We start from the raw sequence: 57,671 nt of genomic DNA on the forward strand, positions 1-57,671 counted from the left end.
GCAGTCGGATGGCCCGGGCCCGGGCCCGGGCCGCGGCGGCCAGCGCTTCGGCCGCGGCGGCCTCGGCCTCGGCCTGCTCGGCCAGTGCCATCGCCTCGGCGTGAGTCATGGCGGCGTCGGCGTGGTCGTTGGTGTCGTCGTCGACGTCAGCCATGGCGACCCTGTATCGGCGTCATTGTCGATCGAACTCCGGTATCTCTTGCGGTATTGCTCATTGCTACCATCGGTGGCACCAGTGAACCCCGACTGGGACCGAGCGGCGAAGGAAGGCCAGGAAGGCGCTAGTTCCTATGACTGCCGTCGACTCCCCCGAAAAGATACTCTTTACCACCACCACTGAAGCGTTTCTGCAGAAAGAGGTTCCGCTGAGCCGGGTGCGCGAGTTGCACGCCGCCGGTGTCTCCTTCGACCCAAGTTGGTGGCGACGGGCCGCTGAGCTGGGCTGGACCGCTTTGCTGGTGCCCGAGGAGCTCGGCGGCGGCGCTGTCTCAGGCAACGGCGTCGCCGATCTGGCGCTGGTCGCCGAACAGCTCGGCAAGACCGTCGCGCCCGGGCCGCTGTATCCGGTGAGCACCGTGCTTGCCGGACTGGTCGACTGCAGCGAACCCACTGTCCATGCCGACACGATTGCCGGGCTGATCTCCGGTGACATCGTGGCATCGTGGGCCGTCTACGAACCGGGCCGGGGCTGGCAACCGCACGAGCCGTCGGTGACGGCCACCGCGACCGCTTCGGGCTACCGCATCGACGGGGTCAAGGACCGGGTGGAGGCGGGCGCACAGAGCCAGGTGCTGTCGGTGGTGGCGCGCTGCGACGACGGCCTGCGCCAGTTTCTGGTGCCCACGGACGCCACCGGGGTGCGGATCACGGCGCAGCGATCGATCGATCTGGTCAAGCATTACGCCCGGGTGGAATTCGACGGGGTGGCAGTGGCGGCCTCTGCGGCGGTCGGCAGCGCCGCCGAAGCCGCCGCCCTCATCGATCGCCAAAGCCACATCGCCCAGGTGCTGCAGTGCGCCGAAGTCGTCGGCATCCTGCAGACCGTGTTCGACTTCACCGTGCAGTGGGCCCTGGACCGGCACACCTTCGGCCGCCCGCTGGCCTCCTACCAGGCGCTCAAGCACCGCTTTGCCGACATGAAGATGTGGTTGGAGGCGTGCCGGGCGACGACGGCCGCCGCGGTCGCCGACATCGCCGCACGCTCACCGGATGCCGGCCTGTCGGCCAGTATCGCCAAGTCCTACGTCGGAGAAATGGCAGGTCAGATCGTGCAGGGCTGCGTGCAGATGCACGGGGGCCTGGGTGTCACCTGGGAACACGACCTGCACGTGTACCTGCGGCGGGTGGTGCTGTACCGGTCGATGTTCGGCACCCCCGAAGAGCACAACCTGCGGGTGTACGCCGGCGCGGAAGCCGCGAGATCGGCCTGATGGACATGGCCGGCGAGTCTGTCGAGGAGTTCCGCGCCCGGGCCAGGGCGTGGCTGGCCGACAACATGCCGCGCATCGACCCGGCATCGCCGCCGCCGATGTACCGCGATGACGAACGCTGCTGGCAACGGGCCCGCGAATTGCAAAAGCGGCTCTATGAAGGCGGATTCGCCGGAATCTGTTTTCCCCGCGAGTACGGTGGCCTGGGGCTGGATTACCAATACCAGAAGGCGTTCGACGAGGAGAGCCTCGGCTACGAAATGCCGCTGATCCTCAACACGCCGACGTTCACCATCTGCTGCGCGACGCTGCTCGACACCGCGAGCGAGGAGCAGAAGAAGCGCCACATCGGCGCCGCGTTGCGCGGCGACGAGGTGCTGGTGCAGCTGCTGTCCGAGCCCAGCGGCGGGTCGGATCTGGCCGGCGTGATCACGCGCGCCGACCGGGTCGGCGATCGTTGGGTGATCAATGGGGCAAAGACGTGGAGCTCCAGCGCATTTGCCGCTGACTACGGGTTGTGTTTGGCCCGCACCGACTGGGATGTGCCCAAGCACGAGGGGCTGACCATGTTTTTGGTGCCGATCGCTCATCCCGGAATCACGTTGCGGCGGATCACTCAACTCAACGGGTCGACGGAATTCTGTGAGGAGTTCCTCGACGGCGTCGACGTCGGTGATGACGCGGTGGTCGGTGAGGTGAACAAGGGCTGGGCGGTGGCGTCGCGGCAGCTGTATCACGAGCGCCGCGCGGTGGGTCAGGGCTCGGAATTCGCCAGCGGCGGCAGCAACGAAGGCGGCCACTCCAGGCCGGTGGACTATGTGGCGCTGGCACGCAAGACCGGGCAGGCCGACAACGAGCGGGTACGCGAGATGGCCGGTCGGGTGCTGGTGCACCGCGCGGTCAGCGACCAGCTGGTCGACCACGTGTATCACAGCGTGCGCGACGGCACGTTGCCGCCGGCCGCCGGCACGCTGATCCGGCTGTTTCACGCCGAGACCATGACGCTGGACATGGACACCGGACTGGCGATCACCGGAACAGCAGGGGTCGTCGGCGAACCGGGCGAGGGCCTGGAGACCGGTCTGCGGTATCTGACCCGGCAGGCGATCTGTTTGGGCGGCGGCAGCGTCGAGATGGCCCGCAACGTGATCGGCGAGCGGGTGCTGAACTTTCCCCGCGAGTACGCCGCGGATCGCGGGGTGCCGTTCAGCCAGGTGCGGCGCGGGCGCGGCTGACGTCGACGGTCACAAGATGGCGCCGCTGTCCTTGGCGGCGGCGATCTCGTCCCAGTCGAAACCGAGTTCCAGCAGGATCTCCTCGGTGTGCTGGCCGTGTTCGGGTGCGCGGGCCGGGCCGGGCGGTGTCTGGTCGAACTGTACTGGGGCGGCCACCATGTGGTACTCGACGCCGTGGTCGTCGGCGTTGGCGACGAGGTAGCCGTTGGGTCGGGCCTGCGGGTCGGCCAGCACTTCTCGCGGAGTTGCCAGCGGTGCCCAGACCCCCGGTTCGTCGGCCAGGGCCCGACGCCAGTGCGCCAGGTCGTGCTCGGCAAACCTGGCAGCGAGCAGTGCGGTGGCTTCGGCGGCGTTGGCGACCAGGTTCGCGGCCGGCACGAAACGCTCGTCGGTCGCCAACTCGGGCAATCCGATTCGTCGGCAGAATCCGGCCCAGTATTTGTCCGGTTGCAGAAATACCAGCTGGATCCACCGGCCGTCTTTGGTCTTGAATCTGTTGACCACCGGATTGATCGCCAGCCCCGGGGGAGCCCCCGGGATGCCGTCGACGTCGAAGAGATCGGCAACGCAGATCGACGGCGCGATGCTCCACATCGCCTGGGCCAGCAGCGAGGAGTCCACGACCGTCGGCTCACCGGTGCGCTCCCGGTGGAACAGCGCCGCGCACACCCCGCCGGCCAGGGTCACTCCGGCCTGGAGGTCGCCGAACGCCGGGCCCTGCACGGCAGGATGTTCGGTGCCCAGCGGGGTCAGCGTGTAGGCCACTCCGCCGCGCGCCAGGTAGGTCGCGGCGTCGAATCCGCCCCGATCACGGTCGGGCCCCCGCACCCCCAACCCGGTGCCCCGCGCGATGATGATGTTCGGGTTGAACGCCCGGATGTCCTCGACGGTGAGCCGGGCGCGTTCCAGTGCCGCGGGCAGCCAGTTGGTCAGCAGCACATCGGCGTCGGCCAGCAGTCGGCCGAAGATCCGGCGACCGGTGTCGGTCTTGAGATCGACTGCGATGCTCCGTTTGCCGCGGTTACCGATCTCGAGCATGAAATCGGCGTCGGCCCGTGCTGCCTGCCGGGTGAACCCGCCGACCACGAGCGCCCGTCCCGGGTCGCCGGTGCCGACACTTTCCACCTTGATGACGTCGGCGCCCCAATCCGCGAGCACCACGCCCGCTGCCGGAACGTAGGTCCACGACGCCAGTTCGACGACGCGGACGCCACTGAGCACGCCGGGCATATGTTGTACCTTTCACTCCGCTCGCCGTGCAGACCGCAGCGCGGCCGGACTCATCCCGGCCGCGCTACGGCAACACTCAGGCCGAAACCGGTTTGGCGACCTTCATCAGCTCCATCATGTTGCCGCCCATGATCTTCTCGACATCTGGCTGGTCGAGCCCGGCGAGTTCGTCGACGAAGGTGAGTGGGTCGGCCAGCCCTTCGGGGTGCGGCCAGTCCGACCCGAACACCACCCGGTCGGAGCCCACCATTTTCACGATGTCGACGAAGTTGTCCTCCCAGAACGGGCTGACGTAGATGCAGCGCTTGAACGTCTCGATGGGATCCTCGCTGAAACCGTTCGGCATCTTCTTGTAGACGCCCTTGAGCGCTTTGAACAGGTGCGGCACCCATTCGGCGCCGTTTTCGATCGACAGGATCCGCACCTCGGGGTTGCGGGACAGCGCTCCGTGGCAGATCAATGCGCTCAAGGTGTCTTCGATCGGGCGGTGGCCCATCACCAGCATCCGGAACGGGGTCGGCCGGAACGGCAGAAATTCCGAACCGGGTTCCCACACGTTCGCGAACTCGGTGTAGCCGCTGTCCGAGGCGTGCATCGACACCGGGATTCCGGCCTTGACGCAGGCTTGCCAGAACGGGTCGAACTCCTCGAGTCCGGGGGACCGGGTGCCGCGGTAGCCCGGCACCGGAGCCGGCCGGACCAGCACCGTGCGCGCGCCCCGCGCCAGACACCACTCGAGTTCCTCGAGGGCGCGCTCGACGATCGGCAAGGTGATGACCGGGGTGGCGAAGATGCGGTCCTGATAGTTGAACGACCACGTCTCGTACATCCACTGGTTGAGCGCGTGGATGACGTCGTGGATGAGCTCGGGGTCGTCTTTCATGCGCTCCTCGACCAGGCTGGCCAGAGTCGGGAACATCAGCGCGTAGTCGACGCCGAGCTCGTCCATGACCTCCAGCCGCGGGCCGGGTTCGCGAAACGCCGGGATCGCCTTCATCGGCTCGCCCATCATCTCGCGGTAGCTCTTGCCCCCGCTGCCGTGACGGAAGTACTCCTCCTGCGCGCCGGGCCGGGCCACCACGTCGAACGTCGGGTTGGGGATGTAGTCGCTGATGTGGCCGCGCACCACGATCTTGGTGCGGCCCCGGACCTGCACGTAGTCGATCACGTGCTTGCGGTTGTCCGGCAGAAACTTCGTCAGCGCGTCCTGGGTCTCATACATGTGGTTGTCGGCGTCGAAGACCGGAAAGGACAGTGTGCGGGACGGCATGGTGACTCCTTGTCCTGGGATAGTTCTTGTCGTGGATGGTTCCGGAGCGTGTGGTAATGACGTTACCACCCGGGTCGATCCCCGTGGAAGGCCGATCACGAAGTCACGTCCGGCCGTCCTCACCGCGCTGCACGACGGCGAAGTTCACCGTGGCGGTCGCGGCCAGTTCGTCGTCGTCGCTGCGGAAGATGTCCACCTGCGTGACGATGGCCCGCCGGCCGGCTCGCAGCACCCGGGCCACTGCCCGCGCCGACCCGGCGGTGATCGGCCGCAGATAGCGCACGAACAGGTCGGCGGTCGTCAGAGCGGAACCGGCCGGCAGGTAGTTCAGCCCCAGTCGCCCGCCGGCCACGTCGGCCAGCGTCGCGATCAGCCCGCCCTGAACGGCCCCTGCGGTATTGACGACCTGAGGGCTGACCGGTAGCTCCATCGCGCATTCGTCGGGGCGATCAGCCTCCCGCAGCCCAATCTGGTCGAACAGCTCACCCAGTGTCGCTGCCGGCACCGTCCGGTCGTCGCCGGCACCGAGCGCGCGGATGCAGAACTCGTACAACTGGGCGGCGTCGATCGGCGCCCCGGTCAGCTCCGCACCCAGCCAGTGCAGCCGCACCGCGCCGAGCACGGTCTGTGTCACGATCGCCGCGGCGGCCCCGACATCGAGTCCCGGCGCGAACAACCCCTCGGTGATGCCGCGCGCGATGATGTCGCGAATCAGCTGGTGCAGCGGAGAGAGCACCCGAGCGTAGTCGCGGGGGCGGGTCTCGGCCAGGTGCTGGTTGTAGAGGCTCAACGCCCGATTGAGGCTGTCCTGGGTGCTCGATTGCGGGTGGGCGCTGATCCGGTCGATCAACAACTTCATCGCCGCTGTGCTGTCCAGGCCGGTGGTCTCGGCGCGCCAGGTCCGCGCCGTGTGGGCCATCGTCCGGTCCAACAGCGCCAGCAGCAATTCGTCTTTGCTGGAAAAATGCTGGTAGAAAGCCCGCAGCGAGGTCTTGGAGCGGGCGACGACTTCTTGCACGGTGAAATCGGTGCGTCCGGTCTCACCCAAAATCTCGACTGCGGTCTTGATGAAACGCTCACCGCGCGTTGCTTCGGCTTCGCGTTCCGGGCCGCTCATGGCGCTTCTCCTGTCCTGGGTGCGGGTAGAGAATGAGGTTACCGCGCTGCGGGCCCGGTCGTGACCGACAGTGACTGGCGATCGGCCCGGGCAAAGCCGTGTTGCGTGTGTTACAAGATTGTTGCCTCCCATTAAAAGATAGTTGCCTGCCGGGTGAAGTCGGGTGACGGCGGCGATGATCGGGTCATGCGATCTCGACAAGTGCTGGCGGTCACGGTCGCCGCAATTGCCCTGGCCGCTCCGGCCCACGCCGACGACCAAGCCGTCCTCGACCAAGCCATCCCCGGTCAAGCCGTGCCCGACCAGGCCTTCCTGGCCGATCTCGACCACGCGGGAATCCGCTACCAGGACTCGGGCCAGGCCGTCACCGCCGGACAGACGGTCTGCTCGTTGAAGGCCAGCGGCGTGACCGACGACGACCTCGTCTCGCACCTGACGGATCAAAATCCGGGTTTTGCCCAGGAGAAGGCCGCCAAGTTCACCAAGATCGCGACGACCAATTACTGCCCCGGGGGATAGTCCACCCGGTGTGAGGGCGGCGACCGCTTGAATCCCGCTTGAATCCAAGGCGGTCGGCACGCTTAGCCGCCGCGGGCCTCGATCATCGCCGAGCGATTGACCTTGGTGGCCGCCGTGCGAGGAATCTCGTCGACGAACTCGACCGTCTTGGGGACCTTGTATCCGGCCAGCCGGGTCTTGGCGTAGCGGATCACCTCCTGCTCGGTCAGCGGCCGGCCGGGATCGGCGAGTTGCACCACCGCGTGGACGCGGCGGCCCCACTGCGGATCGGCGAGTCCGATCACGACGACGTCGGCGATTCCGTCGTGCTCGGCCAGTGCGGATTCCACCTCTGCCGGAAAGACGTTGGCGCCGCCGGTGACGATCATGTCAGTACGCCGGTCGGCGACGTAGAGATAGCCGTCGGCGTCGAGGTGACCGATGTCGCCGGCCGACCGGAATCCGTCGGGCGTCGACGGCAGCGGCGGCGCGCCACCCAGATAGCGATATCCGGCGCTCATCGGCGATCGCAGATAGATCTCGCCGCGCTCCCCGGGCCCGAGCGGGTTGCCGTGCGGGTCGAGAATACGGATCTCGGTGTCCCGGAAGCCGCGTCCGACACTGCCGGGATGGGCCAACCATTCGTCGCCGCGCAACGCGGTCAACCCGAGGTTCTCGGTCATCCCGTAGGCCATCACCACCTGCTGCGGGCTGAGCAGGTCGAACCATGTGTGCAACAGCGCCGGTGGCATCACCGCGGCGCCCTGCAGGATCCAGACCACGCTGGAGAAATCGCGCCGGTGGATGCCGGGCACGGCGGCGATACGGGCCAACATTGTCGGTGTGGCAGTGAAGTTGGTGATCCGGTAGTGCTCGATCGCCTCGACAACAGTTGCGGCGTCGAATTTTTCGAGCATCACCAAGCGGTCGCCGCCCAACAGGTAGCCCAGTGTGGCAAAGCCATTGGTGTGATACATCGGGCCGGGCACCAGAATCGTCTGCGGCTGGGCCACCGGTGTCCAGGCAGCCAGAAACGGTGTGGACAACAGCGGCGTCCACAACGCGGGTGCCAGGTTGAGGATCACTTTGGGCAGCCCGGTCGATCCGCTGCTGCAGATACCGTTGACGTTGGGGGACACCGCTTCCGGCAGCGGGGCAGCGGGCTGGCCGGCGGCCGATGCGGCCAGTCGTGCCCGGTGGTGTTCGTCGAGCAGGACGGCGGGCCGGATCACCTGCAGCACTCGCGAGCGCTCCCATTCGGGAAGATCCCAGCGCATCGGGACCGGGACCGCACCGATTTTCCAGCATCCCAGCGCCGCGCAAACCAGGTGCTCGGAGTTGGGGATCGCCAGCGCAACAAGCGAACCGGTTTCCGCACCGGCAGCGGCGAGTGCGCGTCCCCATTGATTGGCCCGCGCGTCGAGGTCGGCAAAGCTGAGCGAGCGTGCAGCGCCGCCGGCGGCCACGGTGATCAGAGCCGGTTGGTCGCCGAGCCGGGCGGCGAGCTCGTGCAACTGCGTCCCGAACGGGACGCCGCCCTCGTGGCGGAGAGGAGTTCCGGTCGCCAGGGGTCCGGCGCTCACGCGTGCTCCGGCACCGAGAACAGCGTCTCCAGTCGACCGCTGCGCACGTCGGGCAGCAACCGCAGCGCGAGCACCTCGGTGCTGACCGGCAGTCGGATCAGCGGCTGGGTGTGGCGGTCGAGCACGCTGACGTCGGACTCGTCGCAAAAACCCAGGGCACCCAGCAATTGGTGCGCGATCCGCAACACCTGCCGGGCGGTGTCGGCGGCTTTGAGCCGCAGAACCAGCGCGTCCGCCGAGCGGACCTGCGCCGGTGCGCAGTCGAGCCGCCAGGTCGTGTACTTGGCCAGTTCGTCAAGCCCGCGCACCGACACCGCCGCGTCGGCGATGGCGAACCGGACGGCCTGGAAGTCGGCCAACGGCTTGCCGAACTGGATTCTGGTGCGCACGTGCGCGGCGGCGAGGTCCAGTAACCGCTGCACGGCGCCCAGGATCCGCCACGCCCCCAGCACCAGGTGGGTGTCGATGTCGGCGGCGGGCACCCTGCCCTCGGGTCCGCGCAGGGTGGCCGGAACCAGAAACGGCCCGAGTTTGGCGTCGGTTCGTGACGACGGCTGCGGGTGGTAGCGCGCGCCGTCGAGGTCCGCGGCGATCCAGGCGCCGGGCAGGTCTCCGTGGTCGATGCGCGGCGCCGCGGGATCGATGAGGGTCAGTCGGGCGCCGTCGATGGCCAGCAGTTCCTCGACGAGCGGGTAGGGCACCGCGGCGGCGCCCGCGGCCTGGCACAGCACCGCGGCGGCCAGCAGGTCCTCGCCACCGGAACGCACGTGCAGGTCGAACGCACCGAGGTCGTTCAGCGCGCGCCCTGCCTCATCGCGGACGGCGTCGTCGGTTTCGGCGCGCAGCGCCGCCCGGGGGCCGCCCAAGGCGGCGAACCGCTGGGCGGCGACGGCGGCGAACTCGGCGATATCTTCGGGCAGGGCGGTGTTCATCGGTGCTCACCCAAGACGTCTCGGGCCACGAGCATGCGCTGAACCTCGATAGTTCCCGACGCGACGGTGGCGGCCTGAGCGTAACGCCAATGGTCTTCGGCCGCTCCGTGCAGGCGCGCCGCGTAGCCACTGTCCAGGGCGGCCGGCCCCAGCACGTCGAACAGCAGCTCGGCGACCTGCTGGTCGCACGTGGTCGTCGCGATGCGCGCGGCGCTGGCCGCCGCTCCGGCCGACGGGTCGTCTTGCAAGGACACCGCCCGGTAGGCCAGCAGTCGAGCGACCCGCAAGTCAACCAGGGCCCGCACCCAGCGGGCGCGGATCGATTCGGGCAAGGCGTCCCAGTCGTCGCCGAGGTCGGTCTGCATCCGCGCCAGCAGCGATTCGCACCGGGCATACCGGGCGATGCCGACCCGCTCGAACGCGAGCGCCTCCCGCATCACCTGCCAACCGCCGCCGACCTCGCCGAGAACCTCCTCGGCAAACACCTCGTCGAAGAACACCTCGTTGAGGTGGTGGGGCCCCAACATCGACCGGATCGGGCGCACGGTGATGCCCGGCCGATCCATGGGCACGAGGAACAGCGTGAGCCGGTTGGGCTTGGGCGCCTCCGGATCGGTGCACGCCGCCACCACACACCACGATGCCATCTGTGCGTAGGAGGTCCAGACTTTCTGGCCGGTGATGCGCCAGCCGTGCCCGTCGGGTACGGCCCGGGTCCGCAGCGACGCCAGATCTGTTCCGGCCTCCGGCTCGGAGAAGCCCTGGCACCAGATCACCTCGCCGGCGGCGATGGCCGACAGGTGACGCTTCTTCTGCTCCGGGGTGCCGTAGCGCATCAGCGCCGGCCCTACCCAGTTGATCCCCATGTATTGCGCACCGCGAGGCTCGTGATGGGCCCACATCTCCTCGCGCAGCACGGTCTGTTGCCATACCGAACCGCCCCCGCCGCCGTGTTCTTTCGGCCAGGCCAGAGCCAGCAGACCGTCGGAAGCCAGCAGCTTGCAGAACGATTCGGTGGTCGCCAGATCGCGCGGGTCGTCGGTGCAGGCACCCAGGAAGCCTTCCGGGATGTGCGCGGAAATCATTGCGCGCAAGCGTTTTCTGAGGTCGGCGGCGTCCGCGCCGAGGTCGTAATCCATGGTCATCCCTTCGGCAGTCCGAGCAGCCGCTCGGCGATGATGTTGCGCTGGATCTCCGATGTCCCGCCGTAGATCGTCGCAGCCAGTGCGTCTTGTCGTTCAAACAGCAGGTGCGGATCGCCGATCGCGTGTGGCCCGGCCGCGGCGGCGCTTAGCTCCCAAACCCGTTGCAGTGTCACCGAGCCCAGCAGTTTGAGGATGTCGGCTTCCGGACTGGGCTGGTTGGCGAGTTCGTTGTGCAGCGCTCGGTAGCCGGTGGCTCGCAGCGCTTCGGCGTCGGCCAGCAGCGCGCCCAGCTCGGCGAGGACGTCAGCGCTGTCGTGCCCGAGCGTGTGCAGTTGTGCTGCGTCTCGGACGGACGCGAGACCCCGCTGGATCTCGACCCAGTTCATGATCCAGATCATCTGGCGTTCGTGGTGCAGCGAGGCCAGAGCGACGTGCCATCCACCGTTGCAGGGACCCAGCAGGTTGGCCACCGGCACTTCGACGTCGTCGAGCAGAACCTCGCAGAACGTCTCATCGGACACCGACGCCATCCGGATGGGCTCGATCCGCACACCGGGTGACTGCAGATCGAGGATGAGGCAGGAGATGCCGCGGTGCTTGGGCGCGGCCGGATCAGTGCGGGCATAGAGCATGCACCACCGGGACAGGTGCGCCTGGGTGGTCCAGATCTTCCTGCCGTTGACCCGGAAAACGTCGCTGCCGGGGCCGACGCGCTCGGCGCGGGTACGCAGCGCGGCGAAATCGGATCCGGCTTCGGGCTCGGACATGCCCAGCGCCCACCACTCGTCGCCGCGCAGCAGCGGCACCAGCAGACGGTCGATCTGCTCGGGCGTGCCGAACCGGCGAATCGCGGGTGCCGCGACGTTGGGCCCGGCGATGTTGGGCAGCTTGGGCGCCGACCGCACCGCGGCCCGCAGCCGGATCTCCATCGCCGCGCGCAGCCCCAGTTCGCGGCCGCCGTGTGCCCGCGGCCAGGTCGGCTGCAGCCAGCCGGCCTCGAAGGCGGCCCGCTGATAGTCGCGACGCAGCACCGAGTCCCAGCGGTAGTGCTGGTACCGCTCGGTGTAGTCGGCCGGCAGGAAATCCGTCAGCCAGCGGTCGAATTCGGCAACCACCTCGGTCATGGGCGGCACTCCTTCTCAGCGCTCGCCCGCATCGTCGCCGGCCCATCGGCGACCGACGTCGTGGTAGAGGCCATGACTGTCGCCCAGTGCCGCGGCGGTTTGCCAGGCGTGCCGTAGATACAGATGCACATCGTGCTCCCAGGTTTGGGCGATGGCGCCGTGCACCTGAACCGCGGTGCGCGCGCAGCCGACCGCCGCGTCGCCGGCGGCCGCCTTGGCCAGTGCCGCGGCAATCCAGCCGGCCGCCGGGGTAGTGCCCGGATCGTCGAGACGGGCCGCCGCCGCATAGGTGAGGCTGCGCGCGCGCTCGAGGCTGACGTAGTTGTCAGCCAGGGCGTGTTTGACACCCTGGAAGGCGCCGATCGGCTTGCCGAACTGCTCGCGCGATTTCGCATGCTCGACGGAGCGGGCCAGGGCAGCGCCGGCCACCCCGACCAGATCGGCGGCGGCGGCCATCAGCGGTGTCCCCAGCGCGGCTTGGAGGTCGACCGGCGCGGTCAGGACCGGAATGGTGTCGATGTCGACGTCGGCGACCGGCTGGGCCGGATTGATGCAGTCGACCGGTGTCACGGCGACGCCGTCACCGGTGTGCGCGACCGCGACGACGACCCCGTCGCCATCCGCGGCGAGCGTGACGACCAGCTCGGCGCGGCACAACTCGGCAACCGCGACAGCGCGCCCCCGCAACCGGCCCCGCTGCAGCGTCATCGGCACGCCGGGCAGCCGCGCTCCGGGCGGGTGAACGGCCAGCGCGGCGACGGCACCGCCGCCGATCTGGTGCAGCACCTCATCGGCGGCCGGGCCGGCGGCCCGCAATGCGCCGGCGGCCAGACCGACGCTGGACAGCAACGGTATCGGCGCGATCGCCGCACCGCACTCTTCGGCCACCACGGCCAGATCGAGGCGGCCGAAGTCGTCGGCGCCGGGCCTGGCGAGTTCGGTCCAACCCAGATCGACGACCGTTTTCCACAGGGGGCGCCAGCGTTCCGGGTCCGTCATCGCCTGGCGGGCAACGCCGGGCGGGCACTCGGTGCGCAAGACGTCGCGCACGGCGTCGCGCAGCGCCAGCTGCCCGGAATTCAGTCCGACGTCCATACCACCCCTAACATAGTAAAAATAGTAAACTAGCCGGACCGACGTCAATCGCGGTCGGACAGCGGCGGCTTTATAGGGTGACCTGCTATGGCCGAGTGGTATCTGTTCCTGCCACAACTGCGTTTGGCCCTCGCCGAGATCGTCGACCGCGCACGCCACGCCGAGGCCAGCGGGTTCGACGGCATCGCATTCATCGACCATCTCGAGGCGCCCGGAATGCCCGATGAAACCATCTGGGAAGCAATGACTGTGGCAACCCTGGTGGCCGCCGCCACCGAACGGTTGCGGATCGGTCACCTGGTGCTCTGCGACGCGTTCCGGCACCCGGCAGTACTGGCCAAACAAGCCGTCACCCTCTCGGCGGCGTCGAACGGCAGATTCGAGCTCGGCCTGGGCTCCGGCTCCTGGCCCGAGGAACTCGTCAGATTCGAGGTCGGCCAGCGGGATCCGAGAGCCAGGGTCGAGCAACTCGAACGCCACCTCGATTTGCTCAGACAGTACTGGGGTCAGGGCGACGACCCCGGCCGACGTCAAAATCCGCGCCCGGAGTTCCCGATACCGCTGGTTGTCGGGGGCACCGGGCGCCGCACTATGGAACTTGTTCGCCGTTACGCAGATTGGTGGAACCTGCCCGCCAACCACATCGACCGCCTGGCGCGGCTGGCCCCCGCCGCGGCCCCGGCGCGGTTGTCGGTGCAGCAAATGGTGGGGTTCGTGCGATCCGGGGCCGACCCGGCCACGGTGCGCGAGGTGAGCACCCGGCGTTTCGGGTATCTGGGCCCGGGCCTGGTCTGCGGCGACGCCGAGGCACTGGGCCGGCATTTCGCCGGCCTGGCCGCCCAGGGCGTCGAGCGTTTTTACGTCTGGTTCGCCGACTTCGCTGCGCCGGAATCCCTGCACGAATTCGGCGAATCGGTGATCAAGGCTTTCCCCGTTCGGCCCGGAGGCGAGCCGCGGTAGGCACCACCGGTTCACGGGCGAACGGACCGCGGCGTACCGCGTCCAGCCGGATCTCGGGTAGATCCACCGACGGGTCGACGGTGTCCAGCCAGGCGACGGTCTTGGCGACGTCACCGACCTGGATCGCATACATCTCAAACGGAACATCTTGCAGCATCGGGGTTTCCACCGGACCGGGCGTCACGATATGGACGCTGATGCCATCGCGGTCGACTTCGCGCGCCAGTGCCCGGGCGAACGCGTTCAGCCCGGCCTTGGACGCCGAGTAGGCGGTGCGTGCCGGCATCGGCTCATGGGCGGCCGACGAGGAGATGAACACCAGTCGCGAGCCGGCCCGCATCCGCGGCAACACGGCGGCGGTCACCACGAAGCAGGAGTCGAGGTTGGCCGAGATGATCGCCCGCCACTGCTGGAACGTCTGCTTGCGCGCGTAAGTGCCGTCGAGGATGCCGGCGGCATGGACCACCAGGTCGATTGTCTGCAAGGGGCGGATCGCCTCCTCGAAGCCGACCGGGTCGGCGGCGTCGGCCACGAGGTAACGTGCGCCGATTTCGTCGGCCGCTGCCCGCAACGGACCGGCGCGCCGCGCCGCCAGCACCACGTCGTATCCACGCTCGCGCAGCGCCACTGCACACGCCTTGCCGATCCCACCGCTGCCGCCGGTAACCAATGCGGTTCGCACCGTTGCCTCAGAGATGACGGGTTTCCCGCGGACGGGCCAGCGCCTGGGGTGACAGCGCATAGATGCGTTGATCGTTGCGACCCGATAACACGTAGGTCTGGGTGTCGGCGATATGCCGGGCGGCGATGCGACGAGCCCGTTCGACGTCTCCGGCTTCGATCGACTCGGTCAGTTTGACGTGCGTGTTGAGCACAGCGCGGCGCTTGGCCAGTGCCGGATAGGTGCCCCGCGCAGTGCTCTCGTCGGCCCACTGCTGCTCGTGGCCGCTCCACAGCGTCTCCAGGCTGCCGACCACCGCGATCATGGTGTGGTTGCCGCAGCCCCGCACCAGCAGCTTGTGGAACTGCCGGCCGATTTCGGTGAACTGCCCGCCGTCGTCGAGGTGGACGGCCATCGCGTCGTTGATCCGGTTGAGCTCGGCGACCAAGGTGTTCACCCGGTCGGGCCGTTGGGCGGCCAGCGCGGTGCAGACCGGTTCGAGCTCGCGCAGCGCCGCCCCCAGATCGGCGAGACCGACGTTCTCGCTCTGCAGCAGCAGACCCAGCATATAAGCGGTACTGGTCTTGGCCGGCGCGTGCACCACCGCACCGCCGCGGTTGCCGCGCCGCACCGACACCAGGCCCTCGGTCTCCAGGATTCGCAGCGCCTCCCGCAGCGAGACCAGGCTGACATTGAACCGCTCGACGAGCACTTCCTGGCGCGGCAGCAGATCACCGTCGGCCAATTCGCCGTCGATGATCTGGCGGCGTAATTCGTCGGCTACGATCTCGGCGATTCTCGGCGCCGCCAAGCGACGCCGAGCCTGCGGGCCAATTCCCAACGCAGCCATAAAATCCTCGCAACGAAACGACCAAACAGAGCGCACGGCTGCTGACCCCGCGAACTCCATTGACTGCAATCTTAGCAGTAATGGCACAATAGCCGGATTGTTCGAAGCCACTCGGACTGCCGCAGTCGACCCAGGATGCGCCGGAGACCGGATGGAGGCAGGTGAGCGAAAGCCCCGACACCAAGCCGACGCCGCTGCACGATGTGCGAGTCGTCGAGATCAGTGACCGGATAGCCGGCAGCTACTGCGGAAAGCTCTTGGCCGACGCCGGCGCCTCGGTGCGTAAAATCGAGCTGGCGCAAGGAGATCCGATTCGGCGATTCACCGCCAGCCGTTCTCCCCTACCGAACGGCGCGGATGCGCCGCTGTTCAGCTATCTCAACGCCGGCAAGCGCAGCGTCAGGCTCGGGGGGGAATCCGGACGACTGCCTGCCGAGCTGGCCGGCGCCGACGTGGTGGTGCTGACGGCCAGCCGGTCACGGGCGAGCGAGCTGGGTATCGACCCGCCGAGTTTGCTGGCCGGGCGTCCCCAGGCCATTGTGGTCACCATCTCCGATTTCGGGTGGAGCGGTCCGTACGCCGAGCGCGCCGCCAGCGAGTTCACCCTGCAGGCCTGGGCGGGCTCGACAGGCTTCCGCGGGGATCCGGCCGGCCCGCCGATCGCGATCGGCGGTGACCTGGGCGAGTACCTGGGCGGGGCGTTCGCCGCGTTCGGTGCGCTGGCGATGCGCCGTCGAGTCCGGCAGGGCGGACCCGGCGAGCATCTCGACCTGTCGATGCTGGAAGCGATGACGCTGATGCAGAGCGGCGAGTGGTTGCACTCGCAGCTGCTGCGGGTGCCGCCGGTCACCCGGACCGTCGAGGTGCCCTCGATCGAACCCGCCAAGGACGGATACGTCGGGATCACGATGGTCACCGGACAGCAGTGGCGCGACTTCGCCGCGATGGTGGACTGCCCGGAGCTGACCGAGAATCCGCAGCTGCAGTTTCAGATCGGTCGATGGCAGTACCGCGATTTCATCCGCGAGCGGATCGGCCCGTGGCTGGCCCAGCGCACTGTGGAGGAGATCGTCGAACTCGGGCAGCTGTTCCGGCTGCCGATCGCCGCGTTGGGCAACGGCGCGACGATTCGCGGCATGGCTCACCTGGCCGAGCGGGGCGTGTTCGTGGCCAACCCGGCCGGTTTCCACCAGCCCCGCACTCCCTGGCTGATGTCGCGCTGCCGACCCGCTGGCGTGGGCGGTGCGCCGAAGTTGGGCGAGGCCAACGACGAATCACCTTGGCCACCAAGGGAAACCGGCTCGCTGCGGACTAATCGCCGATTGCCGCTAGACGGTGTCCGCGTCGTCGATCTGACCGCGTTTTGGGCCGGGCCGGCTGCGACGCACCTCATGGCCGCGTTCGGCGCCGACGTCGTCAAGGTGGAGTCGATCCAGCGCCCGGACGGCATCCGCTACTCCGGCGGGATGCGCACCGACGTCGAGGACTGGTGGGAATACGGCTGGGTGTTCCACGCCGTGAACACCAACAAGCGTTCGGTGACCCTGGACCTGGGGTCCGACGAGGGTCGACGGCTGTTCATCTCACTGGTGCGGGGTGCCGACGTGGTGATCGAGAACTTCTCGCCGCGGGTGATGGATCACTTCGGTCTGACCGCCGATGTCCTGCTGACGGTCAATCCGCGGCTGGTCGTTACCCGCATGCCGGCGTTCGGGCTGGACGGCCCGTGGCGCGACCGGGTCGGTTTCGCGCCCACCATGGAACAGATCGCCGGCCTGGCCTGGGTGACCGGGACGCCGGAGGGACCGCCCGTCACCCCGCGAGGCGCCTGCGATCCGCTGGCCGGGATCCACGCGGCTTTCGCCGTGCTGGCGGCGCTGGAATACGCCGAGCGCACCGGCAACGGCCAACTCGTCGAGTTGCCGATGATCGAAACCGTGCTGAACGCCACCGCGATCCAGCCGATCGAAGCCGAGGTGTTCGGGGTGACGCTGAGTCGGCAGGGCAACCGCGGGCATGGCTGGGCGATCCAGAACCTCTACCGCTGCGCCGGGGACGACGACTGGATCGCGGTCACCATCGGTACCGACGAGCAGTGGCAGGCGCTGGTCGGGCTGATGGGACATCCGCCGTGGTGCGACGACCCGAGTCTGACGACCGTCGTCGGCCGGCGGACCCGTGGCGACGACATCGACCGTCGACTGGCCGCGTGGCTGGCCCCCCTGGAGCTCGGTTCAGCGGTGGAACGTCTCGCCGCTGCCGGCATTCCCGCTGCTCCGGTGGTTTCGCCGTCGTTGGTGACCGAGAACCCGCAGCTGTTAGCGCGCGGGTTCTTCGAGTCGCTCGACCATCCGCGCACCGGCACCGGCTGGTATCCGCGCCCGCCGTTCGCCCCGCTGGCCGGGCAGTCACGGTGGTTGCTGCGCGCCCCGCCGACGCTGGGCGAACACAATGCCGAAGTATTGCGCGAGCGGTGCGGACTCACCGACGCAGACCTCGCGCGGTTGACGGCCGCCGAAGTGATCGGTACACGTCCGAAGGGACTGTAGCCGGGCGACCATGCAGCTCGCAGCCTCTGTCGGGCCGCCCGGGTGATCAGCGGGGACGCAGCGACATGGGCATCTCGTCGTAGATCGACATGTTGGTACCCAAATTGGCGTGCGTCACGGTCGCCGGGCCCAGCTCGATGGCCTCGCAGCGCAACAGCAATTCGTCGAACACCGCTCGCAACTCGGCGCGGGCCAGCATGGCGCCCAGGCAGTGGTGTGGTCCGCCACCGCCGAACGCGACATGGGGATTGGGCGCACGGGCGATGTCGAAGCGCAACGGGTCGTCGAAAATTTCCTCGTCGCGGTTGGCCGAGCGCAGCATCGACACGATGCGCTCACCTTTGCCGATGTGCTGACCGTCAATCTCGATGTCCACCTTGGTGGTGCGCGTCCAGTACGTTACCGGCGTCACCCAGCGCAACACCTCCTCGACGGCCCCCGGCCGCACCGTCTCGTCGTCGCGGTACCGCTCGATTTGCTCGGGGTTGGCGACGAACGCCGGCAGGCCGCCGGCCAGAGCGTTTTTGGTGGTGTCGCTGCCGGCGAAGGCCAGCACGAAAAAGAAGATCTCCAGCTCGTTGGCGGGCAGCCGGAACTGCTCGCCGTCTTCTCCGGTGATCACCGCCGAGGCCAGCGTGCTCCAGATGTCGTCGGCGGGATGGCGTCGTTTCTCGGCGGTGAGCTCGAGCGCGTAGCCGAAGATCGTGGCGTAGAGCTCGCGCTCCTGCTGCTCGGTCAGGCGGGCCTGCGGCGATCGTGCGGTCAGGATGCGGTCGAATACGGCGAAGATTCGCGGCCGGTCAGCGGCGGGCATGCCGATGATGTCGCCGATCACCGTCATCGGCAGCGCATCGGCGACGTCGGCGATCCAGTCACCGCCGCCGCGGGCCAGCAGGTTGTCGATCAGCTGGGCGGCTCGTTCCCGGATGCCGTCTTCGAGCGTCGCGATCGCCCGCGGCGTGAACGCGCTGGAGATGAGTTTGCGGCGCTTGTTGAGTTCGGGCTCGTCCATGTTGACGATGGTGGGGTAGGACGAGAAGGTGCCCGTGGGCTGGATCAGCGGACCGTCTTTCGCGGTGAACGAGTCGGCGTCGCGGTGGATGCGCACGGAATGGCGGTGCTTGGTGGTCATCCAGAAGCCGCACTGGGCCCCGATCTTGGCAAGACCGGGGGTGAGATCATGGCGGAACAGCGGCCGGTTGCGTCGCAGATCGGCAAACAGTTCATCTGGAAAACCGTTGCGCCACAGCCCGAAATCCGACAGATCCAGGTCGGCTGTGGACATCCCCAACCTCCGCCGAAGTCCGCTGGCCGCACCCTGCAACCGGGCGTTGACGTGCAATGCTTAAAATAGTAACAATAGACGGGAGTTTTCCAGGCGCCCGAGGCTGCGCGGGGAACGGAGAGGCAGTGACTTACACGGTTTCGGACTCCACCATGGATCCCTCGGAAGCTGAATTCGGACCCAGTGGTATCGGGCTGTCGCCGTACCGCTTCCCGACCGGCTGGTTCATCGTCGGTTTCGCCTCCGAACTGGCCGCCGGCGAGGTCAAACGCGTGCACTACTTCGGCGAGGAACTGGTGGTGTTCCGCACCGAATCCGGCCGGGTACACGTACTGGATGCCTACTGCCAGCATCTGGGCGCCAATCTCGGTGTCGGCGGCACCGTCGAGAAAGAGAACATCGTCTGCCCGTGGCACGGCTGGCAGTGGCGCGGCGACGGCACGAATGCGCTGATCCCCTACAGCAAGATCGGCTGCAAGCACAATGTGCGCATCCGCACCTATCCGTGCACCGAGTGGTACGGCTTCATCCTGGTCTGGCACGAACGCCACGGGCGCCCGCCCTACTGGCAGCCGCCGGTGCTGGCCGAACTGGAAACCGACGAATACTACCCGCTGCACCCGCACAGCAGGATGCTCAACCGGGTGAAGGTGCACGCCCAGATGATCATCGAAAACGCGGCCGACCCGTATCACGTGCAATACGTGCACAAGGCGGCCAACCCCGCGACCACGGCGTCGTTCGAGGTGTCCGGCTACCACCTGCACGCCACGGTCAACGCTCATTTCGGCGGCGGTCGTGCCCAGACCTGGCTGACGCCCAACGGGCCGGTGGACGCCAAGATCATCTACGACAACTACTCGTTGGGGATCGGTGTCGTCCGTTTTCCCAGTGAGCTGGTCGCTACCATTCAGGTCACCGGACAGACTCCGGTCGACGAGGACTACACCGACTACTTCTACACCCAAGCTTCGGTGCGCGAGCCCGGCGACACCGGTGATGAGCCGACCGGGCGGGCCGCGCGATTTCTGGCGCTGCAACGCGAAGTCATCAAACAGGACTTCTTCACCTGGGAGAACATGAAATATCTCGAGAAGCCCAACCTGGCGCCCGAAGAGGCCCGTGACTACGCTGCGCTGCGGCGCTGGGCTCATCGGTTCTACCCGGGTGAGCAGCCATCACCGGACGACTTCGGATACACCCCCGACGGTCAGCCGGACCCGGCCGCTGCGCACGCCTGATGGCGTTTGAGCCCGCTGATTTCGGTGTTGAGCAATTCAGCGTTGCAGCGGTGCTCGATCGTCGTGCCGAGCAGTTTCCCGATCGGGTGATGATGTCGATCGCCGGTGATGCGGTGACCTTCGAACAGATGCGACGGCGGTCGGGTGCGGCGGCGAGCGCCCTGCGAGGAATGGGGCTGGGTCGCGGAGACTGCGTCGCGCTGTTCACCGCGACCTGCCCGGAATGGATCTATTTCTGGCTGGGCGCGGCACGGATAGGGGTAGTTACCGCGGCGGTGAACGCTGCCAACAAAGGTGAGTTTCTGCTGCATGCGCTGCGGTTGGCGCGGGCGAAAGCGATCCTCACCGATAGCGATCGGCGGGTGCGCGTCGCGGAGGTGGCCGATCGGTTGCCGATGCTCCGTGACGTGTTGGTTGTGGGCGAGGCGCTCGATGCCATGCTGGCCCGTTGCTCGGCGGATGCGGTACCGGACACCCCCGGAGAAGCCGCGGCCACAGGATCGCTCTTTTTCACCTCCGGCACCACCGGCGTATCGAAAGCGGTTGCCACCAGCTGGCATTACCTGTTCAACGTGGCCGCCACCGTCGCAGCGGCGTGGAAATTCGGTCGGGGCGAAGTGTTGTGGACCGCGATGCCGTTGTTTCATCTCAGCGCGGCACCATCTGTGCTGGCACCGATGCTGGTCGGTGCAACCACCGTGCTGGCGAAGGCTTTTCATCCAGATAGCGTGTGGGATGACGTGCGCGCCTGCGGCGCGACAGGTTTCGCCGGGGCCGGTGCGATGGTTTCCATGCTGTGGAATCAGCCGCCGGACCCTCGTGATGCACAGTTACCGCTGCGGTTCATCTCCGCGGCACCGATCGACGCCGCCCGCTACCGAGCCATCGAAAAGCGTTACGGTTGCAGGATCGTCACGATGTACGGTATGACCGAGGCATTTCCGATCACAGTGAAAGCCTTCGATGATGAGGGAATGCCGGGCACGTCGGGCCGACCCAATGAGAATTTCCAGGTGCGCATCCTTGACGCCAAAGGCGATCCGGTGCCGACTGGAACGGTCGGCGAAATCGTTTGCCGAGCGCGCTTTCCGCACGTGATGAGCGAAGGCTACGTCGGCGAAGACGGTGTGGTCGAACCGCACCCGGAGTGGTTCCGTACCGGTGACCTCGGCATGTTTGATGACGAGCAGAATCTCACTTACGTCGACCGGCTGAAGGATTCGTTGCGTAGACGGGGCGAGAACATCTCTTCAGTAGAACTGGAAACAGCGGTCATGGCGCATCCCGCGGTAGCCGAGGCAGCAGCGATCGGCGTGCCCAGCGAGCTGGGCGAGGACGACATCTTGCTGGTAGTGGCATTGCGGCCGCAGTCCACGCTCGATTACCCGGAACTACTGGATTTCTGCGCCGAACGTCTCCCGTACTTCTACGTGCCACGCTATGTCGAGATCGTGAACGAACTCCCGAAAAACATTATCGGGAGGGTGCGTAAAGACATTCTTCGCGCCCGAGGTATCAGGCCCGGTGTCTGGGACCGGGAAAGCCACGGATATATCGTCAGACGGTGACCTAGGGAGAAATCACGATGACCATGACCTATCAGCAGCAGTATGTGCTCGACGGTGTGGCGGGGCGCAACGCCATCCTGGATCTGACTGCACGACACAACCGGTGCTGGTCTGACGGTGACCGCGACGGCTGGATCGCAACATTTCGTCACTCCGGGGCGCGTTTCACACGCGACGGCGAGGAGTTCAGCGACCTGCGCGCCGCGTTCAACGGCGGCAACCGACAACGGCTGGTCAGCGTCGACCACGAAATCAGCGTCGACGGCATCAACGCCACCCAGCGCTGCGTCGCGTTGCTTTTCACCCTGGGCGATGACGGTGCCACGCTGAAAGCCACCGGAACGTATCACGATGGGCTGATTTACGAACGCGGTGGATGGTACTTCGCGTCCCGGACCCTGCAATGGGATTCGGTGACAGTCTGGGTGTGATGGCCGGCAGGAACGAACTAGCCTTCGGCAGCTATGCGGACGCGCTGCGGATGGTCGGCATAACCAGCGAACCGCGCACGGCGGGCACTGTAGTCAGCGCGGCACGTATCCAGCTTTTCGCCGCCTTGGTCCACGACGGCAATGCGTCCTACTGGGACGCCGATTTCGCAGCGCGGACCTGGGGTGGGCTGTTGGCTCCGCCGGCTCTGTTGATGGGCTGGTTGATACCGCCGCCGTGGCTGCCGGGTGGGGAGCCGCGGGTCGCATCGATCGCGCTGCGAGTGCCGTTGCCGGGCACGACGTTTATCAATGCGGTGAACGACGCGGAATTTCTGTTGCCCATCGTCGAGGGCGACCGGCTGACGGTGGTCGAAGAGGTGGTGTCGGTGTCGCCGGAGAAGCGGACTCGCCTCGGGGTCGGGCACTTCGTCGAGACACTCGAGACGTTCAGTCGCCAGGATGGGGCGGTGGTGGCCCGTAACCGGAACACGTTGTTTCGCTTCACCCCGCAGGAGCGGCGCCGATGACCATCCACTGGGATCGGGTTGACGTTCCCCTCGAGCTGCCCGAGGTGATCGACGAGATCGACTACCAACGGGTGGTGATGAATTCCGGGGCAACCTGGGATTACTTTCCCGGCCACTTCGACCCCGACTTTGCCCGCCGTCAGGGCCACCCGACGATCTTCGTCAACACGATGCACCTGGCCGGCTTTGCCGACCGGGTCGCGACCGGCTGGGCCGGGCCGACCAGCCGGGTAGTGCGCCGCAAAATGACGCTGGCGGGATCGGTGTATGCCGGCGACACCATGGTGGGTCGCGGACGCGTGATCGCCAAGCGCTGCGACACCGCCGTCGACCCGCCGCGCTACCTGCTCGACTTGCACATCGAGGTCAGAAATCAGCGCGGCGAACTTTGCTGCCCGGTCGAACTCACGTTGCAGATAGCGGCGGGAGAGCGCCGCTGCTGACCACCGACTGCAGCTCCACATATTCGGCCAGGCCCTCGGGACCGAACTCGCGGCCGATGCCGGATTGTTTGAAACCGCCGAAGGGGCTGGTGAGATCAAGGGTGTACATGTTGATGCCGTAGGTGCCGGTGCGCACGCCGGCGGCGATCTCGAGGCCATGGGCGACGTCGGCGGTCCACACCGATCCGGCCAGCCCGTAATCGCTGTCGTTGGCGATGCGGACCGCGTCGTCCTCATCGCGGTAGGTCAGCACGGTCAGCACCGGCCCGAATATCTCCTCGCGGGCAATGCGCATGTCGTTGTGGGCGTCGACGAACAGAGTTGGCCGAACGTACCAGCCGCGATCGGACGGCGGATCCTCGCCGCCGAGCACCATGCGTGCGCCCTCGTGCAAACCGGAGCGAATGTAGTCCTGCACCCGGTGTTGTTGACGTCGGGCCACCAGGGGTCCGATGTCGGTTGCCTCGTCGGCGGGGTCGCCCACCTGCAGGCTCCCCATCATCTCAGCCAACGCGTCGACCACTTCGTCGCGGCGCCGTTCGCTGACCAGGATGCGGGTCTGGGCGACGCAGGCCTGGCCGTTGTTCATCAGGCTGGCGGTTTTCAGGCCGGCGACCGTTTCGTCGATGTCGGCGTCGTCCAAGATGATCGCTGCCGACTTGCCGCCCAGCTCAAGGCTCACCCGCTTGAGCTGTTCACCGCAGAGGGCAGCGATCCGCCGGCCGACGGCGCTGGAACCGGTAAAGGCGATCTTGTCCACGCCAGGATGCCGCACCAGGGCCTCACCGACGTCCGCTCCACCGGGCAGTACTGAGACAACCCCGTCCGGCAGGCCGACCTGCTCGATCATTTCGGCCAACCACAATGCATCCAGCGGCGTTTCGGGAGCTGGTTTGACGATCACCGCACACCCCGCGATCAGGGCGGGAATCAGCTTGGGCATGATCAGGAATTGCGGGACGTTCCACGGCACGATAGCGCCCACCACGCCGACCGGAGCCCGACGCAGGTGTACCTCGCCCAGTAATCCCTGGCGACGCTCGACCCAGGCGAAATCGCGGGCGGTTGCCAGCGTCAGGTGCATCATCGACGCCGCGCCCGCAGCCTGGCCCAGCCTGCTGAAGCTGCGTGGCGAACCCATCTCGGCGGTGATCAAATCGGCCATGTCGTCGAGGTGGCCGGCATAGATCGCAGCCAGCTCTTCGACCTTGTGCATGCGCTCGCGAGGGTCAAGCCGCGGCCAGGGACCGTCGTCAAATGCTCGCCTGGCGGCCGCGACCGCCTTGTCGACGTCTGCCGGGCCGGCTGCCGGCGCGGAGCCGATCGGCTCTTCCGAATGTGGTGAGATGACCGTTATCGGTTCTCGGATTGAGGGTTTGCACCACTGACCGCCGATGAAAAGCTCTTGGTATGACCGATGTTCGAGCATCATTGCACCACCCTGGAAAAGCCGACCGGCTATTGCTGCTAACATAGCAAAAAAGCATGCGAGTCGCGGTAATGGCATCCGCAGCGGGTCACCGCCCGACCACCGAACCTAAGGCGTGAGGTGAACGACCACTGGCGCCGCTATCCGTTTCGCCTGACGCCCCACGACGGGGCGCTGGATTTCCCCGCTGCCGAGGGGGCCCACTCGGACTACGAGTCCGACACCTGGTTCATCTCCGGCGAGCTGACCGGCGAATCGGGCCGCTCGTTTGCCTTCCTGACGATCTTCAACAAGAACCGCCCCGGCGGATCAGTGGTCGCCGACTTTTACACGCTGGCACTCTTCGATTGCGGCACAGGAAGATACGGTACCTACACCGACTACGATATGCCGCCGGCCAATCTTGGCGCAACGACTCCGAAACTCACGGCCGCCGCGGGACACCTCGATATTCGATACACCAGTAGTGCCGGCGCCGCGGCGTGGACCACCTGCCGCGACGATGACGGCCACCTGCAGCCCTACAGCTACCGCGTCAACCTTGTCGGGCAGGACCAGGCCGGTCGGCCGATGGGACTGGATCTTGCCGTCACACCGAGCCGCCCGCCGGTGCCGCTCGGCGCGTCGAGATATCACGGTAGGGTGGCCTGCTTCGGCCAGGAGGGCACCTACTCGTACTTCCAGACCGGCGTGGCGATGCGCGGGACACTGAACTGGGGTGACACGCACGAGCCCGTCAGCGGCGAGGCCGGCCATATCGATCGGCAGTGGTTTCCCAAGTATGCCGGCGGTGGGGGAACCGGGGGAGACCCGCGAGCCCGCTCGCACGAATGGCGCACGATCAGCCTGGACAACGGCATCGACCTGAGTATCTGGCGGCAGTTCGACCGCACAGCAGCCAATGCGTTACAGCCGTTTTCGGGCATCACGGTCAGTTATCCGGATCCGGCTGACGCACCGGACTGCGTCGAGGACGTCGAGGTCGTCATCGACAGCTACGTGCGGTGGCCGGAGTCGGTCCGCCCGTTGGTGCCGCCGGTGGCCGCCGAGCGTTTCATGCCGGACCGCCACCGGATCACATGTGCCACATTGCAACTCGATCTCGCCGGCGAACCGCTCGTCGCTGCGCCGGCGCATGCCCTGCCGATCGAATACATGTCGGGGCCGTTTCGGTATCGGGGCACGTTTCACGGAAAACCGGTGAGCGGCTTTGGCTTTTACGAGCGCTCGCTGGCGTTGTACCGGGATTGGGAACTGATCGACGTCCGGCTGACCGACTGAGGCCGGCTGGTTGGCCAGGCCGGTACCCGCCGAGTGTGCGTCCAGGGCGCCGATACGCCGCTTGGATTCAGACGGTCGCCGCCCTCAGTTCACAACCGAAACCCCGGTGCGCTGCAGGGGGACACCGGCCCGCTGCTGGCGGTCGCGCAGACCTGGCCGTGCCCAGTGATACAGGTGTGACGAGTGCAAGTTCCTGTGGTCGTTGATACGCTTGCCGTATTCTGTGGCATATGCCAGTGACCCGTCGTGACGTGCTCAAGGGCGCGATGGCGATGCCTGTGTTGCTCGGTCTTAGTGCCACGGCGTCGGTGCTGCGCGCCGCGGCCGCCTCGGCGGGTCCGCTGGGCATCCTGCTGGACTACGCGGCCGGGGTGATCCCGGCCAGCGAGATCAAGGCAGCAGGTGCCGTCGGCGCCGTTCGTTACGTCTCGGATCGCCGGCCGGGCGGCGCCTGGATGCTCGGCAAGCCGATCCAGCTATCCGAGGCGCGGGACCTCGCGTCCAACGGCCTCAAGATCGTCTCGTGCTATCAGTACGGCAAGCAGGACACCGCCGATTGGCTCGGTGGCGAAAAGGCCGGCATCGCCCACGCCAAGCGGGGGTGGCAACTGCACACCGCCGCGGGTGGCCCGGCCAGCGCCCCGATCTACGCCTCCATCGACGACAACCCGTCCTATGAGCAGTACAAAGAGCAGGTGGCGCCGTATCTGCGGGGTTGGGAGGCGGTGCTCGGGCACCAGCGAGTCGGTGTCTATGCCAACTCCAAGACCATCGACTGGGCGTTGCAGGATGGTCTGGGCTCCTACTTCTGGCAGCACAACTGGGGCTCGCCGCACGGATACAGCCATCCCGCCGCGAACCTGCACCAGGTTGAGATCGACAAGCGCCGCGTCGGCGGCGTCGGCGTCGACATCAACAACATCCTCAAGCCGCAGTTCGGGCAATGGGCCTGACGCACCGATCCGTCGCCTGCAGCCGGTGAGCCGAACCGACCGACCTGACCCGCGGGTAGGGTTCCAGCAAACTTCGGGCGCTATTTCCGCACGGGGTCGGCCGTCCGGGCGGAGGCCCGCGTACTCACCACATTTTGTGCATAACGATTTGATAACAATATAGCTTTGATCTGCGCTGTTGTGCTACTCGAGCGTAACCACCTGCATCCAGCGGGTTTGTTTGGAGCGGTTCTGGGCACCGTCGGACCGGGTGTTATCCACAGCACACCTACCCGAGCGTAGAACTCGCCAGTAACCGATCGGCGCCGGGAAAGCCCCCGGTTCTTATGCCACTCTTAGTGGCAGTCGATGGCTGAACGTTAGGGTGGCGCGCCGAACCGGCGGGTGAGGGCAGGCGCCGGGCCGCGACCTGGAGGGCGACGCCGCCACGTTAGACCGATGAGCAGCACCATGAGCAGCACCGTGAGCAGAACGAGGAGACGGGCACCGTGACGATCGACGAGCACGACCGGAGTTCCCCGGCCCGGCAAGGCAAGGCGCCGCGCGACCGCGACGAGATCACTGCGGAGGCCACACCGGGCACCCACGCTCTAGTCGATCGCCTGGTCGCCGGCGAACCCTATGCCGTCGCGTTCGGGGGGCAGGGCAGTGCCTGGTTGGAGAACCTCGAAGAGTTGATGTCCTCGGCCGGCATCGAGTCCGAGTTGGCGACGTTGGTCGGCGAGGTCGATCTGCTGTTGGACCCGGTCGCCCGCGAGGTGGTGGTCGTGCGCCCGATCGGCTTCGAGCCGCTGCGCTGGGTGCGCGCCCTGGCTGCCGAGGATCCGATTCCGTCCGTCAAGCAGCTGACCTCGGCGGCGGTGTCGGTGCCCGGTGTGCTGCTCACCCAGATAGCGGCGATACGCGCGCTGACCCGACAGGGGTTGGATCTCGCCGCGAGCCCGCCGGTGGCGGTCGCCGGGCACTCCCAGGGCGTGCTCGGGGTCGAGTCGCTGAAAGCCGGGGGTACCCGGGACGTGGAGCTGCTGGCCCTGGCCCAGCTGATCGGGGCTGCCGGCACGCTGGTAGCCCGTCGTCGCGGCATCGCGATCCTGGGTGACCGCCCGCCGATGGTCTCGGTCGGCAATGCCGATCCCGCGCGGATCGAGCGGCTGCTGGCGGAGTTCGCCAGCGACGTCCGGACCGTGCTGCCGCCGGTGCTGTCCATCCGCAACGGCCGCCGTTCGGTCGTCATCACCGGCACACCCGAACAATTGTCGCGTTTCGAGCTCTACTGCAGGCAGATCTCGCAGAAAGAGGAAGCCGACCGTAAGAGGAAAATCCGCGGCGGTGAGGTTTTCGCGCCGGTTTTCGACCCGGTGCAGGTCGAGGTCGGTTTCCACACGCCGCGGCTGGGCGATGGCGTTGAGCTGGTCGCCGGGTGGGCCGAAAAACTCGATCTCGACGTCGAATTGGCCCGAGCCATGGCCGAAGCCATCCTCGTGCGGCCGGTCGACTGGGTGGACGAGATCGACGGCTTGCACGCGGCCGGCGCCCGATGGATTCTCGACCTGGGACCCGGCGACATCCTCACCCGGCTGACCGCGCCGGTGATCCGCGGTCTCGGCGTCGGGATCGTAGCTGCGGCGACCCGCGGCGGTCAGCGCAACCTCTTCACCGTCGGCGCCATTCCGGAAGTGGCCCGGGCCTGGTCGAGCTACGCCCCCGCGCTGATTCGCCTGCCCGACGGACGGGTCAAACTCTCGACGAAGTTCACCCGGCTGACCGGCCGCTCACCGATCCTGCTGGCCGGCATGACACCGACCACGGTCGACGCCAAGATCGTCGCTGCCGCCGCCAACGCCGGGCACTGGGCCGAATTAGCCGGCGGGGGACAGGTCACCGAGCCGATCTTCAATGACCGCATCGAGGAGCTCACCGGGTTGCTGGAGCCCGGGCGCACCTTCCAGTTCAACGCGCTGTTCCTCGACCCCTACCTGTGGAAGCTGCAGGTCGGTGGAAAACGCTTGGTGCAGAAGGCCCGTCAGTCCGGCGCACCGATCGACGGCCTGGTCGTCAGCGCGGGCATCCCCGAACTGGAGGAGGCCGTCGAGCTCATCGATGAGCTGAACGGAATCGGCATCAGTCACGTGGTGTTCAAGCCGGGCACCGTCGAGCAGATCCGGTCGGTGATCCGCATCGCCACCGAGGTGTCCACCAAACCGGTGATCGTGCACATCGAGGGCGGTCGCGCCGGCGGTCATCACTCCTGGGAAGACCTCGACGACCTGCTGCTGGCGACCTACTCGGAGCTACGCTCGCGGCCCAACATCACCGTGTGCGTCGGCGGGGGGATCGGCACACCGGAGCGGGCCGCCGACTACCTGACGGGGCGCTGGGCGCAGGCGCACGGCTTCCCGCCGATGCCGGTGGACGGCATCCTGGTCGGCACTGCGGCGATGGCCACCAAAGAAGCCACCACGTCGCCGTCGGTCAAGCGGATGCTGGTCCAGACCACCGGCACCGATCAGTGGATCAGCGCCGGCAAAGCCCAGGGCGGGATGGCGTCCAGTCGCAGCCAGCTCGGCGCGGACATCCACGAGATCGACAACGCCGCCTCACGCTGCGGCCGGCTGCTCGACGAGGTCGCCGGCGACGCCGAGGCCGTGGCCGCCCGCCGCGACGAAATCATCGCGGCGATGGCTGCCACCGCCAAGCCGTACTTCGGCGACGTCGGCGAGATGACATACCTGCGGTGGCTGCGCCGCTACGTGGAACTGGCCATCGGTGACGGCAACTCCACCGCCGACACCGCCGCCCCGGGCAGCCCGTGGCTGGCCGACACCTGGCGCGACCGCTTCCAGCAGATGCTGCAGCGGGCCGAGGCGCGGCTGCATCCGCAGGACTGCGGCCCGATCGAGACGCTGTTCGGCGACCAGTCGCTGCTGGAGCGGCCCGACGATGCCATCGCAGCGCTGCTGGAGCGTTACCCCGACGCCGACACCGTGCAGCTGCACCCGGCCGACGTCGCGTTCTTCCTCACGCTGTGCAAGACGCCGGGCAAGCCGGTCAACTTCGTGCCGGTCATCGACAAGGACGTGCGCCGCTGGTGGCGCAGCGACTCGCTGTGGCAGGCGCACGACGCCCGCTACGACGCCGACCAGGTCTGCATCATTCCCGGTATCGCCTCGGTGGCCGGCATCACCCGCGTCGACGAACCGGTCGGCGAGTTGCTGGACCGCTTCGAGCAGGCCACCATCGACGAGGTGGTCTCGGCCGGTCTGCCGCCGGTGTCGGTGACCGCGCGCCGGCAGGGCCGCACCGATGTGAGCGGTCCGCTCGCCGTCGTCCTCGACGCCCCCGACGTGCTGTGGGCCGGACGAGCGATCATCAACCCGGTCCATCGCATCGCCGATCCCGCCGACTGGCAGGTGCATGACGGGGGCGACAACACCCACGCCACCCACCTGTCCACCGGCGCCCGACTGCACTGCGACGGTGCGCAGGTGGTGCTGAGCGTGCCGATCTCGGGGACCTGGATCGACATCCGGTTCACGCTGCCCGCCGCCACGATGGACGGCGGGATTCCGCTGGTCAGCACCGAGGATGCCGTGGCCGCCATGCGGGCGGTGCTGGCCATCGCCGCGGGTGTGGACGGGCCGGATGCGTTGCCGGACATGCGCGGCGGGACGGCTACCGTGACCGTGGGCTGGGACCCCGAGCGGGTGGCCGACCACACCGGTGTCACCGCCACTTTCGGCGAACCGCTGGCGCCGAGCTTGCGCACAGTGCCCGACGCGCTGGTGGGCAGCTGCTGGCCGGCGGTGTTCGCGGCGATCGGCTCGGCCGTCACCGACACCGGCGTTCCGGTCGTCGAGGGCTTGCTGAGCCTGGTGCACCTCGACCACGCCGTGCATCTGGTCGGGCAGCTACCCACTGTCGGGGCGGCATTGACGGTGACCGCAACCGCGTCCACGGCCACCGACACCGAGATCGGCCGCGTAGTCCCCGTTTCGGTGACGGTGACCGATGCCGAGGGTGCGGTGCTGGCCACTTTGCAGGAGCGGTTCGCGATCCGCGGGCGCACCGGCGCTGCCGAGCTCACCGATCCGGTGCGCGCCGGCGGTGCGGTGTCCGACAACGCCACCGACACCCCGCGGCGCCGACGCCGCGACGTGACCCTGAGCGCCCCGGTCGACATGCGTCCGTTCGCGGTGGTCTCCGGTGACCACAACCCGATCCACACCGACCGGGCCGCCGCGCTGCTGGCCGGACTGGAATCGCCGATCGTGCACGGGATGTGGCTGTCTGCTGCCGCCCAGCACGTGGTGACGGCGACCGACGGTGCGGCGCGTCCGCCGGCCCGGCTGGTCGGTTGGACGGCGCGCTTTTTAGGCATGGTGCGCCCCGGCGACGTGGTCGACTTTCGGGTGGACCGGGTCGGGATCGACCAGGGCGCCGAGATCGTGGAGGTCGCCGCCCGCATCGGCTCGGACCTGGTGATGTCGGCGACGGCGCGACTGGCCGCGCCCAAGACGGTCTATGCGTTCCCCGGGCAGGGCATCCAGCACAAGGGGATGGGCATGGAGGTGCGGGCCCGCTCCAAGGCCGCCCGCAAAGTGTGGGACGACGCAGACAAGTTCACCCGAGAGATCCTGGGCTTCTCGGTGCTGCAAGTGGTGCGCGACAACCCGACCAGCATCATCGCCAGGGGCGTGCACTACCACCACCCCGAAGGGGTGTTGTACCTGACGCAGTTCACCCAAGTCGCCATGGCGACGGTGGCCGCAGCCCAGGTCGCCGAGATGCGCGAGCGGGGCGCGTTCGTCGAAGACGCGATCGCCTGCGGTCACTCCGTCGGCGAGTACACCGCGCTGGCGTGCGTGACCGGCTTCTACGAACTGGAGACCATGCTGGAAACGGTATTCCAGCGCGGGTCCAACATGCACGACATCGTGCCGCGCGACGAGCTCGGTCGCTCCAACTACCGGTTGGCCGCGATCCGCCCGTCGCAGATCGACCTCGACGACGCCGACGTGCCAGCGTTCGTCGCCGAAATCTCCCAACGCACCGGTGAGTTCCTCGAGATCGTCAACTACAACCTGCGCGGTTCGCAGTATGCGATCGCCGGCACGGTCCGTGGTCTGCAAGCACTGGAGGCCGAGGTCGAGCGGCGCCGGGAAATCACCGGCGGCAAGCGGTCCTTCATCCTGGTCCCGGGGATCGACGTCCCGTTCCACTCGCGCGTGCTGCGGGTCGGCGTGCCCGAATTCCGGCGTTCGCTGGACCGCATGCTGCCGCGCGGCAAGGATCCCGACCGGATCATCGGGCGCTACATCCCCAACCTGGTACCTCGGCCGTTCAGCCTGGACCGCGACTTCATCCAGGAGATCCGGGATCTGGTGCCCGCCGAGCCGCTGGATCCGATCCTGGCCGACTACGACACCTGGCGCCGCGAACGCCCCCGGGAGATGGCGCGCATCGTGTTCATCGAATTGTTGGCCTGGCAGTTCGCCAGTCCGGTGCGGTGGATCGAAACGCAGGACCTGCTGTTCACCGAGGAGGCCGCCGGCGGCCTGGGTGTGGAGCGGTTCGTCGAGATCGGGGTGAAGTCGGCGCCGACGGTCGCCGGGCTGGCCGCCAACACCCTCAAGCTGCCCGAATACGCGCACAGCACCGTGGAGGTGCTGAACGCCGAGCGCGACGCCGCGGTGTTGTTCGCCACCGACACCGACCCCGAGCCGGAACCGGCCGGTCACGAGGAGCCGGAATCGGTTGTGCCCGAGGCGGTCACGACTGAGGAGATTCCGGCGCCGGCGCCCGCTACCGCGCCGTCCGGAGGCCCCCGCCCCGACGACATCCCGTTCGACGCCGCCGACGCCACGCTGGCGTTGATCGCGTTGTCGGCCAAGATGCGCATCGACCAGATCGAGCCCCTGGACTCCATCGAGGCGATCACCGACGGGGCGTCGTCGCGCCGTAATCAGCTGCTGGTCGACCTGGGTTCGGAGCTGAACCTGGGCGCGATCGACGGCGCCGCCGAAACCGACCTGGCCGGGTTGCGGTCGCAGGTCACCAAGCTTGCCCGCACCTACCGGCCGTTCGGCCCGGTCCTTTCCGATGCGATCAACGACCAGCTGCGCACGGCTCTGGGCCCGGCGGGCAAACGGCCGGGCGTCATCGCCGAGCGGGTGAAGAAAACCTGGGAACTCGGCGACGGATGGGCCACCCACGTCATGGTCGAGGTCGCGTTGGGTACCCGGGAGGGCACCAGCGTGCGCGGCGGCGCGCTGGGCAACCTGCACGAGGGCGCGCTGGCCGACGCCGCCGCCGTCGACAAGGTGATCGACGCCGCGGTGGCCGCGGTGGCCGCGCGCCACGGCGTCTCGGTGACGTTGCCGTCGTCGGGTGCGGCCGGGGCGACCGTCGACGCGGCCGCGCTGGCCGAATTCACCGCTCAGATCACCGGCCGCGACGGCGTCCTTGCCTCGGCCGCCCGCCTGGTGCTGGACCAGCTGGGCCTCGACGATCCGGTTACCGTCTCGCCGTTGGCTACCGATACCCAACTGATCGACTTGGTTACGGCCGAACTCGGTGCGGACTGGCCGCGGCTGGTGGCGCCGGTGTTCGACGCCAAAAAGGCGGTCCTGTTCGACGACCGCTGGGCCAGCGCCCGTGAGGACCTGGTCAGATTGTGGCTGGCCGACGAGGACGAGATCGACGCCGACTGGGCGGCGCTGGCCGAACGGTTCGAAGGCGCCGGGCACGTGCTGGCCACGCAGGCTACCTGGTGGCAAGGCAGGGCGCTGGCCGCCGGACGACAGATCCACGCGTCGCTGTACGGGCGCATCGCCGCCGGTGCGGAGAACCCGGACCCGGGCCGCTACGACGACGAAGTCGCGGTCGTGACCGGCGCGTCGAAGGGTTCGATCGCCGCATCGGTGGTCGGGCGGCTGCTCGAGGGCGGTGCGACCGTGATCGCGACGACGTCCCGGCTCGACGACGAGCGGCTGGCGTTCTACCGTGCGCTCTACCGCGACCATGCCCGCTACGGCGCTGCGTTGTGGGTGGTGCCGGCCAACATGGCCTCCTACTCCGACATCGACGCACTGGCCGAATGGATCGGCAGCGAGCAGACCGAAAGCATCGGGCCGCAGTCGATTCACGTCAAGGACGCGCAGGCTCCGACACTGCTGTTCCCCTTTGCGGCGCCGCGGGTGACCGGCGACCTCTCGGAGGCCGGTTCGCGTGCCGAGATGGAGATGAAGGTACTGCTGTGGGCGGTGCAGCGGCTCATCGGAGGCCTGGCCAGGATCGGCGCCCGGCGCGACATCGCGTCGCGGCTGCACGTGGTGCTGCCGGGCTCGCCCAATCGCGGCATGTTCGGCGGCGACGGCGCCTACGGCGAGGCCAAGTCGGCGCTCGATGCCGTGGTGAACCGTTGGCACGCCGAATCGTCGTGGTCGGAGCGGGTCAGCCTGGCGCACGCGATGATCGGCTGGACGCGCGGCACCGGATTGATGGGTCACAACGACGCGATCGTCAGCGCCGTCGAGGATGCCGGCGTCCGGACGTATTCCACCGACGAAATGGCCGAGATGCTGCTCGGGGTCTGCGACGTGGAGTCCAAGGCGGCCGCCGCCGTGGCGCCGATCACGGTGGACTTGACCGGCGGGCTCGCCGATGCCGACCTGGATCTGGCCGAGCTGGCCGCCAAGGCCCGCGACCAGGCCGCGTCGGCGTCCGACGAGCAGACCGACAGCCCGCGAAGCGGCACCATCCCCGCGCTGCCCAGCCCGCCGCGCGGGTACCGGCCCGCGCCGCCGCCCCAGTGGGCAGACCTCGACGTCGACCCCGCCGACCTGGTGGTCATCGTCGGCGGTGCCGAACTGGGCCCCTACGGCTCGTCGCGGACCCGCTTCGAGATGGAGGTCGACAACGAACTGTCGGCTGCCGGCGTGCTGGAGCTGGCCTGGACGACGGGGCTGATCCGCTGGCACGACGACCCGCAGCCGGGTTGGTACGACAGCGCATCGGGTGACTTGGTCGACGAGTCCGAGCTTGTCGAGCGTTACCACGACGCCGTGGTGCAGCGGGTCGGGATCCGCGAGTGGGTCGATGACGGCTCGATCGCCCCCGATCACGCCTCCCCGCTGCTGGTCAGCGTTTTCCTGGACAAGGACTTCACGTTCGTGGTGTCCAGCGAGGCCGAGGCGCGGGCGTTCGTCGAGTTCGACCCGGAGCACACCGTGGTCCGGCCGGTGCCCGACTCCACCGACTGGCAGGTCACCCGCAAAGCGGGAACCGAAATCCGGGTTCCTCGCAAGAACAAGCTGTCCCGCCTGGTCGGGGGCCAAGTCCCGACCGGTTTCGACCCGACGGTCTGGGGTATCCCGCCGGACCTCGCCGGCTCGATTGACCGGCTGGCGGTGTGGAACATGGTCGCGACCGTCGACGCTTTCCTGTCCGCCGGGTTCACCCCGGCCGAGGTGATCCGTTACGTGCACCCGACGATGGTGGCCAACACCATGGGCACCGGCATGGGCGGCGCCTCCTCGATGCAGACCATGTACCACGGAAATCTGTTAGGCCGGAGCAAGCCCAACGATATTTTCCAGGAAGTCTTGCCGAACATCGTTGCCGCGCATGTGGTTCAGTCCTACATCGGCAGCTACGGCGCGATGATCCACCCGGTGGCCGCATGCGCGACCGCGGCGGTGTCGGTCGAAGAGGGTGTCGACAAGATCCGGCTGGGCAAGGCCGAGTTGGTGGTGGCCGGCGGGATAGACGATCTGACGCTGGAGGGCATCATCGGCTTCGGTGACATGGCCGCCACCGCCGACACCGCGATGATGCGCGCCAGGGGCATCAGCGACGCGAGGTTCTCCCGGCCCAACGACCGGCGCCGGCTGGGCTTCGTGGAAGCCCAGGGCGGCGGGACGATCCTGTTGGCCCGGGGCGACCTTGCGGTCACGATGGGACTACCGGTGCTGGCGGTGGTGGCCTTCGCGCAGTCGTTCGGCGACGGGGTGCACACCTCGATTCCGGCGCCCGGGCTGGGCGCGTTGGGAGCCGGCTGCGGCGGCAAGGATTCTCCGCTGGCGCGCTCGCTGGCCAGACTCGGCGTCGGCGCCGATGACATCGCGGTGATCTCCAAGCACGACACCTCGACGCTGGCCAACGACCCCAACGAGACCGAACTGCACGAGCGGCTCGCTGATGCGCTGGGCCGGTCACCCGGTGCGCCGTTGTTCGTCGTGTCGCAGAAGAGCCTGACCGGGCACGCCAAGGGCGGCGCAGCGGTCTTCCAGATCATGGGGATGTGCCAGATGCTGCGCGACGGGGTGATCCCGCCCAACCGCAGCCTGGACTGCGTCGACGACGAGTTGGCCGGCGCCGCGCATTTCGTGTGGGTCCGCGAGACGCTGCGGCTCGGCGGCAAGTTTCCGCTCAAGGCCGGGCTGGTTACGAGTCTCGGGTTCGGTCATGTGTCGGGTCTGATCGCGCTGGTGCATCCGCAGGCCTTCCTGGCCGCGCTGGATCCCGCGCAGCGGGTTGAGTACCAGCGGCGCGCCGATGCCCGGCTGTTGGCCGGTCAGCGCCGGCTGGTGTCGGCGATCGCCGGAGGCCCGCCGCTGTATGAGCGTCCCGCCGACCGGCGTTTCGACCACGAGATGCCGGAGAAGCCGCAGGAGGCGGCGATGCTGTTGGACGCCGCGGCGCGGCTCGGTGACCGTGACGTCTACCTGCGATGAGCATCGTCGGAGTGGGTATCGACCTGGTGTCCATTTCGGAGTTTGCTGACCAGGTCGACCGGCCCGGCACGGTGTTCGCGGAGACGTTCACGCCCGGTGAGCGACGTGACGCCTCGGACAAGAGTTCGTCGGCGGCCCGGCACTTGGCCGCCCGCTGGGCGGCGAAAGAAGCGGTGATCAAGGCGTGGTCGGGGTCGCGGTTCGCCCAGCGGCCGGTGCTGCCGGAGGGTATTCACCGCGACATCGAGGTGGTCACCGACATGTGGGGACGACCGCGGGTCCGGCTGGCCGGTGCCATCGCCCAGCACCTGAAGGACGTCACGATCCATGTGTCGCTGACCCATGAAGGCGATGTCGCCGCGGCGGTGGCCGTCCTGGAGCTGCCTTAACCGGCGCGCCGGCGCCGAGCGTGACGCCAGCGTCACCGCGGACGCCGAACGTGACGCCAGCGTCACCGCGGGCGCCCAACCTGACTAGCCTCGGGCCTATGAGTGGTCTGGTCGAACGCGTGCGCGCGGTGCTGCCGTCGGTACGCCGCGATCTGGAGAACCTGGTGCGCATCGAATCGGTGTGGGCCGATCCGTCCCGCCGCGACGAAGTGCACCGAAGCGCGCACGTGGTCACAGACCTGTTGAAAAGAGCTGGTTTTGACGACGTGCGGATAGTCAGCGAAGGCGGCGCGCCGGCGGTCATCGCGCGTCATCCGGCACCGCCCGGTGCGCCGACGGTACTGTTGTACGCTCACCACGACGTCCAGCCCGAAGGCGACCACACCCACTGGTTGACACCGCCGTTCGAGCCAACCGAGCGCGACGGGCGGCTCTACGGGCGCGGCAGCGCCGACGACAAGGCAGGCATTGCAGTACATTTGGCGGCTTTCCGAGCGCACGGCGGCAGGCCGCCGGTAGGGGTGACGGTGTTCGTCGAGGGCGAGGAGGAGTCCGGCTCACCCTCGCTGGGCCGCCTGCTGACCGCCCATGCCGACGTGCTGGCCGCCGACGTGATCGTCATCGCCGACTCCGACAATTGGAGCACCGAAGTCCCCGCGCTGACAGTCTCGCTGCGTGGTTTGGCCGATTGCATCGTGGAAGTCGCCACGCTTGACCACGGTCTGCACTCGGGGCTGTGGGGCGGCGTGGTCCCCGACGCGCTGAGCGTGCTGGTGCGGTTGCTGGCCAGCCTGCACGACGACGACGGCAATATCGCGGTGGCCGGCTTGCACGAAAGCACCGCCGCTGCCGTCGATTACCCACCCGAGTGGGTCCGTACGGAATCCGGGCTGCTGGATGGGGTAGACGAAATCGGCTCCGGCTCGGTGGCGCAGCGGCTGTGGGCCAAGCCGGCGATCACCGTGATCGGCATCGACACCACCTCGATTGCGGCGTCGTCGAACACCCTGATTCCGCGCGCTCGCGCCAAAATCAGCATGCGGGTAGCCCCTGGTGGCGACGCCGCCGCGCACCTGGACGCGCTACGCAGGCATCTGGAACAGCACGCGCCCTGGGGCGCTCACGTGAGCGTCACCTCCGGCGAGATCGGGCAGCCCTATGCGATCGACACCGGCGGGCCGGTGTATGCGGCCGCCCGCGCGGCGTTGGGTCAGGCCTGGGGGACTGAGCCCGTCGAGAAGGGGATGGGCGGCTCGATCCCGTTCATCGCCGAGTTCGCCGCCGCATTCCCGCAGGCGACGATCCTGGTGACCGGGGTGGAAGATCCCGCCTCGCAGGCACACAGCGTCAACGAGAGTCTGCACCTGGGGGTGCTGGAACGTGCCGCGGCGGCCGAGGCGCTGCTGCTGGCCGAGCTGGCTTAGACCGACAGGTCACGCCGCAGCTTGGCCACGTGGCCGGTGGCCTTGACGTTGTACTGCGCAAGGGCGATCTTGCCCTTCTCGTCGACAACGAACGTCGAGCGGATGACACCGTGCACGGTCTTGCCGTACATCTGCTTTTCGCCGTAGGCGCCCCAGGCGGTCAACACCTTGCGGTCCGGGTCGGACAGCAGCGGGAAGGTCAGGCCTTGGCTGTCGCGGAATTTGGCCAGCTTCTCCGGTTTGTCGGGGGAGATGCCGACGACGGCGAGCCCGGCTTCGTTGAGGTCGTGCAGATTGTCGCGGAAGTCGCAGGCCTCTTTGGTGCAGCCGGGTGTGGACGCCGCCGGGTAGAAGTAGACGATCACCCGGCGTCCGCGGTAGTCGGCCAGCGACACGGTGTTGCCGTCGGCGTCGGGTAGCTTGAAGGGAGGTGCTTTGTCGCCGGGCTGCAGGCGAACGGTCTCAGTCAACTCGATTCCCTTTCTGTTCTCCGGCGCGTCATGTTCAGCGTCGGCTGATCTAGGGTAATGCGAAGACACCTGCGTGGGGCCGAGCAAGGCCTCGTGCTGGCGAAGACAGGGAGGACAGCGTGGCGGACCGAGATCCTGACACCATCAAAAAAGAGATTGACCAAGCCCGTGAGCAGCTGGCGGCCACCGTCGACTCCCTCGCTGCGCGGGCCAATCCCCGCCGACTCGCCGAGGATGTCAAGGCTCGGGCAATCGCAATGGTCAAAAAGCCCGCTGTGGCAATCTCGTTGGCCGGGATCGGGATGTTGGCGATCGCCGTGATAGTTCACCGGATTCGCCACCGTTGAACAGGAACTGTCCGGGATTCGGTTGCCGTTGAGGCCGTTCGGCAAAACCGCCCGTCATCGGTCAAGGCCCCTCAATCCCGTTGCCGATCAACAGCTAAGACCCGTTGACTTCGATGCGTGCAGCTAGCTAGCATTTTCGGCATTTGCAAAACTGGCGAACCAGGATTGGCCATGGCTGACGACAGTTTTATCCGGGGTTGCATGCGCCGGTCAGTCGTCTGCCTGCTGCTGGCAGCCGCCGCGGTCACCGGCACGGGCCTCGCTCACGCCGACGACGGATCCGCCCCGATCTCTGCCGATGCGTTCGCCAGTCTCGTCGCCGACTTCGACCACGCGTAGAGCGCGCTAAGCGCACAGCTGGATGAGGCTGACCTGCCATATCTAGCGTCCGTGCTGCACGATCAGGACTACGTCGTGCAGCAATTGAGTGCTTTTCCGGGGTGGTTCACTCGGTGACAGTTGTCACTGAGTGAAGATAACGACGTCCTCGCGAACCTGCAGAACGCGGTGTATTTCGCTCCGGCCATCCGGGGGGTGGCTTCAGGCATCGAAGCCGTCACAAACGCCGATCAGGCCCTCGACGGCGCCCTCGCGAGCAGTTCCGGGGTCGGTGGTGCCGAATTCGGGCTCGAACTGGCAGACCTTCGACTGGCCGGTGCCGCGATCGACTCGCTGGGTGTTGTTCCCGTCATCTGGACCGACATCTCCGTTATTTTCCTGGAAGCCGGTGTCATGATCCTGACGTCGTAGCGGCCCTTTGCCGCCGCTGACCTGGTGCGCCGTCAGGGTTTCGAACCCCGGACCCGCTGATTAAGAGTCAGCTGCTCTACCAACTGAGCTAACGGCGCGTGTGCATTTCTCGACACGCGAGACTAACAGGCACCGCCGCGGCTGGCGAATCTCCTCGTCACGGCACGGCGCGGAGCCCGTAAACTACTGCTGAGTCGTTACTGGTTCGGTGGGGAGTAAATCCAGATGGCAGGTCATTCGGTGACCCCTGCGCGCGGTGGCCGATGCTGGGCGGCCATGCTGCTGGTGGCGCTCTTTGCTGTGGCCGGATGCAGCAGGGACACCGGCGCGGCGCCACCTGCCGTCATCGTCGACAAAGGCACCCCGTTCGGCGACCTGCTGGTTCCCAAATTGACCGCGTCGGTCACCGACGGCGCCGTCGGCGTCACGGTAGACACCCCGGTGACAGTGAGCGCCGAGGCCGGTGTGCTGGCCTCGGTCACCATGGTCAACGAAAACGGCAGGTCGGTGAGCGGCCAGCTCAGTGCCGACGGCGTGCGCTGGAAGACCACCGAGCCATTGGGCTACAACCGGCGCTACACCCTGACCGCCACAGCGCGCGGGCTGGGCGGCGAGACGACCAGTCACATGACGTTTAGGACCCATTCACCGCAGAACCTGACGATGCCCTACGTGGTGCCGAGCGACGGCGAGGTCGTCGGCGTCGGCGAGCCGGTGGCGATTCGCTTCGACGAGAACATCGCCGACCGCGCCGCGGCGGAAAAGGCCATCACAGTGACCACCAACCCGCCCGTCGAGGGTGCGTTCTACTGGCTGACCAACCGCGAGGTGCGCTGGCGGCCGAAGGAATTCTGGAAGCCCGGGACCGTCGTCGACGTGGCGGTCAACACCTACGGTGTCGACCTGGGCAACGGATTGTTCGGTGAGGACAATGTGAACACCCACTTCACCATCGGTGACGAGGTCATCGCCACCGCCGATGACACCACCAAGTTGCTGACGGTGCGGGTCAACGGAGAAATCGTCAAGACGATGCCGATCTCGATGGGCAAGGACAGCACGCCGACGGCCAACGGGATCTACATCATCGGGGAGCGCTTCGCGCACATGATCATGGACTCGTCGACGTACGGAGTCCCGGTCAACTCGCCCAACGGCTACCGCACCGAGGTGGACTACGCCACCCAGATGTCCTACAGCGGAGTGTATGTTCACTCCGCGCCGTGGTCGGTGGGCGCGCAGGGGCACACCAACACCAGCCACGGTTGCCTCAACGTCAGCCCCGGCAACGCCCGGTGGTTCTACGAGCACACCAAGCGCGGCGACATCGTCGAGGTGATCAACACCGTCGGCCCGACGCTGCCGGGAACCGAAGGCCTCGGCGACTGGAACATCCCGTGGGACCAGTGGCGCGCCGGCAACGCCAACGCGTGACGGCGATACCGCTGCCTGTGGGGTGAGTGACGGGACTCGAACCCGCGACACCCAGGATCACAACCTGGTGCTCTACCAGCTGAACTACACTCACCATGGCCGCCTTCGACAAGCGGCGACGTCGATACTAGCCGCTTGGGTGCTCGGCGGCCGAATCGATTTCTTCGGGCGCTTCCGTCGCGACCCCCAGCTCGGCGGCTGCCGCCGCGATCTCGCTGGTATCCGGCCCGGGTGGCGGCACGAAAGCTGTGCGCCGGTAGTACCTGAGTTCCCGGATGGAGTCGTGGATGTCGGCCATTGCCCGATGTGCCAGCCCCTTGGCCGGCTGGCCGTAGTAGATGCGGGGGTACCACCGTCGGCACAGTTCCTTGATCGAGCTGACGTCGACCATCCGGTAGTGCAGGTAGGAATCCAGCGCGGGCATGTCGCGGGCGATGAATCCCCGGTCGGTGGCGATCGAGTTGCCGGCCAGTGGCGCGGTGCGGGCTTGCTTGACGTGGGTACGAACGTAGTCGAGCACCATCGACTCCGCGGTGGCCACGTCGATGCTCGAGGCGCGGACCTCGGCGATCAGGCCCGAACGGGTGTGCATGTCGGCGACGACGTCGATCATCGACGACAACGTCGCGTCGTCGGCATGGATCACCACGTCGAGGCCGTCGCCGAGAATGTTCAGGTCGCCGTCGGTCACCAGGACCGCGATCTCGATCAGCTTGTCCGACGCCAGGTCCAGCCCGGTCATCTCGCAGTCGATCCACACCAGTTCGTCGCGTCCAGCGTTCACAGGTGCCCACGCTAGCGGCAAGACGTGTGCCCGCGGCGCAGCTAGCCAGTAATGTCATCCCGGGCAGCACCCCCGGTGCGGAAAGGACAGTGCCACGATGAACCCACAGTCGACACCCGGCACGACCGCCGCACGGCAGATCGCGGCCGGCTACGCGGTGGATGGCCAGGCGCTGGAGCTGGGCAGCCTGGTCGTCGACGGTAGCGTCGACCCGGCCGCGCAGATCCGCATCCCGCTGGCCACCCTCAACCGCCATGGCCTGGTGGCCGGGGCTACCGGCACCGGCAAGACCAAGACGCTGCAGTTGATCGCCGAGCAGCTGTCGACGGCGGGGGTACCCGTGCTGATGGCTGACGTCAAGGGCGACTTGTCCGGCCTGGTGCGGGCCGGGGAACCCAGCGACAAGACGACGATACGCGCCAAGGAGACCGGCGACGATTGGGCGCCGGCGGGCTTCCCGGTGGAGTTCCTCTCGCTGGGCACGACCGGAATCGGCGTGCCGGTGCGGGCCACGCTCGCCAGCTTCGGTCCGATCCTGTTGGCTAAAGTACTCGGACTCAACGCCACCCAGGAGTCGACGCTGGGCCTGATCTTCCACTGGGCTGATCAGCAGGGTCTGCCGCTGATTGATCTGAAAGATCTGCGTTCGGTCATCAGCTACCTCACCAGCGACGGGGGCAAGTCTGCGCTGAAAGATCTGGGCGCGGTGTCGACCACGACGGCCGGCGTCATCCTGCGGTCGCTGGTCAACCTCGAGGCCGAGGGCGCCGACACCTTCTTCGGCGAGCCGGAGCTCAACCCGCAAGACCTCTTGCGCGTCGACGACCGGGGCCACGGGGTGATCTCGTTGCTCGAGCTCGGTGACCAGGCCGCGCGCCCGGTGCTGTTTTCCACCTTCCTGATGTGGGTGCTGTCGGACCTGTTCACATCCATGCCCGAGATCGGCGACGTCGACAAACCCAAGCTGGTGTTCGTGTTCGACGAGGCCCACCTGTTGTTCACCGATGCGTCGAAAGCGTTCCTGGACAAGGTTCAGCAGACCGTCAAGCTGATCCGCTCCAAGGGTGTCGGTGTGTTCTTTTGCACCCAGTTGCCCACCGACGTGCCCAATGACGTGCTGTCGCAGCTGGGGGCGCGCATCCAGCACGCGCTGCGTGCGTTCACTCCCAAAGACCAGGAGGCATTGACCAAGACCGTGCGCACCTACCCGAAAACCGATGTCTACGATCTGACTTCGGCGTTGACGTCGTTGGGCATCGGCGAAGCCGTGGTCACCGTGTTGTCGGAGCGGGGCGCCCCGACCCCGGTCGCCTGGACCCGGCTACGCGCACCGAGGTCGTTGATGGCGTCCATCGGCGACGACGCGATCAGCTCCGCGGCCACAGCGAGCCCGCTGCACGCCAAGTACGGTCAGACCGTCGACGTGCGATCCGCTTTCGAGATTCTGCAAGAAAGAGCGGCACAGGCCGCGCCGCCCGATCAGCCGCCGGCGAAAAAAGAGACGAAACCCGCTCCCGCGAAGCAGGGGTGGTGGAAGCGGTTCGTGAACAGTCGGGGCTTCCAGACCTTTCTCAACGCGCTTGGCCGGGAACTCGTCCGCAGCATGCTCAACAGCAGCAAGCGCCGGCGTTAGCCGATCAGCTGCCCAGCTTCTTGTAGAAACTGCCCACGACCGGCGCGACGAGCGCGCGCGGAGCGTACTGGCTGGCCACCGACATGGCTTTCGACGTCAGGCCGGGAACAACGCGCATCTTGTTGCGGGCTAACGCATCCAGCGAGATGCGTGCGGTGTAGTCGGTCGAAATCCACAGGAAATCCGGCACCAGCTTCTCGACGAGGGACTGCTGGGCCGGATCCGGTAGTTCGGTGCGCACCGGACCGGGTGCCAGCAAAGTGACGTGCACACCACAGCCGCGCAGTTCACCGCGCAGCGATTCGCTGAAGGTGTTGACGAACGCTTTGGTGGCCGCATAGGTCGCGTTGTAGGGGATCGGTGAATTGCCCGCCGCCGAGCCGGAAAACAAGATCCCGCCCGCTCGGCGCTGCGTCATGCCCGGCAACACCGCCAACGTGAGCTCGTGCACCGCGATCACGTTGAGCGCAACCTGGGCCTTTTCTCCTTCGGGATCGAGCCGCGACACCGCTCCGAACGTTGCCGTGCCCGCGTTGGCGCACAGAATCGAAATGTTCCGGCCGGCCAGTTCGCCGGCCAACTTCGCCCGGTCGGCGGAATCGGTGAGATCGGCCGGCCGTACCTCGACGGTGACGCCGTAGGTGTCGCCGAGTCGGGCCGCCAGGTCAGTCAGCACGTCCTCGCGTCGCGCAGTGACGATCAGGTTGTGGCCGCGCGCGGCCAGTTCGGTAGCCAGCGCCTCGCCGATGTTTTGCGAGGCTCCGGTGACCACGGCGCGGGCGTCGGGGCTGGGAGCGGGTACGGGCATGCGGCCAATCGTAGAGGCGGCCGGGCGTGGCGGGTCGCTGCCGAGGGATTTCGTTAGAGTGCCGGGATGAGCAACCCGGCGGCGGCTGCACCCACAGGGCAGCGATCCGGCGTCGTGGCCTGGGCGTTGTGGGACTGCGGCGCCACCGGTCTGAACGCGATCGTGGTGACGTTCGTGTTCTCGGTCTACCTGACCGACGGCGTGGGCCAGGGGATGCAGGGCGGCATTTCACCGGCCAGTTGGCTGGGCCGCGCGTTGGCGGTCGCCGGGTTGACCATCGCGACCCTCGCGCCGGTCATCGGGGTGTGGGCGGAGGCGCCACGTCGGCGTCGTGCGGTATTGACCGTCCTGACCGGCCTCGCTGTCCTGCTGACCGGCGCGATGAGTCTCATCCGTAACCAGCCCGGCTATCTGTGGGCCGGATTGGCGCTGCTCGCAGCTACGGCAGCCTGCTCCGACCTGGCCAGCGTCCCGTACAACGCGATGCTGCGCCAACTGTCCACACCGCAGACGTCGGGCCGGATTTCGGGTTTGGGCTTGGCGTCGGGCTACCTGGGCAGCGTCGCGCTGTTGCTCGTGATGTACACGGGCTTCATTGCCGGACACGGTGACACTCGCGGTCTGCTGCATCTGCCCACCAGTGGCGGCACGAACGTCCGGATCGCGATGCTGGTGGCGGCCGCCTGGCTGGCGCTGTGGGCGATGCCGTTGCTGGCGACGGCCCGTCGGCTGCCCGCCGTCGAGTCGTTGCACCCCCCGTCAGAGATTCTGGGCGGGTACCGCAGGCTGTGGCGGGATCTGCGCGACGAGTGGCGCCGCGATCACAACCTGGTCTACTTCCTGCTGGCCAGCGCCGTCTTCCGGGACGGGCTGGCCGGAGTGTTCACCTTCGGCGCGGTGCTCGGCGTCACCGTCTACGGCATCTCGCAGGCCGACGTGCTGATCTTCGGAGTGGCCGCGAGCGTGGTGGCGGCACTGGGCGCGGTGGCGGGCGGGCACTGCGACGACCGCATCGGGTCGAAGCCGGTCATCGTCGCGTCGCTGGCGGCGATCATCACGATGGCGCTCAGCTTGCTGGTGCTGTCCGGCCCGGGTGCGTTCTGGCTGTGTGGACTGCTGTTGTGTGTGTTCATCGGGCCGGCGCAATCCTCGGCACGCACGTTGTTGCTGCGCCTGTCGCGGCACGGCATGGAAGGCGTCGCCTTCGGTCTCTACACGATGACGGGACGGGCGGTGTCGTTTTTGGCGCCATGGCTGTTCTCGGTGTTCGTCGACGTATTCGGCGCCGTCCGGGCCGGCATAGGCGGATTATGCGTGGTGCTGGGCGCCGGATTGCTGGCCATGGTGATGGTGCGCACACCAGCCGACACCGCGGTGCCGCAACGCGCGGCCTGATCCCGGCGGCGGTGCAGAGCGCGTCGGGCGGTAAGACTCACGCCGGCGCATCGCAGATCGTCAGCCCCACGCCGGTGTGCTGGCTGACCTGCGCCCCGGCCACAGTGAGCGTGCAGGTGACCTCGTGGCCGATGTTGACGACCGTGACATTGGCATTGCTGCCCGACTTCGGCAGGCTGACTTCCTTGCTCCACGGCAACGCCACGTTGAACTCGGTCGCCATCACGTCGCCGCTGTCGCGGTAGGTGATGCTGATGGCGCGGCCTTCTCCGGTCACGCTGTAGACGACGGCGTCGACGGCCGCCGCGCCGGATTCGCCGGGCGACGTGGCGGTGCTGCCCGGCGTTGCCGAAGCGGGCGGCGAGGTCGCGGCAGGGGTCGTGGAGGCCGGCGCGGCCGGCCCCGGCGAGACCACCGCCTGGTCCTGGGCCGAGTTATTGGAGATCACCAGCGCGGTGACCATGACGACGACCAGTGCGACCGCGGCGGCTGCGGCGACCCATAACCAACGCGGGGTCTTCGGCCGGTCCGGCGGAACCTGCCGCGGCGCCTGCGGGTAGTGGTCGGCAGAGGCTGGGTCCGGGGCCGTATCCGCGTATGCGGGATAAGACTGAGGAAACCGCAGGGTTGGTTCGTCCGCCGGTCGACCGGACTGCTCGGGTCGACGTGGATCGTTCATGCCCACCTCATGGCTGCAGAGTACCTGCAGCACAACACCGGGGCCGCCAACACCCGGCCGGGTGGATTCGATCCGGGATTCATCGGCGGCACCGGTCGCCGACCATGAGCGCGCCCAGCGTCATCGCCCGCAGCACGGCCCGGACACGCGTTATCCGCGCTGCCCTGTTGTCAGCGGGTTTGATGCTGTGCGGGGTGGAGTTCAGCAATCCGAAGGCCGCATGCGCCATCAGCCGGGCGTCGCCCTCGGCGAGGGTAGGCTCCAGCTCGCGGAGCACACCCACCCAGATCTCGACATACTGGCGCTGGGCGCGGCGCACCTGGCGCTCGGCGGTCCCCGGCAGGTGCGCCAGGTCGCGGTCCTGGATGCGGATCAGATCCGGTTCGCCCAGCGCGAAGTCGAGATGGAAGTCGATCAATCCCTCCAGCGCGCCGGCGGCGTCGGTGCTGTGCGCTCGCACGTCGCGGGCGCCGGCGAGTAGCCGGGTGCTGATACCGACCAGCAACTCGACCAGCAGCGACTCCTTGTTGGGAAAATGCCGGTAGATCGCCGGGCCGCTGACACCGGCGGCCGCACCGATGTCTTCCAGGCGCACCGCCAGAAAACCCCGCTCGGCGAACAGCCGCTCGGCCGCCGCCAGTAGCTGCGCTCGGCGGCCGGATTTCAACTGGCTGCGCCGACTGGGGAACCCGGCGTAGTCTTCGTGGCCGGCCGCGGCAGTCGGTGCCATAGCCGCCTCCTGGACAGTTCGGTTAACCACTACTAACATAGCACGAGTTATTTGTGATTAACCGAAATGACCCCAGATGACGTCACCGGCGCCCAACCCCGACGCGCACCGTGCGTTGGTGGCACAACTGCGCGAGAAGCTGGCCGCAGCCGCCCGCGGCGGTCCGGAACGCGCCCGGGCCCGCCACATCGAACGCGGCAAGCTGCTTCCTCGTGACCGGGTGGACGGCCTGGTCGACCCCGGCAGTCCGCTGCTGGAAATCGCGCCGCTGGCCGCCGACGGCATGTACGACGACGAGTGCCCCGGCGCGGGCATCATTACGGCGATCGGCCGGATCAGCGGCCGCGAATGCATGATCGTGGCCAATGATGCGACGGTCAAGGGCGGCACCTACTATCCGATCACCGTCAAAAAGCACCTGCGGGCCCAGGAGATCGCCGGGCAGAACCGGTTGCCCTGTATCTATCTCGTCGACTCCGGCGGCGCATTCCTGCCGCGACAAGACGAGGTGTTTCCCGACCGGGACCACTTCGGCAGGATTTTCTACAACCAGGCCAAACTCAGCGCCGAGGGCATCCCGCAGATCGCTGCGGTGCTCGGGTCCTGCACGGCGGGTGGGGCTTATGTGCCCGCGATGAGCGACGAAGCGGTGATCGTGCGCAACCAGGGCACCATCTTCCTCGGTGGCCCGCCGTTGGTGAAGGCCGCCACCGGGGAGGTCGTCACCGCCGAAGAACTCGGCGGTGGTGACCTGCACGCGAAAACATCCGGTGTCACAGACCATCTCGCCCATGACGACCGCGACGCGCTGCAGATCATCCGTCGTATCGTGGCCACTTTGGGTCCGCGCCGGCCGCCGATCTGGGAAGTACGGCCCAGCGTGGAACCCATTGCCGACCAGCGTGAGCTCTACGACGTCGTTCCGGTCGATGTCAGAGTTCCCTACGACGTGCACGAGGTTGTCATCCGCATAGTCGACGGCGGCGAGTTCAGCGAATTCAAGGCCGAATACGGCAGCACGCTGGTAACCGGATTCGCTCGCATTCACGGGCATCCGGTTGGCATACTGGCTAATAACGGCGTGTTGTTCAGTGAATCCGCGATGAAAGCAGCACATTTCATCGAACTCTGCGACAAGCGTCTGGTGCCATTGTTGTTCCTGCAGAATGTCTCGGGGTTCATGGTCGGCCGGGACTACGAGGCCGGAGGCATCGCCAAACACGGTGCGAAGATGGTCACCGCCGTCGCCTGCGCGCGGGTCCCTAAGCTGACGGTGGTCATCGGCGGTTCCTATGGCGCGGGCAACTACTCGATGTGCGGGCGGGCATATTCGCCGCGCTTCTTATGGATGTGGCCCAATGCGCGCATCTCGGTGATGGGCGGTGAGCAGGCGGCATCGGTGTTGGCGACGGTGCGTGGGGAGATGACCGAGGCGGAGGAAGACGCGTTCAAGGCCCCGATCCGAGCCCAGTACGAACATCAGGGCAACCCCTACTACTCGACGGCTCGGCTGTGGGATGACGGTGTGATCGACCCGGCTGACACCAGAACCATTGTGGGTCTTGCTCTCTCGATCGCTGCACATGCGCCGGTCGAGCCGGTGTCCTACGGCGTCTTCCGGATGTAGTGGCAATGAGAGAACTAAGCACTGTTCTAGTGGCCAACCGCGGAGAAATCGCCGTGCGGGTGATCCGCACGTGCAAGGCGATGGGCATCCGCTCGGTAGCCGTCTACAGCGACGCCGACGCTGCTGCCCGCCATGTCGCCGAGGCTGATCGTGCGGTCCGCATCGGACCCGCGCCGGCCAAGGACAGCTACCTCAACATCGCCGCCATCGTCGACGCGGCGATGCGCACCGGCGCACAGGCCGTGCATCCGGGATACGGGTTTCTTTCCGAGAACGCCGATTTCGCCGCCGCATTGGCGTCCGCCGGCGTGGTTTTTATCGGACCGCCCGTTGCAGCCATCCAGACAATGGGTGACAAGATCGCCGCCAAGGCGACCGTGTCGGAGTTCGGCGTACCCGTCGTTCCCGGCATTGCGCGGCCGGGACTGACCGACGCCGAGCTGATGGCCGCCGCCGACGAGATCGGCTACCCGGTGCTGGTCAAGCCGTCAGCCGGCGGCGGCGGTAAAGGCATGCGCCTGGTGGACCGGGCCGCCGACCTGCCCGACGCGCTGGCCGGTGCCCGACGCGAATCGGCCGCCGCCTTCGGGGACGACACCGTGTTTCTGGAGCGATTCGTGCAGCGCCCCAGGCACATCGAAGTACAAATACTGGCCGACAACTACGGCAACATCGTGCACCTCGGCGAACGGGAATGCAGCCTGCAGCGGCGACACCAGAAGGTGATCGAGGAGGCGCCCTCGCCGCTGCTGGACGCTTCGACCCGGGCCCGCATCGCCGCCGCCGCCTGCGACACCGCGCGCAGCGTCGACTACCGCGGTGCCGGCACCGTGGAGTTCATCGTCTCCGCCGAGCGGCCCGACGAATTCTTCTTCCTGGAGATGAACACCCGCCTGCAGGTAGAACACCCGGTGACCGAACTGGTGACCGGATGGGATCTGGTCGAATGGCAGATCCGCATTGCCGCGGGAGACAAGCTGACGACGGTCGATGTCCCGCTGCGCGGCCACGCGGTCGAAGCGCGGATCTACGCCGAGGATCCCGCCCATGGGTTCGTGCCGACCGGTGGCGATGTACTGGAGCTGGTCGAACCGGAAGGCAAAGGTATTCGCGTCGATTCAGGTTTGCGGGCCGGGATGGTCGTTGCCAGCGAGTATGACCCGATGCTGGCCAAGGTGATCGCCCACGGCGTGGACCGGCCCGCGGCACTGCGGGCACTGGACCGGGCCCTGGCCGACACCGCGGTCCTCGGCGTGGTCACCAACGTCGAGTTCGCCCGGTTTCTGCTGGGCGACCCCGACGTCGTCGCCGGCCGACTCGACACCGGCTTGCTGGATCGGCGCGCCGGCGATTTCGTTGCGGCGTCGCCGACAGACCCGCATTTCATCGCCGCTGCTGCCTACCGATGGCTGCGGCGTTGGCCCGCGCCGGGTGCAGACCTGTGGGAAGTGCCGTCCGGGTGGCGGATCGGTACGCCCGCCCCGGTCAGTATTCGGCTGCGCGCCGGCGACCGCACCGACCACGTTCACCTCACCGGAGTTCCGACGGCCGCAGTGGCCCGCGTCGAGGACGGCGAATCTCACATGCTGTCAGCGCATCTTGAGGGTCGACACTTGGTGGTCACTCTCGACGGAGTGCGCACCTGCTACGTCGTCGCCGCGGCCGGGCACCAGATCTGGCTGGCCGGTGACGGCGTCACCGTGGTACTCGAGGAGGTGCGGGAACCGCCGGTGCGCCCCGGTGACGAGCACGGGGGCGACGTCGAATTGATCAGCCCGATGCCCGGGTCTGTCGTCGCGATCGGGGTCGCCGACGGCGCCGAAGTCCGGGCCGGCACCGTCGTGGCCACGGTCGAGGCCATGAAGATGGAGCACCCGCTGGCCGCCCCGGTCGACGGGGTGGTCGAGCTGTTCGTCGCCGCCGGCGAGCAGGTCAAGGTGGGCCAACTGGTAGCCCGGATCACTGTGCCCGGCTGTGCGGTTTCATACGCGACGCGCCGCGGTTCGCGTATGAAACCGCACAATCGCCCCGCGGGCCGTGAAGAAAAGGATGGCGCTCATGAGTGATTTCCCGGCCAGCGGGCTGCTTGCCGATGAGTATCAGCAGCTGGTCAAGACGGTGCGCGATTTTGCGCGCAGCGTGGTCGCGCCGGTCGCGGCCCGCCACGACGCCGAGCATTCCTTCCCCTATGAAGTCGTCGCCGCGATGGCCGACATCGGCTTGTTCGGGCTGCCGTTTCCCCAGGAGTGGGGCGGGATGGGCGGTGACTACTTCGCGTTGTGCCTGGCCCTGGAGGAATTGGCCAAGGTGGACCAAAGCGTGGCGATCACCCTGGAGGCCGCTGTGTCGCTGGGCGCGATGCCGGTCTATCGGTTTGGCACCGAGGCGCAGAAGCGGGAATGGCTGCCGCAGTTGACCAGTGGTCGTGCCCTGGGTGCGTTCGGGCTTACCGAACCGGGCGGCGGCACCGATGCGGGCGCGACCAAAACCACCGCCCGTCTCGACGACGGGCACTGGGTGATCAACGGATCCAAACAGTTCATCACCAACTCCGGTACCGCTATCACCACGCTGGTCACGGTCACCGCCGTCACCGGTGTGCGCGACGGTAAGAAAGAGATCTCCGCGATCCTGATTCCGGTGCCCACACCCGGGCTCACCGTGGAACCCGCCTACGACAAGGTCGGCTGGAGGGCGTCGGACACGCATCCGCTGACCTTCGACGACGTGCGGGTGCCGGAGCACAACCTGCTCGGCGAGCGCGGTCGCGGGTACGCCAACTTCCTGCGCATCCTCGACGAGGGCCGCATCGCGATCGCCGCGTTGGCCACCGGCGCGGCACAGGGCTGCCTTGACGAAAGCGTCAAATACGCCCGCCAGCGTGAAGCGTTCGGGCAACCGCTCGGCCGTTACCAGGCGGTCGAGTTCACCATCGCCCGAATGGAGGCCCGCGCTCACACCGCGCGCACCGCCTACTACCACGCCGCCGCACTGATGCTGGCCGGTAAGCCGTTCAAGAAAGAGGCCGCGATCGCCAAGCTGGTGGCCAGCGAGGCGGCCATGGACAACGCCCGGGCCGCCACCCAGATTCACGGCGGATACGGGTTCATGAACGAGTTCGCCGTCGCCCGCCACTACCGGGACAGCAAGATTCTCGAGATCGGTGAGGGGACCAGCGAAGTCCAGTTGATGCTGATCGCCAGGGAGGTGGGACTGTGAGCGGCGCGTCGCGCGCAATCATCCAGCGCGGGCTGTGGTTCGACGAGTTCGAAATCGGCGTGCGGTATCTGCACCGGCCGGGACGGACGATCACCGAAGCCGACAATGTGTTGTTCACGACGCTGACGATGAACACCCAGGCCCTGCATCTGGACGCCGCGTTCTCCGCCGCGCTGCCGCCGTTTCACCAGCGCCTGGTGAACTCGATGTTGACACTGTCGACTCTGGTCGGATTGTCGGTCGCTCAGCTGACCCAGGGGACGATCGTCGCCAACCTCGGGTTCTCCGACATTGGTTTTCCCAAGCCGCTGTTCCACGGCGACACGTTGTATGCCGAAACCGTGATCACCGACAAGCGCGAGTCGAAGAGCCGTCCGGGAGAAGGCATCGTGACGTTCGAACACACCGGACGCAACCAGCACGGTGATGTCGTCGCGATCGCGACCCGAAAAACACTGGTACGTATGCGGCCGGGGGAGGACGGCGGCTGATGGTTCTGCACGACCCCGGCCCGGCGTGGCTGTTCTGCCCGGCCGACCGCCCAGATCGCTTCGAAAAAGCTGCTGCTGCAGCCGATATCGTGATCCTCGATCTGGAGGACGGAGTGGCCGCCGCGGACCGCCCGGCTGCCAGGCAGGCTCTCGTCGACGTGCCGCTCGACCCGGCTCGCACCGTGGTGCGGGTCAATGCGTTCGGCACTCCCGACCAGCAGCTCGACCTCGAGGCCGTGGCGCGCACCCGGTACGACACCGTGATGCTGCCCAAATGCGAAGGAGACCAACACGTCGGCGCACTGGCGCCGCTGGACGTGATCGTGCTGGTCGAATCACCGCTGGGTGCGCTCGCCGTCACCGACAGTGTTCGCGCCGACAACGCCGTCGCGGTGATGTGGGGTGCAGAAGACCTCTTCGCCGCACTCGGCGGCACCGCCAACCGCTACCCCGATGGGACCTACCGGGAAGTGGCTCGCTACGTCCGGTCGCAGTCGCTGCTGGCGGCCAAGGCCTACGGGCGGCTGGCGCTGGATTCGGTCTACCTCGACATCAAAGACCTCGACGGGCTTCGCGCCGAGGTCGACGACGCCGTCGCGGTGGGCTTCGACGCCAAGGTTGCTGTCCACCCCGGCCAGGTGCCGGTGATCCGGGCCGGCTACGCGCCCACACCCGAGCAGGTGCAGTGGGCGCGTAGCGTCCTGGCCGCCGCTGCCGACGGGCGCGGTGTCTTCGCATTCGAGGGCACCATGGTGGATGCGCCGGTGCTGCGGCGAGCCGAGCGGATCGTGCAGCGGGCGGCTGGTCGGTAGCAGTGCCGGGCCCTGCCTCGGAGGACCTAGCGGTCCCGGGCGGCGGCCAACCGGGCGGCGAACTCCGGGGACCGGATCGACCTGGCCTGCGGGCCCAGTTCGGCCATTTTGGCGAATTCGTGCGCTTCGACGTCGACCGACCCCGGGCTGGCGGTGGCGCGCATGGTGGCTTTGGTCGCCAGCACGACCTCCCGCGGGGCGGCGGCAGCGCCCGCCGCCAGCTCCAACGCCGCGCCGACCGGGTCGTCGGCGATGCTCAGCGCCAGCCCGTAGCGCACAGCAGATTCCGCGTCGAAGCGCATCCCGAACAACAGGGCAGCGCGGGCTACTTGCGGCCCCACCGCCCGCTGCAGCATCCAGGTCGCGCCCCCACCCGGGTGCAGGCCGAGTTTTTGGAACCGGGCGTCGAACAACGCGGCGGGTCCGGCGATGCGCACGTCGGCGGCCAGCGCCAGGTTCAGTCCGGCGCCGACGGCCGGGCCGTTGACCGCGGCGATCGTGGGCAGTGTGCAGCGACCGACGGCCATGAACCCGTCGTAGAGCTGCAGCAGGCTCTCCTCGGTGGCCGCACCCAGTGCGCGCAGGTCGGCGCCCGCGCAGAACGCCGTGCCGGCGCCGGTGACGACGACGGCGTGCACGTCGGGATCGGCTTCGGCGCGTTGCACGGCGGCGCGTAACTGTGTCGACATCCTGGCGGTGACGGCGTTGCGCCGATCGGGGTCGTTGACGGTGATCAGCGCCACGTGATCGTCGGCGCGGTACACGACGAGGTCGGACTCCGGCATTGTGGTGTGTCTCCGGGGCTGGGAGCAGATCGACGCACTAACGCTAGTCGGCTCCCGCGAGCGGGTGCGTTGCGGTGCTAGAAAATGGTGCCGAGGAGGTCGATCCCGGATCCCATCGCGCTGAGCGTCGACACCGCGTTGTTGAGATCGTCGGCGATGTCGTCGAGTGAGGTCGCGACGCCCGCCGTGGCGCTGGTGGCCGGGTCGGAAAAGCCGGCGAAGTGCCGGGCACCACGGAAACAACCGTCAAGCAGCAGCCCGGCTTGTGGACCGCCGTGTGCCCCCGGCAGGACTCGAACCTGCGACCACAAGATTAGAAGTCATGTGCTCTGTCCAACTGAGCTACGGAGGCATGACCAGGTCAGTCTAGCCAACAGCGACCACAGCCGGCCCCGGTCGGATTGCCGGGCTCGTCCTCGCGAGCACGGCGGCGGTCGCCGCGCCGCGCTGCAGGAGTCCTCCGGGCCCGGCCAGCGACATTGCCGTCGTTGTGCGGCACAGACGTCGGACATCGCCTACGGGCGTCGGGCGGCCGATGCCGTCGCCGACTTTATGGGTGTCGGGTACGGTCGGCATCTCCGCCCGCGACGCCGTGTTGCGCGCAAACAACCGACATCGGCCAGTTGGATTGTTAATCCGGCAGCATCCCACGGTGTTTCGCGGGATGTCGAGCGGGAAGTCCTCGTAGGGGGCCGATCCGGTCAATCGGCCACCACCACCGCGTCGACCGGACTAGCGTTGTGGGGACACGTGGGTCAGCGGGGTAACGGGAGGCTTTAGTGGCGATCGCAGACCTGGCACGCCGAGGAGGCGACGGTGGCTGAGCCCGTCGACGCGGCCGGATTGCCGACCGAGCTGGGAGCGGTCGATTATCTGTTGCATCGCGGGGAGGCGAATCCGCGGACCCGCTCGGGAATCATGGCGGTGGAAATTCTTGACACCACCCCGAACTGGGACCGCTTTCGGGCCCGTTTCGAAAACGTGTCCCGTCGGGTGCTGCGGCTGCGCCAGAAGGTGGTCGTGCCGACGCTGCCGACCACGGCGCCGCGCTGGGTGGTCGATCCCGACTTCAACCTGGACTTCCACGTGCGACGGATGCGCGTCGCGGAGCCCGGCACGCTGCGGGAGGTGTTCGATCTGGCCGAGGTGATGCTGCAATCGCCACTGGACATCGCGCGACCGCTGTGGGCGGTCACGCTGGTCGAGGGCCTCGCCGGAGGACAGGCCGCGACCCTGCTGCATCTGTCCCACGCGGTCACCGATGGCGTGGGCAGTGTGGAGATGTTCGCTCAGATTTACGACCTGGAACGGGACCCGCCGCCCGCGCCGACACCGCCGCAACCGATTCCGGAGGATGTGTCGCCCACCGACCTGATGCGTGAGGGCGTCATCCACCTGCCGACAGCCGTGGTCGGGGGAATCCGGGACGCCCTGTGGGGAGCCGCTTCGGTGCTCGGGCGCGCGGTGGTCAACCCGATGTCGACGGTGGCGGCGGTGGCGGACTACGCTCGCTCCAGCGTGCGGGTGATGCGCCGGGCGGCCGATCCGTCGCCGCTGTTGCAACGCCGCAGCCTGGCCAGTCGCTCCGAAGCGATCGACATGCTGCTCGCCGATCTGCACAGGGCCGCCAAGGCGGGTGGCGGATCGATCAACGACGCTTATCTTGCCGGTCTGTGTGGCGCGTTGGGCCGTTATCACCAGGCCCTCGGCGTGCCGCTCGCCACGTTGCCGATGGCGGTGCCGGTAAACCTGCGTTCGCAATCGGATCCGGCCGGCGGTAACCGGTTCACCGGGGTCAACCTGGCGGCGCCGGTGGGGACGGCAGACCCGGTCGAGCGGATGAGAAAGATCCGGGCGCAGATGACCCAGCGCCGCGAGGAGCCCGCGATGGACGTCGTCGGTTCGATCGCACCGCTGCTCAGCATCTTGCCCGCGCCGTTGCTGGAATCCATGACCAGTTCGGTGATCGCCTCGGACGTGCAGGCCAGCAATGTTCCCGTCTATCCCGGCGATACCTATATCGCTGGAGCGAAGATCTTGCGCCAATACGGTATCGGCCCGTTACCCGGGGTGGCCATGATGGTGGTGCTGATATCGCGGGGCGGGTACTGCACTGTCACCGTGCGCTATGACCGGGCCGCTGTCCGGGACGAGCAACTGTTCGCCCGTTGCCTGCTGGAGGGTTTCGACGAAATCCTCGCACTGGCCGGTGAACCCGCACCGCACGCCGTGCCCGCATCGTTTGATGTCCAGCCGGCTGATGCGTCGGCCCGGTCGGTGTCGGGTTCATGACCACCCCTGAGAGCCGCAAACCGCCGCGCGATCTTCGGCTGCCCGGCTCTGTCGCCGAGATCGCCGCGAGCCCGGCGGGACCGCAGATCGGTGCCTTCTTCGATTTGGACGGCACGCTGGTCGCCGGTTTCACCGCCGTCATCCTCACCCAGGAACGTCTGCGGCGACGAGACATCAGTGTGGGCGAGCTGATCACCATGGTGCAGGCCGGTCTGAACCACCGGCTCGGGCGCCTCGAATTCGAGGAACTGATCGGCAAGGCCGCGGCGGCGCTGGCCGGACGCGCACTCAGCGACCTCGAAGAAATCGGCGAGCGGCTCTTCGTCCATCGCATCGAATCGCGGATCTACCCCGAGATGCGGGAGTTGGTGCGCGCCCACCTGGCCCGCGGCCACACGGTGGTGCTCAGTTCGTCGGCGCTGACCATCCAGGTCGATCCGGTGGCCCGCTTCCTGGGGATCCCCAACACCTTGACCAACAAATTCGAGACCGACGACAACGGCATCCTCACCGGACGAGTGGTCCAGCCGATCCTGTGGGGGCCGGGAAAGGCGTCGGCGGTGCAGAAGTTCGCCGCCGAACACGGTATCGACCTGCAGGAAAGCTACTTCTACGCCGACGGCGACGAAGACGTCGCGTTGATGCACCTGGTCGGCAATCCGCGGCCGACCAACCCGGAAGGCAAGATGGCCGCCGTCGCCCGCCGTCACGGCTGGCCGATCCTGCGGTTCACCAGCCGCCACGGCGGTATCGGCGCGCAGCTGCGCACCCTGGCCGGGATCGCCTCGGTGCTGCCCGTCGCCACCGGCGCGCTGTGGATCGGTCTGCTCACCCGCAGCCGGCGCCGCGGAGTGAACTTCTTCACCTCCACGTGGTCACAGCTTTTGCTGGCCGCCAGCGGTGTGCAGCTCAACGTCATCGGTGCGGAAAACCTGACCGTGCAGCGTCCGGCCGTGTTCATCTTCAACCATCGCAACCAGGTCGATCCGATCATCGCCGCTGCGCTGGTGCGGGACAACTGGATCGGGGTG

47 protein-coding genes and 3 tRNA genes (1 of these 50 running past the window's edge) are annotated in these 57,671 nt (G+C 67.6%); 28 read left to right on the forward strand and 22 right to left on the reverse strand.

What is annotated here, in order from left to right:
* Positions 1–290: 290 nt before the first annotated feature.
* Complete coding sequence (locus tag F6Q13_RS02600; RefSeq protein WP_293051822.1) at positions 291–1,430, forward strand: acyl-CoA dehydrogenase family protein; 1,140 nt, start codon at positions 291–293, stop codon at positions 1,428–1,430.
* A 5-nt stretch (positions 1,431–1,435) separates the two neighbouring features.
* Positions 1,436–2,665, forward strand: coding sequence for an acyl-CoA dehydrogenase family protein (locus F6Q13_RS02605; protein ID WP_293051823.1), 1,230 nt, complete (start codon positions 1,436–1,438; stop codon positions 2,663–2,665).
* Between the two features lie 9 nt (positions 2,666–2,674).
* Here F6Q13_RS02605 and F6Q13_RS02610 read toward each other — a convergent pair whose 3' ends face one another.
* The 3 genes from F6Q13_RS02610 to F6Q13_RS02620 all read right to left on the reverse strand — a co-directional run bounded on the left by F6Q13_RS02610 (position 2,675) and on the right by F6Q13_RS02620 (position 6,282).
* The gene (locus F6Q13_RS02610; RefSeq protein WP_293051824.1) at positions 2,675–3,895 is read right to left on the reverse strand and encodes a CaiB/BaiF CoA-transferase family protein; all 1,221 of its coding nucleotides are present in this window, start codon (positions 3,893–3,895) and stop codon (positions 2,675–2,677) included.
* A 76-nt stretch (positions 3,896–3,971) separates the two neighbouring features.
* Positions 3,972–5,165 (reverse strand): amidohydrolase family protein, encoded by a 1,194-nt coding sequence (locus tag F6Q13_RS02615; protein ID WP_293051826.1) that lies wholly within the window; start codon positions 5,163–5,165, stop codon positions 3,972–3,974.
* A 103-nt stretch (positions 5,166–5,268) separates the two neighbouring features.
* On the reverse strand, positions 5,269–6,282 hold the full coding sequence (locus tag F6Q13_RS02620; protein WP_293051827.1) for a hotdog fold thioesterase: 1,014 nt from the start codon (positions 6,280–6,282) through the stop codon (positions 5,269–5,271).
* 186 nt (positions 6,283–6,468) lie between these two features.
* Between F6Q13_RS02620 and F6Q13_RS02625 the strand changes: the two genes are divergently transcribed.
* On the forward strand, positions 6,469–6,801 hold the full coding sequence (locus F6Q13_RS02625) for a DUF732 domain-containing protein (protein ID WP_293051829.1): 333 nt from the start codon (positions 6,469–6,471) through the stop codon (positions 6,799–6,801).
* A gap of 62 nt (positions 6,802–6,863) precedes the next feature.
* Here the strand turns inward: F6Q13_RS02625 and F6Q13_RS02630 are convergent, their stop codons facing one another.
* Genes F6Q13_RS02630 through F6Q13_RS02650 form a run of 5 tightly spaced genes read right to left on the reverse strand, consistent with a single transcriptional unit; the run spans position 6,864 to position 12,659 of the window.
* Entirely contained in the window at positions 6,864–8,363 is a 1,500-nt protein-coding gene (locus F6Q13_RS02630) for a class I adenylate-forming enzyme family protein (RefSeq protein WP_293051831.1), read from the reverse strand.
* A complete protein-coding gene (locus tag F6Q13_RS02635) occupies positions 8,360–9,295 on the reverse strand; it encodes an acyl-CoA dehydrogenase family protein (protein WP_293051833.1) in 936 nt (311 codons plus the stop codon). Before F6Q13_RS02635 ends, F6Q13_RS02630 begins: the two co-directional genes overlap by 4 nt.
* Entirely contained in the window at positions 9,292–10,434 is a 1,143-nt protein-coding gene (locus tag F6Q13_RS02640) for an acyl-CoA dehydrogenase family protein (protein ID WP_293051835.1), read from the reverse strand. The genes F6Q13_RS02635 and F6Q13_RS02640 overlap by 4 nt, the downstream gene beginning before the upstream one ends.
* A 2-nt stretch (positions 10,435–10,436) precedes the next feature.
* Complete coding sequence (locus F6Q13_RS02645; RefSeq protein ID WP_293051837.1) at positions 10,437–11,564, reverse strand: acyl-CoA dehydrogenase family protein; 1,128 nt, start codon at positions 11,562–11,564, stop codon at positions 10,437–10,439.
* A 15-nt stretch (positions 11,565–11,579) separates the two neighbouring features.
* Positions 11,580–12,659: an acyl-CoA dehydrogenase family protein gene (locus F6Q13_RS02650; protein ID WP_293051839.1), complete on the reverse strand. Its 1,080-nt coding sequence runs from the start codon at positions 12,657–12,659 to the stop codon at positions 11,580–11,582.
* Between the two features lie 87 nt (positions 12,660–12,746).
* Here F6Q13_RS02650 and F6Q13_RS02655 point away from each other — a divergent pair, with 87 nt between their 5' ends.
* Positions 12,747–13,619, forward strand: a complete 873-nt coding sequence (locus tag F6Q13_RS02655) for an LLM class flavin-dependent oxidoreductase (RefSeq protein ID WP_293051841.1) — start codon at positions 12,747–12,749, stop codon at positions 13,617–13,619.
* Here F6Q13_RS02655 and F6Q13_RS02660 read toward each other — a convergent pair.
* Both F6Q13_RS02660 and F6Q13_RS02665 read right to left on the reverse strand, forming a co-directional pair.
* A complete protein-coding gene (locus tag F6Q13_RS02660) occupies positions 13,579–14,301 on the reverse strand; it encodes an SDR family oxidoreductase (RefSeq protein ID WP_293051844.1) in 723 nt (240 codons plus the stop codon). The two genes, F6Q13_RS02655 and F6Q13_RS02660, sit on opposite strands and share 41 nt — an antisense overlap.
* A 7-nt stretch (positions 14,302–14,308) precedes the next feature.
* Entirely contained in the window at positions 14,309–15,130 is an 822-nt protein-coding gene (locus tag F6Q13_RS02665; RefSeq protein WP_293051847.1) for a FadR/GntR family transcriptional regulator, read from the reverse strand.
* A gap of 161 nt (positions 15,131–15,291) precedes the next feature.
* Here F6Q13_RS02665 and F6Q13_RS02670 point away from each other — a divergent pair, with 161 nt between their 5' ends.
* Positions 15,292–17,679 (forward strand): CoA transferase, encoded by a 2,388-nt coding sequence (locus F6Q13_RS02670; protein ID WP_293051851.1) that lies wholly within the window; start codon positions 15,292–15,294, stop codon positions 17,677–17,679.
* A gap of 46 nt (positions 17,680–17,725) precedes the next feature.
* Here F6Q13_RS02670 and F6Q13_RS02675 read toward each other — a convergent pair whose 3' ends face one another.
* Positions 17,726–18,964: a cytochrome P450 gene (locus tag F6Q13_RS02675; protein ID WP_293051854.1), complete on the reverse strand. Its 1,239-nt coding sequence runs from the start codon at positions 18,962–18,964 to the stop codon at positions 17,726–17,728.
* Between the two features lie 152 nt (positions 18,965–19,116).
* Between F6Q13_RS02675 and F6Q13_RS02680 the strand changes: the two genes are divergently transcribed.
* The 5 genes from F6Q13_RS02680 to F6Q13_RS02700 are packed head-to-tail and all read left to right on the forward strand — an operon-like array spanning position 19,117 to position 23,174.
* The gene (locus F6Q13_RS02680) at positions 19,117–20,205 is read left to right on the forward strand and encodes an aromatic ring-hydroxylating dioxygenase subunit alpha (RefSeq protein WP_293051960.1); all 1,089 of its coding nucleotides are present in this window, start codon (positions 19,117–19,119) and stop codon (positions 20,203–20,205) included.
* The gene (locus tag F6Q13_RS02685) at positions 20,205–21,773 is read left to right on the forward strand and encodes an AMP-binding protein (RefSeq protein ID WP_293051857.1); all 1,569 of its coding nucleotides are present in this window, start codon (positions 20,205–20,207) and stop codon (positions 21,771–21,773) included. Before F6Q13_RS02680 ends, F6Q13_RS02685 begins: the two co-directional genes overlap by 1 nt.
* 17 nt (positions 21,774–21,790) lie before the next feature.
* Positions 21,791–22,204: a nuclear transport factor 2 family protein gene (locus F6Q13_RS02690; RefSeq protein ID WP_293051860.1), complete on the forward strand. Its 414-nt coding sequence runs from the start codon at positions 21,791–21,793 to the stop codon at positions 22,202–22,204.
* On the forward strand, positions 22,204–22,731 hold the full coding sequence (locus F6Q13_RS02695) for a MaoC family dehydratase N-terminal domain-containing protein (RefSeq protein ID WP_293051863.1): 528 nt from the start codon (positions 22,204–22,206) through the stop codon (positions 22,729–22,731). The genes F6Q13_RS02690 and F6Q13_RS02695 overlap by 1 nt, the downstream gene beginning before the upstream one ends.
* On the forward strand, positions 22,728–23,174 hold the full coding sequence (locus F6Q13_RS02700) for a MaoC/PaaZ C-terminal domain-containing protein (protein WP_293051866.1): 447 nt from the start codon (positions 22,728–22,730) through the stop codon (positions 23,172–23,174). The genes F6Q13_RS02695 and F6Q13_RS02700 overlap by 4 nt, the downstream gene beginning before the upstream one ends.
* Here F6Q13_RS02700 and F6Q13_RS02705 read toward each other — a convergent pair.
* On the reverse strand, positions 23,137–24,606 hold the full coding sequence (locus F6Q13_RS02705) for an aldehyde dehydrogenase (protein ID WP_293051869.1): 1,470 nt from the start codon (positions 24,604–24,606) through the stop codon (positions 23,137–23,139). The genes F6Q13_RS02700 and F6Q13_RS02705 overlap by 38 nt on opposite strands.
* Before the next feature lie 117 nt (positions 24,607–24,723).
* Between F6Q13_RS02705 and F6Q13_RS02710 the strand changes: the two genes are divergently transcribed.
* The 5 genes from F6Q13_RS02710 to F6Q13_RS02730 all read left to right on the forward strand — a co-directional run bounded on the left by F6Q13_RS02710 (position 24,724) and on the right by F6Q13_RS02730 (position 38,384).
* Positions 24,724–25,884 (forward strand): lipocalin-like domain-containing protein, encoded by a 1,161-nt coding sequence (locus tag F6Q13_RS02710; RefSeq protein ID WP_293051872.1) that lies wholly within the window; start codon positions 24,724–24,726, stop codon positions 25,882–25,884.
* A gap of 230 nt (positions 25,885–26,114) precedes the next feature.
* Complete coding sequence (locus F6Q13_RS02715; protein ID WP_293051875.1) at positions 26,115–26,837, forward strand: DUF1906 domain-containing protein; 723 nt, start codon at positions 26,115–26,117, stop codon at positions 26,835–26,837.
* Between the two features lie 488 nt (positions 26,838–27,325).
* On the forward strand, positions 27,326–36,571 hold the full coding sequence (locus tag F6Q13_RS02720; RefSeq protein WP_293051878.1) for a type I polyketide synthase: 9,246 nt from the start codon (positions 27,326–27,328) through the stop codon (positions 36,569–36,571).
* On the forward strand, positions 36,568–36,960 hold the full coding sequence (locus tag F6Q13_RS02725; protein WP_293051881.1) for a holo-ACP synthase: 393 nt from the start codon (positions 36,568–36,570) through the stop codon (positions 36,958–36,960). The genes F6Q13_RS02720 and F6Q13_RS02725 overlap by 4 nt, the downstream gene beginning before the upstream one ends.
* Before the next feature lie 98 nt (positions 36,961–37,058).
* The gene (locus F6Q13_RS02730; protein WP_293051884.1) at positions 37,059–38,384 is read left to right on the forward strand and encodes a dipeptidase; all 1,326 of its coding nucleotides are present in this window, start codon (positions 37,059–37,061) and stop codon (positions 38,382–38,384) included.
* Here the strand turns inward: F6Q13_RS02730 and bcp are convergent.
* Positions 38,381–38,854 (reverse strand): thioredoxin-dependent thiol peroxidase, encoded by a 474-nt coding sequence (bcp, locus tag F6Q13_RS02735; RefSeq protein WP_293051886.1) that lies wholly within the window; start codon positions 38,852–38,854, stop codon positions 38,381–38,383. The two genes, F6Q13_RS02730 and bcp, sit on opposite strands and share 4 nt — an antisense overlap.
* A 119-nt stretch (positions 38,855–38,973) precedes the next feature.
* On the opposite strand from bcp, the gene F6Q13_RS02740 reads away from it, so the two are divergent.
* The 3 genes from F6Q13_RS02740 to F6Q13_RS02750 all read left to right on the forward strand — a co-directional run bounded on the left by F6Q13_RS02740 (position 38,974) and on the right by F6Q13_RS02750 (position 39,951).
* Complete coding sequence (locus F6Q13_RS02740; RefSeq protein WP_293051889.1) at positions 38,974–39,201, forward strand: DUF3618 domain-containing protein; 228 nt, start codon at positions 38,974–38,976, stop codon at positions 39,199–39,201.
* Between the two features lie 171 nt (positions 39,202–39,372).
* Positions 39,373–39,540: a hypothetical protein gene (locus tag F6Q13_RS02745; RefSeq protein WP_293051892.1), complete on the forward strand. Its 168-nt coding sequence runs from the start codon at positions 39,373–39,375 to the stop codon at positions 39,538–39,540.
* Positions 39,541–39,660: 120 nt separating this feature from the next.
* Positions 39,661–39,951, forward strand: a complete 291-nt coding sequence (locus F6Q13_RS02750; protein WP_293051895.1) for a hypothetical protein — start codon at positions 39,661–39,663, stop codon at positions 39,949–39,951.
* Positions 39,952–39,973: 22 nt separating this feature from the next.
* Here the strand turns inward: F6Q13_RS02750 and F6Q13_RS02755 are convergent.
* Positions 39,974–40,049: transfer RNA gene (locus tag F6Q13_RS02755), tRNA-Lys, on the reverse strand.
* Positions 40,050–40,176: 127 nt separating this feature from the next.
* Between F6Q13_RS02755 and F6Q13_RS02760 the strand changes: the two genes are divergently transcribed.
* On the forward strand, positions 40,177–41,385 hold the full coding sequence (locus tag F6Q13_RS02760) for an Ig-like domain-containing protein (protein ID WP_293051898.1): 1,209 nt from the start codon (positions 40,177–40,179) through the stop codon (positions 41,383–41,385).
* 18 nt (positions 41,386–41,403) lie between these two features.
* Here F6Q13_RS02760 and F6Q13_RS02765 read toward each other — a convergent pair.
* Both F6Q13_RS02765 and orn read right to left on the reverse strand, forming a co-directional pair.
* Positions 41,404–41,479: transfer RNA gene (locus F6Q13_RS02765), tRNA-His, on the reverse strand.
* A gap of 33 nt (positions 41,480–41,512) precedes the next feature.
* Positions 41,513–42,169, reverse strand: coding sequence for an oligoribonuclease (gene orn, locus F6Q13_RS02770; RefSeq protein WP_293051901.1), 657 nt, complete (start codon positions 42,167–42,169; stop codon positions 41,513–41,515).
* A gap of 97 nt (positions 42,170–42,266) precedes the next feature.
* On the opposite strand from orn, the gene F6Q13_RS02775 reads away from it, so the two are divergent.
* Positions 42,267–43,802: a helicase HerA-like domain-containing protein gene (locus tag F6Q13_RS02775; protein ID WP_293051904.1), complete on the forward strand. Its 1,536-nt coding sequence runs from the start codon at positions 42,267–42,269 to the stop codon at positions 43,800–43,802.
* Positions 43,803–43,806: 4 nt separating this feature from the next.
* Here the strand turns inward: F6Q13_RS02775 and cmrA are convergent, their stop codons facing one another.
* Complete coding sequence (gene cmrA, locus F6Q13_RS02780) at positions 43,807–44,610, reverse strand: mycolate reductase (RefSeq protein WP_293051907.1); 804 nt, start codon at positions 44,608–44,610, stop codon at positions 43,807–43,809.
* Positions 44,611–44,676: 66 nt separating this feature from the next.
* Between cmrA and F6Q13_RS02785 the strand changes: the two genes are divergently transcribed.
* Entirely contained in the window at positions 44,677–46,005 is a 1,329-nt protein-coding gene (locus F6Q13_RS02785) for an MFS transporter (RefSeq protein ID WP_293051910.1), read from the forward strand.
* Between the two features lie 37 nt (positions 46,006–46,042).
* Here the strand turns inward: F6Q13_RS02785 and F6Q13_RS02790 are convergent, their stop codons facing one another.
* Both F6Q13_RS02790 and F6Q13_RS02795 read right to left on the reverse strand, forming a co-directional pair.
* A complete protein-coding gene (locus F6Q13_RS02790) occupies positions 46,043–46,684 on the reverse strand; it encodes a hypothetical protein (RefSeq protein WP_293051913.1) in 642 nt (213 codons plus the stop codon).
* Between the two features lie 79 nt (positions 46,685–46,763).
* A complete protein-coding gene (locus F6Q13_RS02795) occupies positions 46,764–47,414 on the reverse strand; it encodes a TetR/AcrR family transcriptional regulator (protein WP_293051916.1) in 651 nt (216 codons plus the stop codon).
* 76 nt (positions 47,415–47,490) lie between these two features.
* On the opposite strand from F6Q13_RS02795, the gene F6Q13_RS02800 reads away from it, so the two are divergent.
* The 5 genes from F6Q13_RS02800 to F6Q13_RS02820 are packed head-to-tail and all read left to right on the forward strand — an operon-like array spanning position 47,491 to position 53,563.
* Positions 47,491–49,041: a carboxyl transferase domain-containing protein gene (locus tag F6Q13_RS02800; protein ID WP_293051919.1), complete on the forward strand. Its 1,551-nt coding sequence runs from the start codon at positions 47,491–47,493 to the stop codon at positions 49,039–49,041.
* A 5-nt stretch (positions 49,042–49,046) separates the two neighbouring features.
* Positions 49,047–51,107 carry a biotin carboxylase N-terminal domain-containing protein gene (locus tag F6Q13_RS02805; RefSeq protein WP_293051922.1) on the forward strand — a complete coding sequence of 687 codons (2,061 nt, stop codon included), beginning with the start codon at positions 49,047–49,049 and terminating at the stop codon, positions 51,105–51,107.
* Complete coding sequence (locus tag F6Q13_RS02810; protein ID WP_293051925.1) at positions 51,100–52,260, forward strand: acyl-CoA dehydrogenase family protein; 1,161 nt, start codon at positions 51,100–51,102, stop codon at positions 52,258–52,260. The genes F6Q13_RS02805 and F6Q13_RS02810 overlap by 8 nt, the downstream gene beginning before the upstream one ends.
* Positions 52,257–52,751, forward strand: a complete 495-nt coding sequence (locus F6Q13_RS02815; protein ID WP_293051928.1) for a MaoC family dehydratase — start codon at positions 52,257–52,259, stop codon at positions 52,749–52,751. The genes F6Q13_RS02810 and F6Q13_RS02815 overlap by 4 nt, the downstream gene beginning before the upstream one ends.
* Complete coding sequence (locus F6Q13_RS02820; protein ID WP_293051931.1) at positions 52,751–53,563, forward strand: CoA ester lyase; 813 nt, start codon at positions 52,751–52,753, stop codon at positions 53,561–53,563. The genes F6Q13_RS02815 and F6Q13_RS02820 overlap by 1 nt, the downstream gene beginning before the upstream one ends.
* Positions 53,564–53,589: 26 nt before the next feature.
* Here F6Q13_RS02820 and F6Q13_RS02825 read toward each other — a convergent pair whose 3' ends face one another.
* From F6Q13_RS02825 to F6Q13_RS02835, 3 genes are all read right to left on the reverse strand, one after another.
* The gene (locus F6Q13_RS02825; protein ID WP_293051934.1) at positions 53,590–54,348 is read right to left on the reverse strand and encodes an enoyl-CoA hydratase; all 759 of its coding nucleotides are present in this window, start codon (positions 54,346–54,348) and stop codon (positions 53,590–53,592) included.
* A gap of 77 nt (positions 54,349–54,425) precedes the next feature.
* A complete protein-coding gene (locus F6Q13_RS02830; protein WP_293051937.1) occupies positions 54,426–54,659 on the reverse strand; it encodes a hypothetical protein in 234 nt (77 codons plus the stop codon).
* Positions 54,627–54,700, reverse strand: a tRNA-Arg gene (locus F6Q13_RS02835). Before F6Q13_RS02835 ends, F6Q13_RS02830 begins: the two co-directional genes overlap by 33 nt.
* Before the next feature lie 464 nt (positions 54,701–55,164).
* Here F6Q13_RS02835 and F6Q13_RS02840 point away from each other — a divergent pair.
* Positions 55,165–56,640, forward strand: coding sequence for a wax ester/triacylglycerol synthase family O-acyltransferase (locus F6Q13_RS02840; RefSeq protein WP_293051940.1), 1,476 nt, complete (start codon positions 55,165–55,167; stop codon positions 56,638–56,640).
* Positions 56,637–57,671, forward strand: partial view of an HAD-IB family hydrolase/lysophospholipid acyltransferase family protein gene (locus F6Q13_RS02845; RefSeq protein ID WP_293051943.1) — the 5' portion only. 540 nt of this gene lie beyond the right edge of the window; only the first 1,035 of its 1,575 coding nucleotides appear in the window; its start codon is at positions 56,637–56,639; the stop codon falls past the right edge of the window. Before F6Q13_RS02840 ends, F6Q13_RS02845 begins: the two co-directional genes overlap by 4 nt.

The organism is Mycobacterium sp. (genome assembly GCF_008709575.1).
Classification (GTDB): Bacteria; Actinomycetota; Actinomycetes; order Mycobacteriales; family Mycobacteriaceae; genus Mycobacterium.

Bases quoted from the DNA above. Each gene is read 5' to 3' on its own strand.
- F6Q13_RS02600 (WP_293051822.1), top strand. From the start codon at position 291: ATGACTGCCGTCGACTCCCCCGAAAAGATACTCTTTACCACCACCACT.
- F6Q13_RS02605 (WP_293051823.1), top strand. From the start codon at position 1,436: ATGGCCGGCGAGTCTGTCGAGGAGTTCCGCGCCCGGGCCAGGGCGTGG.
- F6Q13_RS02610 (WP_293051824.1), bottom strand. From the start codon at position 3,895: ATGCCCGGCGTGCTCAGTGGCGTCCGCGTCGTCGAACTGGCGTCGTGG.
- F6Q13_RS02615 (WP_293051826.1), bottom strand. From the start codon at position 5,165: ATGCCGTCCCGCACACTGTCCTTTCCGGTCTTCGACGCCGACAACCAC.
- F6Q13_RS02620 (WP_293051827.1), bottom strand. From the start codon at position 6,282: ATGAGCGGCCCGGAACGCGAAGCCGAAGCAACGCGCGGTGAGCGTTTC.
- F6Q13_RS02625 (WP_293051829.1), top strand. From the start codon at position 6,469: ATGCGATCTCGACAAGTGCTGGCGGTCACGGTCGCCGCAATTGCCCTG.
- F6Q13_RS02635 (WP_293051833.1), bottom strand. From the start codon at position 9,295: ATGAACACCGCCCTGCCCGAAGATATCGCCGAGTTCGCCGCCGTCGCC.
- F6Q13_RS02640 (WP_293051835.1), bottom strand. From the start codon at position 10,434: ATGGATTACGACCTCGGCGCGGACGCCGCCGACCTCAGAAAACGCTTG.
- F6Q13_RS02645 (WP_293051837.1), bottom strand. From the start codon at position 11,564: ATGACCGAGGTGGTTGCCGAATTCGACCGCTGGCTGACGGATTTCCTG.
- F6Q13_RS02650 (WP_293051839.1), bottom strand. From the start codon at position 12,659: ATGGACGTCGGACTGAATTCCGGGCAGCTGGCGCTGCGCGACGCCGTG.
- F6Q13_RS02655 (WP_293051841.1), top strand. From the start codon at position 12,747: ATGGCCGAGTGGTATCTGTTCCTGCCACAACTGCGTTTGGCCCTCGCC.
- F6Q13_RS02665 (WP_293051847.1), bottom strand. From the start codon at position 15,130: ATGGCTGCGTTGGGAATTGGCCCGCAGGCTCGGCGTCGCTTGGCGGCG.
- F6Q13_RS02675 (WP_293051854.1), bottom strand. From the start codon at position 18,964: ATGTCCACAGCCGACCTGGATCTGTCGGATTTCGGGCTGTGGCGCAAC.
- F6Q13_RS02680 (WP_293051960.1), top strand. From the start codon at position 19,117: ATGGATCCCTCGGAAGCTGAATTCGGACCCAGTGGTATCGGGCTGTCG.
- F6Q13_RS02685 (WP_293051857.1), top strand. From the start codon at position 20,205: ATGGCGTTTGAGCCCGCTGATTTCGGTGTTGAGCAATTCAGCGTTGCA.
- F6Q13_RS02690 (WP_293051860.1), top strand. From the start codon at position 21,791: ATGACCATGACCTATCAGCAGCAGTATGTGCTCGACGGTGTGGCGGGG.
- F6Q13_RS02695 (WP_293051863.1), top strand. From the start codon at position 22,204: ATGGCCGGCAGGAACGAACTAGCCTTCGGCAGCTATGCGGACGCGCTG.
- F6Q13_RS02700 (WP_293051866.1), top strand. From the start codon at position 22,728: ATGACCATCCACTGGGATCGGGTTGACGTTCCCCTCGAGCTGCCCGAG.
- F6Q13_RS02705 (WP_293051869.1), bottom strand. From the start codon at position 24,606: ATGATGCTCGAACATCGGTCATACCAAGAGCTTTTCATCGGCGGTCAG.
- F6Q13_RS02715 (WP_293051875.1), top strand. From the start codon at position 26,115: ATGCCAGTGACCCGTCGTGACGTGCTCAAGGGCGCGATGGCGATGCCT.
- F6Q13_RS02725 (WP_293051881.1), top strand. From the start codon at position 36,568: ATGAGCATCGTCGGAGTGGGTATCGACCTGGTGTCCATTTCGGAGTTT.
- F6Q13_RS02730 (WP_293051884.1), top strand. From the start codon at position 37,059: ATGAGTGGTCTGGTCGAACGCGTGCGCGCGGTGCTGCCGTCGGTACGC.
- F6Q13_RS02745 (WP_293051892.1), top strand. From the start codon at position 39,373: ATGGCTGACGACAGTTTTATCCGGGGTTGCATGCGCCGGTCAGTCGTC.
- F6Q13_RS02760 (WP_293051898.1), top strand. From the start codon at position 40,177: ATGGCAGGTCATTCGGTGACCCCTGCGCGCGGTGGCCGATGCTGGGCG.
- F6Q13_RS02775 (WP_293051904.1), top strand. From the start codon at position 42,267: ATGAACCCACAGTCGACACCCGGCACGACCGCCGCACGGCAGATCGCG.
- cmrA (WP_293051907.1), bottom strand. From the start codon at position 44,610: ATGCCCGTACCCGCTCCCAGCCCCGACGCCCGCGCCGTGGTCACCGGA.
- F6Q13_RS02785 (WP_293051910.1), top strand. From the start codon at position 44,677: ATGAGCAACCCGGCGGCGGCTGCACCCACAGGGCAGCGATCCGGCGTC.
- F6Q13_RS02790 (WP_293051913.1), bottom strand. From the start codon at position 46,684: ATGAACGATCCACGTCGACCCGAGCAGTCCGGTCGACCGGCGGACGAA.
- F6Q13_RS02795 (WP_293051916.1), bottom strand. From the start codon at position 47,414: ATGGCACCGACTGCCGCGGCCGGCCACGAAGACTACGCCGGGTTCCCC.
- F6Q13_RS02800 (WP_293051919.1), top strand. From the start codon at position 47,491: ATGACGTCACCGGCGCCCAACCCCGACGCGCACCGTGCGTTGGTGGCA.
- F6Q13_RS02805 (WP_293051922.1), top strand. From the start codon at position 49,047: ATGAGAGAACTAAGCACTGTTCTAGTGGCCAACCGCGGAGAAATCGCC.
- F6Q13_RS02810 (WP_293051925.1), top strand. From the start codon at position 51,100: ATGAGTGATTTCCCGGCCAGCGGGCTGCTTGCCGATGAGTATCAGCAG.
- F6Q13_RS02820 (WP_293051931.1), top strand. From the start codon at position 52,751: ATGGTTCTGCACGACCCCGGCCCGGCGTGGCTGTTCTGCCCGGCCGAC.
- F6Q13_RS02825 (WP_293051934.1), bottom strand. From the start codon at position 54,348: ATGCCGGAGTCCGACCTCGTCGTGTACCGCGCCGACGATCACGTGGCG.